Origin of the sequence: Vannielia litorea, from assembly GCF_900142295.1 — a bacterium.
GTDB lineage: Bacteria > Pseudomonadota > Alphaproteobacteria > Rhodobacterales > Rhodobacteraceae > Vannielia > Vannielia litorea.
In genome coordinates, this window is sequence record NZ_FSRL01000001.1 from 3486849 (window position 1) to 3543202 (window position 56354).

53 protein-coding genes and 1 tRNA gene (2 of these 54 cut by a window edge) are annotated in these 56354 nt (G+C 67.8%); 22 read left to right on the forward strand and 32 right to left on the reverse strand.

The annotated features are described in order from the left end of the window. From addA to regB, 7 genes are all read right to left on the reverse strand, one after another. Positions 1–748 carry the 5' portion of a double-strand break repair helicase AddA gene (gene addA / locus BUR94_RS17025; protein ID WP_074257358.1) on the reverse strand. The gene continues 2606 nt to the left of window position 1, outside the view, so 748 of the gene's 3354 nt are visible here — the first part of the coding sequence; it begins with the start codon at positions 746–748; the stop codon falls past the left edge of the window. After that, positions 745–3732: a double-strand break repair protein AddB gene (gene addB, locus BUR94_RS17030; RefSeq protein ID WP_074257359.1), complete on the reverse strand. Its 2988-nt coding sequence runs from the start codon at positions 3730–3732 to the stop codon at positions 745–747. Before addB ends, addA begins: the two co-directional genes overlap by 4 nt. Beyond that, a complete protein-coding gene (locus tag BUR94_RS17035) occupies positions 3725–4408 on the reverse strand; it encodes a nucleotidyltransferase family protein (protein ID WP_074257360.1) in 684 nt (227 codons plus the stop codon). Before BUR94_RS17035 ends, addB begins: the two co-directional genes overlap by 8 nt. Next, entirely contained in the window at positions 4405–5391 is a 987-nt protein-coding gene (locus BUR94_RS17040) for an aminoglycoside phosphotransferase family protein (protein WP_074257361.1), read from the reverse strand. The genes BUR94_RS17035 and BUR94_RS17040 overlap by 4 nt, the downstream gene beginning before the upstream one ends. Continuing rightward, positions 5388–5882: a tRNA (adenosine(37)-N6)-threonylcarbamoyltransferase complex ATPase subunit type 1 TsaE gene (tsaE, locus tag BUR94_RS17045; RefSeq protein WP_074257362.1), complete on the reverse strand. Its 495-nt coding sequence runs from the start codon at positions 5880–5882 to the stop codon at positions 5388–5390. Before tsaE ends, BUR94_RS17040 begins: the two co-directional genes overlap by 4 nt. Positions 5883–5929: 47 nt before the next feature. Continuing rightward, positions 5930–7462: a PAS-domain containing protein gene (locus tag BUR94_RS17050; protein WP_139301302.1), complete on the reverse strand. Its 1533-nt coding sequence runs from the start codon at positions 7460–7462 to the stop codon at positions 5930–5932. 152 nt (positions 7463–7614) lie between these two features. Then, positions 7615–9027 carry a sensor histidine kinase RegB gene (gene regB, locus BUR94_RS17055; protein WP_074257363.1) on the reverse strand — a complete coding sequence of 471 codons (1413 nt, stop codon included), beginning with the start codon at positions 9025–9027 and terminating at the stop codon, positions 7615–7617. A gap of 93 nt (positions 9028–9120) precedes the next feature. Between regB and BUR94_RS17060 the strand changes: the two genes are divergently transcribed. The 3 genes from BUR94_RS17060 (at position 9121) to BUR94_RS17070 (ending at position 10703) form a co-directional block, all read left to right on the forward strand. Further along, the gene (locus BUR94_RS17060; RefSeq protein ID WP_074257364.1) at positions 9121–9738 is read left to right on the forward strand and encodes an SCO family protein; all 618 of its coding nucleotides are present in this window, start codon (positions 9121–9123) and stop codon (positions 9736–9738) included. A gap of 81 nt (positions 9739–9819) precedes the next feature. Continuing rightward, positions 9820–10374, forward strand: a complete 555-nt coding sequence (locus BUR94_RS17065; RefSeq protein ID WP_074257365.1) for an ActR/PrrA/RegA family redox response regulator transcription factor — start codon at positions 9820–9822, stop codon at positions 10372–10374. Further along, positions 10374–10703 (forward strand): hypothetical protein, encoded by a 330-nt coding sequence (locus BUR94_RS17070; RefSeq protein ID WP_074257366.1) that lies wholly within the window; start codon positions 10374–10376, stop codon positions 10701–10703. Before BUR94_RS17065 ends, BUR94_RS17070 begins: the two co-directional genes overlap by 1 nt. 21 nt (positions 10704–10724) lie before the next feature. Here the strand turns inward: BUR94_RS17070 and lpxK are convergent, their stop codons facing one another. The 5 genes from lpxK to BUR94_RS17095 form a co-directional block, all read right to left on the reverse strand. Next, entirely contained in the window at positions 10725–11696 is a 972-nt protein-coding gene (gene lpxK, locus BUR94_RS17075) for a tetraacyldisaccharide 4'-kinase (RefSeq protein WP_074257367.1), read from the reverse strand. Further along, positions 11696–12904, reverse strand: coding sequence for a hypothetical protein (locus BUR94_RS17080; RefSeq protein ID WP_074257368.1), 1209 nt, complete (start codon positions 12902–12904; stop codon positions 11696–11698). The genes lpxK and BUR94_RS17080 overlap by 1 nt, the downstream gene beginning before the upstream one ends. A gap of 24 nt (positions 12905–12928) precedes the next feature. Next, positions 12929–13171, reverse strand: coding sequence for a DUF4170 domain-containing protein (locus tag BUR94_RS17085; protein ID WP_074257369.1), 243 nt, complete (start codon positions 13169–13171; stop codon positions 12929–12931). 84 nt (positions 13172–13255) lie between these two features. Next, the gene (locus BUR94_RS17090) at positions 13256–13462 is read right to left on the reverse strand and encodes a Sua5 family C-terminal domain-containing protein (RefSeq protein ID WP_074257370.1); all 207 of its coding nucleotides are present in this window, start codon (positions 13460–13462) and stop codon (positions 13256–13258) included. An 84-nt stretch (positions 13463–13546) separates the two neighbouring features. After that, on the reverse strand, positions 13547–14494 hold the full coding sequence (locus BUR94_RS17095) for an L-threonylcarbamoyladenylate synthase (RefSeq protein WP_074257371.1): 948 nt from the start codon (positions 14492–14494) through the stop codon (positions 13547–13549). A gap of 109 nt (positions 14495–14603) precedes the next feature. On the opposite strand from BUR94_RS17095, the gene BUR94_RS17100 reads away from it, so the two are divergent. Genes BUR94_RS17100 through BUR94_RS17110 form a run of 3 tightly spaced genes read left to right on the forward strand, consistent with a single transcriptional unit; the run spans position 14604 to position 17839 of the window. After that, positions 14604–16310, forward strand: coding sequence for an acyl-CoA dehydrogenase (locus BUR94_RS17100; protein ID WP_074257372.1), 1707 nt, complete (start codon positions 14604–14606; stop codon positions 16308–16310). A gap of 9 nt (positions 16311–16319) precedes the next feature. Beyond that, on the forward strand, positions 16320–17363 hold the full coding sequence (locus tag BUR94_RS17105; protein ID WP_074257373.1) for an MBL fold metallo-hydrolase: 1044 nt from the start codon (positions 16320–16322) through the stop codon (positions 17361–17363). Further along, entirely contained in the window at positions 17360–17839 is a 480-nt protein-coding gene (locus BUR94_RS17110; protein WP_074257374.1) for a DUF6173 family protein, read from the forward strand. Before BUR94_RS17105 ends, BUR94_RS17110 begins: the two co-directional genes overlap by 4 nt. 5 nt (positions 17840–17844) lie before the next feature. Here BUR94_RS17110 and BUR94_RS17115 read toward each other — a convergent pair whose 3' ends face one another. Together BUR94_RS17115 and BUR94_RS17120 are read right to left on the reverse strand one after the other, a co-directional pair. Continuing rightward, positions 17845–18678 carry a serine hydrolase domain-containing protein gene (locus tag BUR94_RS17115; RefSeq protein WP_074257375.1) on the reverse strand — a complete coding sequence of 278 codons (834 nt, stop codon included), beginning with the start codon at positions 18676–18678 and terminating at the stop codon, positions 17845–17847. Between the two features lie 389 nt (positions 18679–19067). Further along, the gene (locus BUR94_RS17120; RefSeq protein ID WP_074257376.1) at positions 19068–19409 is read right to left on the reverse strand and encodes a DUF2853 family protein; all 342 of its coding nucleotides are present in this window, start codon (positions 19407–19409) and stop codon (positions 19068–19070) included. A 292-nt stretch (positions 19410–19701) separates the two neighbouring features. Between BUR94_RS17120 and BUR94_RS17125 the strand changes: the two genes are divergently transcribed. Continuing rightward, positions 19702–20139 carry a universal stress protein gene (locus BUR94_RS17125; protein WP_074257377.1) on the forward strand — a complete coding sequence of 146 codons (438 nt, stop codon included), beginning with the start codon at positions 19702–19704 and terminating at the stop codon, positions 20137–20139. 16 nt (positions 20140–20155) lie between these two features. After that, the gene (locus tag BUR94_RS17130; RefSeq protein ID WP_074257378.1) at positions 20156–21697 is read left to right on the forward strand and encodes an alanine/glycine:cation symporter family protein; all 1542 of its coding nucleotides are present in this window, start codon (positions 20156–20158) and stop codon (positions 21695–21697) included. A 40-nt stretch (positions 21698–21737) separates the two neighbouring features. Here BUR94_RS17130 and BUR94_RS17135 read toward each other — a convergent pair whose 3' ends face one another. From BUR94_RS17135 to BUR94_RS17150, 4 genes are all read right to left on the reverse strand, one after another. Then, the gene (locus tag BUR94_RS17135) at positions 21738–22700 is read right to left on the reverse strand and encodes a ketopantoate reductase family protein (RefSeq protein ID WP_074257379.1); all 963 of its coding nucleotides are present in this window, start codon (positions 22698–22700) and stop codon (positions 21738–21740) included. Positions 22701–22779: 79 nt separating this feature from the next. Continuing rightward, positions 22780–24168 (reverse strand): adenosylhomocysteinase, encoded by a 1389-nt coding sequence (ahcY, locus tag BUR94_RS17140; RefSeq protein ID WP_074257380.1) that lies wholly within the window; start codon positions 24166–24168, stop codon positions 22780–22782. An 84-nt stretch (positions 24169–24252) separates the two neighbouring features. Continuing rightward, positions 24253–24567 carry a hypothetical protein gene (locus BUR94_RS17145; RefSeq protein ID WP_074257381.1) on the reverse strand — a complete coding sequence of 105 codons (315 nt, stop codon included), beginning with the start codon at positions 24565–24567 and terminating at the stop codon, positions 24253–24255. Positions 24568–24728: 161 nt separating this feature from the next. Then, positions 24729–25034: a hypothetical protein gene (locus BUR94_RS17150; RefSeq protein WP_074257382.1), complete on the reverse strand. Its 306-nt coding sequence runs from the start codon at positions 25032–25034 to the stop codon at positions 24729–24731. 166 nt (positions 25035–25200) lie between these two features. Here BUR94_RS17150 and BUR94_RS17155 point away from each other — a divergent pair, with 166 nt between their 5' ends. From BUR94_RS17155 to BUR94_RS17165, 3 genes are read left to right on the forward strand one after another with little or no spacing between them, the layout of a single operon-like run. Continuing rightward, a complete protein-coding gene (locus BUR94_RS17155; protein ID WP_074257383.1) occupies positions 25201–25797 on the forward strand; it encodes an HD domain-containing protein in 597 nt (198 codons plus the stop codon). Next, a complete protein-coding gene (locus tag BUR94_RS17160) occupies positions 25797–26714 on the forward strand; it encodes a hypothetical protein (RefSeq protein WP_074257384.1) in 918 nt (305 codons plus the stop codon). The genes BUR94_RS17155 and BUR94_RS17160 overlap by 1 nt, the downstream gene beginning before the upstream one ends. Beyond that, positions 26711–27193, forward strand: coding sequence for a GNAT family N-acetyltransferase (locus BUR94_RS17165; RefSeq protein ID WP_074257385.1), 483 nt, complete (start codon positions 26711–26713; stop codon positions 27191–27193). Before BUR94_RS17160 ends, BUR94_RS17165 begins: the two co-directional genes overlap by 4 nt. Before the next feature lie 9 nt (positions 27194–27202). Here the strand turns inward: BUR94_RS17165 and BUR94_RS17170 are convergent, their stop codons facing one another. Genes BUR94_RS17170 through tsaD form a run of 4 tightly spaced genes read right to left on the reverse strand, consistent with a single transcriptional unit; the run spans position 27203 to position 30126 of the window. Then, the gene (locus BUR94_RS17170) at positions 27203–27598 is read right to left on the reverse strand and encodes a DUF1761 domain-containing protein (RefSeq protein ID WP_074257386.1); all 396 of its coding nucleotides are present in this window, start codon (positions 27596–27598) and stop codon (positions 27203–27205) included. Positions 27599–27640: 42 nt separating this feature from the next. Continuing rightward, positions 27641–28066: an EVE domain-containing protein gene (locus BUR94_RS17175; protein ID WP_074257387.1), complete on the reverse strand. Its 426-nt coding sequence runs from the start codon at positions 28064–28066 to the stop codon at positions 27641–27643. A gap of 3 nt (positions 28067–28069) precedes the next feature. Next, complete coding sequence (locus tag BUR94_RS17180) at positions 28070–29038, reverse strand: NAD(P)H-dependent glycerol-3-phosphate dehydrogenase (protein WP_074257388.1); 969 nt, start codon at positions 29036–29038, stop codon at positions 28070–28072. Further along, positions 29035–30126 carry a tRNA (adenosine(37)-N6)-threonylcarbamoyltransferase complex transferase subunit TsaD gene (tsaD, locus tag BUR94_RS17185; RefSeq protein WP_074257389.1) on the reverse strand — a complete coding sequence of 364 codons (1092 nt, stop codon included), beginning with the start codon at positions 30124–30126 and terminating at the stop codon, positions 29035–29037. The genes BUR94_RS17180 and tsaD overlap by 4 nt, the downstream gene beginning before the upstream one ends. A gap of 75 nt (positions 30127–30201) precedes the next feature. Between tsaD and BUR94_RS17190 the strand changes: the two genes are divergently transcribed. From BUR94_RS17190 to BUR94_RS17205, 4 genes are all read left to right on the forward strand, one after another. Continuing rightward, complete coding sequence (locus tag BUR94_RS17190; RefSeq protein WP_084193079.1) at positions 30202–30888, forward strand: uroporphyrinogen-III synthase; 687 nt, start codon at positions 30202–30204, stop codon at positions 30886–30888. 64 nt (positions 30889–30952) lie between these two features. After that, on the forward strand, positions 30953–32341 hold the full coding sequence (locus BUR94_RS17195; protein ID WP_139301303.1) for a COG4223 family protein: 1389 nt from the start codon (positions 30953–30955) through the stop codon (positions 32339–32341). A 13-nt stretch (positions 32342–32354) separates the two neighbouring features. Next, complete coding sequence (locus tag BUR94_RS17200) at positions 32355–33845, forward strand: heme biosynthesis protein HemY (RefSeq protein WP_074257391.1); 1491 nt, start codon at positions 32355–32357, stop codon at positions 33843–33845. Between the two features lie 43 nt (positions 33846–33888). Next, positions 33889–33964: transfer RNA gene (locus BUR94_RS17205), tRNA-Thr, on the forward strand. Between the two features lie 13 nt (positions 33965–33977). Here the strand turns inward: BUR94_RS17205 and BUR94_RS17210 are convergent. The 5 genes from BUR94_RS17210 to BUR94_RS17230 all read right to left on the reverse strand — a co-directional run bounded on the left by BUR94_RS17210 (position 33978) and on the right by BUR94_RS17230 (position 43274). Beyond that, positions 33978–35864, reverse strand: a complete 1887-nt coding sequence (locus tag BUR94_RS17210) for a bifunctional sugar phosphate isomerase/epimerase/4-hydroxyphenylpyruvate dioxygenase family protein (RefSeq protein ID WP_074257392.1) — start codon at positions 35862–35864, stop codon at positions 33978–33980. 60 nt (positions 35865–35924) lie between these two features. Next, complete coding sequence (locus tag BUR94_RS17215) at positions 35925–36806, reverse strand: transglutaminase family protein (RefSeq protein WP_074257393.1); 882 nt, start codon at positions 36804–36806, stop codon at positions 35925–35927. Between the two features lie 4 nt (positions 36807–36810). Continuing rightward, a complete protein-coding gene (locus BUR94_RS17220) occupies positions 36811–39207 on the reverse strand; it encodes a circularly permuted type 2 ATP-grasp protein (RefSeq protein ID WP_245794514.1) in 2397 nt (798 codons plus the stop codon). Further along, on the reverse strand, positions 39204–42560 hold the full coding sequence (locus tag BUR94_RS17225) for a transglutaminase family protein (protein WP_074257394.1): 3357 nt from the start codon (positions 42558–42560) through the stop codon (positions 39204–39206). The genes BUR94_RS17220 and BUR94_RS17225 overlap by 4 nt, the downstream gene beginning before the upstream one ends. Positions 42561–42704: 144 nt before the next feature. Continuing rightward, positions 42705–43274 (reverse strand): hypothetical protein, encoded by a 570-nt coding sequence (locus BUR94_RS17230; protein ID WP_074257395.1) that lies wholly within the window; start codon positions 43272–43274, stop codon positions 42705–42707. 400 nt (positions 43275–43674) lie between these two features. Between BUR94_RS17230 and BUR94_RS17235 the strand changes: the two genes are divergently transcribed. From BUR94_RS17235 to BUR94_RS17245, 3 genes are all read left to right on the forward strand, one after another. Next, the gene (locus tag BUR94_RS17235; RefSeq protein ID WP_139301348.1) at positions 43675–44613 is read left to right on the forward strand and encodes an ABC transporter substrate-binding protein; all 939 of its coding nucleotides are present in this window, start codon (positions 43675–43677) and stop codon (positions 44611–44613) included. 61 nt (positions 44614–44674) lie between these two features. Then, positions 44675–45469 carry an ABC transporter ATP-binding protein gene (locus tag BUR94_RS17240; protein ID WP_074257397.1) on the forward strand — a complete coding sequence of 265 codons (795 nt, stop codon included), beginning with the start codon at positions 44675–44677 and terminating at the stop codon, positions 45467–45469. Further along, entirely contained in the window at positions 45466–46233 is a 768-nt protein-coding gene (locus tag BUR94_RS17245) for an ABC transporter permease (RefSeq protein WP_074257398.1), read from the forward strand. Before BUR94_RS17240 ends, BUR94_RS17245 begins: the two co-directional genes overlap by 4 nt. A 138-nt stretch (positions 46234–46371) precedes the next feature. Here BUR94_RS17245 and BUR94_RS17250 read toward each other — a convergent pair whose 3' ends face one another. From BUR94_RS17250 to BUR94_RS17270, 5 genes are all read right to left on the reverse strand, one after another. Continuing rightward, complete coding sequence (locus tag BUR94_RS17250; RefSeq protein ID WP_281249221.1) at positions 46372–47079, reverse strand: FadR/GntR family transcriptional regulator; 708 nt, start codon at positions 47077–47079, stop codon at positions 46372–46374. Between the two features lie 25 nt (positions 47080–47104). Further along, on the reverse strand, positions 47105–48085 hold the full coding sequence (locus BUR94_RS17255; RefSeq protein ID WP_074257400.1) for an ABC transporter ATP-binding protein: 981 nt from the start codon (positions 48083–48085) through the stop codon (positions 47105–47107). Then, positions 48082–49959, reverse strand: a complete 1878-nt coding sequence (locus tag BUR94_RS17260) for a dipeptide/oligopeptide/nickel ABC transporter permease/ATP-binding protein (RefSeq protein WP_074257401.1) — start codon at positions 49957–49959, stop codon at positions 48082–48084. The genes BUR94_RS17255 and BUR94_RS17260 overlap by 4 nt, the downstream gene beginning before the upstream one ends. 214 nt (positions 49960–50173) lie before the next feature. Next, positions 50174–51121: an ABC transporter permease gene (locus tag BUR94_RS17265; protein WP_074257402.1), complete on the reverse strand. Its 948-nt coding sequence runs from the start codon at positions 51119–51121 to the stop codon at positions 50174–50176. A 134-nt stretch (positions 51122–51255) separates the two neighbouring features. Continuing rightward, positions 51256–52824 (reverse strand): ABC transporter substrate-binding protein, encoded by a 1569-nt coding sequence (locus tag BUR94_RS17270; RefSeq protein WP_074257403.1) that lies wholly within the window; start codon positions 52822–52824, stop codon positions 51256–51258. 135 nt (positions 52825–52959) lie between these two features. Between BUR94_RS17270 and BUR94_RS17275 the strand changes: the two genes are divergently transcribed. From BUR94_RS17275 to BUR94_RS17290, 4 genes are all read left to right on the forward strand, one after another. Next, positions 52960–53625 carry a DUF1028 domain-containing protein gene (locus BUR94_RS17275; RefSeq protein ID WP_074257404.1) on the forward strand — a complete coding sequence of 222 codons (666 nt, stop codon included), beginning with the start codon at positions 52960–52962 and terminating at the stop codon, positions 53623–53625. Further along, a complete protein-coding gene (locus BUR94_RS17280) occupies positions 53622–54842 on the forward strand; it encodes a M20 family metallo-hydrolase (RefSeq protein ID WP_074257405.1) in 1221 nt (406 codons plus the stop codon). Before BUR94_RS17275 ends, BUR94_RS17280 begins: the two co-directional genes overlap by 4 nt. A gap of 81 nt (positions 54843–54923) precedes the next feature. Then, a complete protein-coding gene (locus BUR94_RS17285) occupies positions 54924–56342 on the forward strand; it encodes a circularly permuted type 2 ATP-grasp protein (RefSeq protein ID WP_074257406.1) in 1419 nt (472 codons plus the stop codon). A 3-nt stretch (positions 56343–56345) separates the two neighbouring features. Beyond that, positions 56346–56354: the 5' portion of an alpha-E domain-containing protein gene (locus BUR94_RS17290; RefSeq protein ID WP_074257407.1), read on the forward strand. It continues 933 nt past the right edge of the window; only the first 9 of its 942 coding nucleotides appear in the window; it begins with the start codon at positions 56346–56348; the stop codon falls past the right edge of the window.

The window sequence follows — 56354 nt, forward strand, 5'->3', positions numbered from 1 at the left end:
TGGCATCGTTGGAGCTGCCGGCGAGGAGAAAGGGCACGACGGCAGAGAGCAGCTCGTCTTCGCCACCCAGGAAGACTTCGGCGATCAACTGTGCATCGCCATAGCCCTGCGGGAGGCCAAGTTGGGCTGATATGGTCTCGAAATCCACCGCATCCGCGAAGGCCTCGCGCTGACCTGCAAGCCGGGCACAGAAGCTCTCGACCTCGAGCCCGGAGAAGAGCGCGGCGAAGGCATCAAAGGTTTGGGGGTCAGACTCGGCCACATGGTCGAGCGCCTCGCGCAGCCGGGCCTTGGCGGAGAGGTCGTCGAGTTCGGTGAAGCCCGGCGGCACGCCGGCCTCGAGCGGAAACCGGCGGAGGGTGGCGGAGCAGAAGGAGTGGATCGTCTGGATCTTCAGCCCGCCCGGCGTTTCGATGGCCCGGGCAAAGAGACGGCGGGCCTTGGCGAGCCGATCCGGGGTGGCGCCGGGTTCGCCGACCGAGGCGAGCGCCTCGCCCAGCTTGTCATCATCGAGCATGGACCAGCTGCCCAGGCGGGCGAAGAGCCGGTTCTGCATCTCGGCCGCGGCAGCCTTGGTGAAGGTGAGGCAGAGGATGTTCTGTGGTGCCACGTCGCGCAGCAGCAGACGCGCGACGCGGTCGGTCAGCACGCGGGTCTTGCCGGAGCCGGCATTGGCGGAAAGCCAGGTGGACAGGTCGGGTTCGGCGGCCTGGATCTGGGCGGCGCTGGCGGGGTTGGGGGCGTTCATCGGCCTACCGGAATGGTTTCTGGGCGGGCGGTGTCATCCCACTCGCCGTAGCGCGAGAGGTGATCGTAGTCGCCCGCGTAGGAGAGGTGTTGCGGCGCGCGGCGGGCGGTGTAGCCCTTGCTCTCGTTCTGATAGCTGCGGATCAGGTTGGCCAGGTCGAGAAGCATGGCGTGGGGGCGCCAGAGGCCATCGATCTCGAGCGGCTCGTCGCGGGAGTTGGCGGGATTGCCGAGCGAGATGTAGCCGACTCGCGCCGCACGCTCGGCCCCGAGGCCCGAAAAGCCACCCGCCTCGGCAATGGCGGCCTCGAGCAGGAGCTGCTTGTCGAAGGCCTCGACCTCCTTTTCGCTGGGTGGCTTCGTGTTGGTCTTGTAGTCCAGCACGGCGCAGCCGCCGGTGGCGAGGCGGTCGATCCTGTCGGGTTTTGCGGCGACGATAAAATCAACGTGTTGCAGTGGAACAGAGCCTGTTTTCTCGATGATGACGGGCGTGCCCTCGGCCTGAAGCCGGGCTTCGTGGCGCAGGAGATCGGGGGTTGCCGATGCGAGGCGGCCGAGCCAGAGGCGGCGGGTGGCGGGCCAGGGCACGTGGCTGGCGATGACATCGGCAGCGAGGGACAGGAAGGCCTGCGCCACCTCGTCCGGCGGGCCGGTAAAATCGAAGCGCTCGAGCAGGCATCGCTCCATCACCGCATGCAGCACCGTGCCGCGCATGGCTGCATCGGGCTCGGGCGCGCGCGGGCCGAGGCGGCGCAACTTGAGCACATGGCGGGCGTAGATGGCATAGGGGTCGCGGATCAGGGTGGAGATGGCTGTGACAAAGAGCTTGCGGGGGCGCACGCCTTCGGGCGGCGCGGGGGAGGGGCGCGGCGCGGGGAGAGATGGCAGGGGCCGCGCGGAATGGCGGGCGAGGGCATCGGCCAACCTTTGCAGGCGCGCGCCGCGGGCTTTCATGGCGTCGAGGGCAGAGGCGCCCTGCGGGCCGAGGCCGGTGAGGAGGTTGGTCAGCCGGTTGAGCCAGCGGGAGGGGACGGTTTCGGCATCGGCGCTGCGTACGCTGCGGCTCAGCACCACCTCGGCCGCGCCCAGCGCCTGCTGGAAGTCATGCGCGGCCAGCCCGACCCGCCGCTCGGGGAGCAGCATGCCGGCCTCATGTCGCATGGCGCGGTTCATCCAGGGATCCTGTGCGGGCGTCGCGGGCCAAGTGCCCTCGTTCAGTCCGGCGAGGATGCAAATATCGACGATCCGGGTGCGGGCCTCGATGGTACCCCAGATCGCAACGAGCGGGTGCGATACGGGTGCCGTTCGCACCTCTTTCTCAGCCAGAAAACTCCGGATCAGGGTTAAATAGTGACTATTGTTGACCTCCCCGCCCAAAGGGGCGGCCTCGCGCAGCTCGGCCATGGCCTGGGTGGCGGCCTGTCCAGGCTCTTCGAGCCAGAGGGCGCCGGAGCCGATCTGCCCGGGCCCGGCGGCGAGCGCTTCGGCCAGGGTGACATGGGCGGCGATGCGCGCCGCAAGCGTTTCGGTGACGGCTCCCGCAGCGCGCTCCAGCAGGGTCGCGAGCCACTCGGCCCAGGCCTGCCGCGCCGCGCTCGTCGTTCTGGACGCGAGCCAGGCTTCCAGCGTTGCACGATCGAGCCTTGGGGCGCCCCTGTGGCGGGCCCAGGTTTCGAACTCGCTGGTATTGAGCAAGTGGGGCCCGCGCTGGCCGGGGCCGGATGCTGTGAGCGGGTGCTTCAGAAGCGACAGCGCCGGGGCGAGGTCTAACGGCCGGCCAAGCAGGGCGGCTGTTTCGATCAGAAAACGGCCGGGCGCGCTTTGATGCAGCGGCAGACCGGCGGAATCGTCAGGGACGATCGACCAGCGGGCGAGCGCGGCAGTGACCTGGCGGGCGAGCGTGCGGTCGGGGGTAACCAGCGCGGTCGATTTGCCGGCCTCGACGGCCTCCCGAATGGCGAGCGCGATCGCGCCGGCCTCGTGGCGCGGCGATTGCGCCTCGATCAGGGTCAGACTGCCGGTGGCCGCGGGAAGCGTCTCGGTCAGCGGCGGGCCATCGCGGCGCCATTGGTCGGTGACGGGGGCGGGCCGGAGGGCGAGGGAGACGAGGCGATTGCGGCTGGGGGTGGCAGGCAGAAGCTCGGCCCAGTGGTGAATGTCTCTCGGCTCGAGACCGAGCCGGGAGAGCAGGGCGGCAAAGCGATACTGCGGGTGGTCCTCTTCTGGCGGACGTTTGGGGTTGGTCGCGGAGGCGAGCAGGTTCTGCCACACGGCCTCGGGCATCTCATGGTCGACTCCCGGGAGCACGACGGCCCCCTGCGGAAGGCGCGAAACCGCCTCCATCAAGAGCCGCGTGGTACCGCGGGAGCCGGTGGAGCCTGCAACGATCACCGGGTCGCGGGGCGAGGTCTCATGCCAGAGGGCAAGCAGGGCCGCGAGGGCATCGCGGTTGAGGGCCGCATTACCGCGAAAAGCGTCACTATCCTGCCCCGAGAGGATGGAAATCATCGACAGGCTGCGGGCCCAGTGGGCGGAGTGTTCGGCCACGTCGAGCGTGGCCAGGGAGGCGGGATTCACACCCTCGTCATCCATCTCCTCGAGAAGGGCCGAGAGGCTGGTGGCGAGGTCGAAGGCGGCGGCGGGGGGCGCGAGGTCGGGTTGCAGCTCGATCAGCCGCAACACGGCCTGGCGCAGTTGCAGCCGTTGCCCGAGCGAAGAGGCGGCCGGCTTCAACCCGGCGAGGCGCGGGTCCGAGGCAAGATCGGTCACCAGCAGGATGCGGGGCAGCAAGCGGGCGGGGCCCTGCGCGAGGCGGTCGAGCAGGTGGCGGCGCATGCGGGTGGTGTTGACGTAGATCGTGACCCGGCCCCAGGCCTCTGGCGGCGCTCCGTCGAGCCGCGCCTCGAGGCCGCGCAGGAGCGCCTCGGAGAAGTCGGCTCCGATGGGCGTGGAAAAGAGCCGCGGCCGGTCTGAGGGGTCAAACACCGGGGGCCTCGGCAAGAAGGGACTCGGCCTCGGCGATGCCGTCCGGGTGGCCCACGTCGCACCAGCCGCCGCCATGGATCACCCCGAAGAGCCGCCCCTGGGGCTGCATCCGGTTCCACAGCAGGTTGAGCGAGAAGGCGGCCTCGGGAATCGCAGCGAGACCGTCCGGCTTGATGATCTGGGCGCCGGAATAGACGTAGCCGGGGCCACGGGAGAGGCGGCCTGCGGTATCGCGCGAAAAGTCGCCCGTGCCGGCGTAACCACGCGCATTGGCGACCGGGATGAGAAGGAGGAGCGCGTCCATCGACGCGGGGTCCCAGGCGGCGCGAAGCGTGTCGAGCGGGTTGGAGCCTGTCCAGACGGCATCGGAGTTCAGGGTGATGACGGGGCCGGGGCCGAGCTGGGGCAGGGCGTTGCGAAGGCCGCCGCCGGTGTCGAGGATCCGGGGCTCATGGATCACATGCACTGGGCGGCCTGCGAGATGGGCGGCGATCTGCTCGCCGAGGTAGTGGCTGTTGACCACTACGCGGGAGAGGCCGCCGGTCAGCGCGAGCGCGTGATCGAGCAGCGGCTTGCCCGCCACCTCGACCAGCGGCTTGGGCCGATCGTTGGTGAGCGGGCGCATGCGGGTGCCAAAGCCCGCCGCAAAGACCATCGCCGCATCGGGGCCGCTCATGCCGCCACCCGTCGGATCCGGTCGAGCCGCTCCGGCGTGGGTTCCGGTATCGCGTCGAGCACGACGTCTCGCAGGTTCTCGAGCGTGGGATGCGCGAGATCGGCGAGCAGCAGGGACCAGACGCGCGGCATGAGCTCGAGGTAATGCGGCTTGCCGAGCCGGGTGCAGAGCCGAGCGAAGATGCCGAGGATGCGCAGGTTCCGCTGGGCGCCCTGGGCAGCGAGGGCGGCGCGGAAACCGGCCCCATCATGGCCGGTTGCGGCGAGATAGTGACGGATCGCGGCCTCACGCACCGGACCGGCCACGTCGCGCCGGACATCGCCGAGCAGAGAGGCGAGGTCGTAGGCCGGATGGCCGGCGAGGGCATCCTGAAAGTCGAGCAGGCCGACACGGGCGGCGCCGGCACGGTCAGGCAGCCAGAGCAGGTTTTCGGCGTGGTAGTCGCGGTGGATCATCACCGGGGGCGGCATGTCGGAGGCGAGCAGGGCCTCCTCCAGCGCGGCGGTCAGGTGGTGCCATTGGTCGTGCGTCAGGGGCACACCGGCGGCGGTGGCGTAGAACTCGGCGGCCGGGGCGATCATCACGGCCATCTCGGCGGGGCCGTAGGGCTGCAGGCCAGCGGGCAGGGGGGCGGCGTGGAGGGCGACAAGCACATCGGTCGCGGCGAGATAGAGCGCCTCCTCCCGGCTCGGGTCGGTGGAGGAAATGCGGGCGATCAGATCGTCGCCAAGGTCTTCCATCAGCACCAATCCATGCGCGGGGTCGGCGGCGAGGATGCGGGGAGCTGAGAGACCCTGGGCCGCGAGATGGGCAGCGATGGACAGGAAGGGCGCAACGTTGCCCTCGGGGTCGAGCATGAGAACCGCGCGCTCGTTGCCCCTGGTGAGGCGCTGGTAGCTGCGGGCGGAGGCATCGCCGGCGAGGGCCGTGCGCTGGGCATCGCCCCATCCGGCGGCGGACAGGAAGGTTTCGACACTCGTCATGCAGAGGCCTCCAGGATGCCAGACAGGCGCTCGGCCCAGGCCGCGGAGCCCGAAAGCACCAGCCTGCGCGCATCGGCGGTGTCGTCGGGCTCGAAGGCGATGGTCAGCGCCGTGTCGGGCGGGGCGGGCAGGCGGTCGGGCCATTCGACAACGCAGATCGCGTCTTCGAAGGCGGCCGAGAGGCCGAGTTCTTCCACCTCGTCGGGGTCGCTCAGGCGGTAGAGATCGGCATGCCAGATCTCCCCGTCAGAGAGGGTGTAAGTTTGCACGAGCGTGAAGGTGGGCGAGGGCACATCCTCGACTTCGCCTGTGCGGCGCATCCGCCAGCGGATCAGGGCGCGCGCGAAATGGCTCTTGCCGACGCCAATCGGGCCGGACAACAGGAGAACGTCGCCCGCATCGAGCAGAGGCGCGACGGCCTCTGCAAGGCGGGTGGTATGCTCGGGCGAGGCGAGCGAAATCTGGAGCGGAAACGAAGCGGCACGGGTCATCGCGGCCAGAGTATCCGCCCGGCGGCGCAGGGCAAGGCGGAAGCGGATCAGACGGCCTGGTGCTGGCCCTTCCTTGGGGCCGCCGCAGGGGTTGGTGCCGCGTGCAGGGTGAAACCTGCGAGCGTGTTGCCTCCGGCGACGGGGGAGAACCTGCACTTGACCGTGCCGTAGGCGGCGCTCTCGATATCGACGTGCCATGCCCGCCGGTCGGACTGGCCGGACAGGAACTTTGAGACCCGCGTCCAGAGCGCATTATTTTCGGTGAGGGCGGACCAGTCGCGCACGGCGTCCTGAACGCTCACGTCGGAGAGCGAGCCGACGAGATCGCAACTCCAGAGCTCCTGATAGGCGCGGTTGCAAAGCACCATCGAGCCGGTGTGCGAGAAAACCGCGATGGCTTCGTCGAGACTGTCGACCACGGCCTGCCCCATTTCGAGCTCGGAGCGAAAGCGGCGGGTGAGCGACATCTCGGCCGAGATATCCTCGAACAGGAAGGCCACCGCGCCGTCCGGATGCGGTTGCCCGGTCACCCGGTAGGTCTGGCCGTTTGGCAGCGACCAGATTTCCTGGTGGATTCCCTCGGAGGCGGCCGATTCGAGCTGGGCGATGCTCGCCCGCCATGTCTTGTAGTCCTTGGGTTCCGGCATGCGCTGGGCCTCGCGCAGGCGGTCGAGAAAGGCCACCAGCGTGGGACGGGACGACAGGAATTGCGGCTCGAGCGCGGACAGGTCGGTGAGGGCCGGGTTGAACAGGGCCAGCTGGCGGCCCCGGTCAAAGACGGCGAGACCCGTGGGCAGGTCGGCAAAAGTCTTAGTGAGGGTTTGAAGGAACTCCAGGCGGGACCGCTCGGCCTGCACGAGCCGGTCGGCGGAGGTGGCGAAGACCAGCGCCTCGGCCCCCATCGGCCGGGTGATGCAATCGTACCAGACCACCTGTTCGATGAAGGGGATCGAAACGGAAACCCGGTGCACGACGTCGACCTCGCCATCGTGGAAGGTGTGCGCGAAGGCGCGCGGCAGGGGCCATGCCAGAGTGGTCCTGTCCGGGTGCATCCGGTAGAGCAGGTCGATGTAGGCGCCGTTCGCCCATGTGACGTTGCCCTCCTCGTCCTCGCGCCAGGCGAGCACGGGCGCATCGTCGACCACGGCGCGCAGCACGTCGAGCTCCTCAGCCATCGCGGCCACGGAGAAGCTGTCGTATTCGGCGGGCTCGATATCGTCGCCCTTGTGCAGCGAGAACCGGGCCAAACCCTCCTTCCACTCGCCTTCGAGCCGCGCAGACCCGTCGCGGGCATGCAGCTCCATTGCGCCCACCTCGGCCAGCCGGGCGACGCGGCTGCCGATATCGGGGAAGGAGCTGGCCAGAAGGGCGAGAAAGCGGGGCCAGTGCGGGAGGGTCTCGGGCCCGGTGGAGAGAAAGCTGCGGGCCTCGTCGGTGGCATCGACCAGCTCTTCGTCTTCGAAGAGAAAGGTCATCTCTTCGGACTCACGGGCCAGCCTGTCCCAGGTTACGCGCCGCCGGGGCTGAAAATGGCCAATGGCCATCAGTGCAAGCAGCGCCGTTCCGAATGACGTGGCCACGAGAACCAGCGCAAAAGTCCATGACAGATCGCTCAATCCACCAGCCTCCCCCGAAGGCTCCGCAATGCTTGCGACCAGAAGAGGGGAATTTGGTTAACCAGCCGTTAATGCCGCGTGCATGGCGGCAACAAACTTGCTGGCAGGCGCGCGTGTCAGGCCTCGATCGGGCGGTTGCTGCCCAGCGCCGCGCGGGACTCGCCCTCGTGCGGCACCAGCCGGTCGCGGGGCCAGGTGACCTCGACGATCGCCCCGCCCTTCTCGGGGCGTTCCTCGGGGGCAAGAAACGGATCGGACCCGTTGGCGAAGGTCAGCTCCGCGCCGATCCGTTCGAGCAGGGTCTTGGCGATGAAGAGGCCCAGGCCCATGCCCTCGTATTCCGGGCGTCTGCGCGGCTCGTCGGGCGACCGCCGCCGCCGGACGAAGGGGTCTCCGATGCGGCCGATCAGATGGGTCGGGTAGCCTTCGCCATCGTCGATGACCCGAATGGTGATGCTCTGGTTCGTCCATCGTGCCTCGACCCAGACATTGGCGGCGGCAAAATCCACCGCATTCTGGATCAGGTTTCGCATGCCGTGGATCACCTCGGAGCTGCGGCGGATCTCGGGCTGGCGCTCATCGCCCGACGGGCCGGGGTGGAGATCGAAGTGCACGCGTTTGCCGCGACCGAGGTGAGGTTCGGCGGCTTCCTCCAGCACGGTTTGCAGCGGCGCGGTGCGCATGTGCAGGTCGTCCTTTCCGGCCCGGCCCATCGAGCGAAGGATCTCGCGGCAGCGGTCGGCCTGCTGGCCGATGAGGCGCGAATCCTCCAGGAGGCTCTCCAGATCGGCATCGCCCTGGATCTCGTCGACCATTTCGGAACTGACGAGCTTGATGGTGGCGAGCGGCGTTCCCAGCTCGTGCGCCGCCGCGGCGATCACACCGCCCAGGTCGGTGAGCTTTTGCTCGCGGGCGAGAGCGAGCTGGGTGGCCAGCAGCGCATCGCCCATCGCCGCGATCTCGGTGGTGACCTTGCGGGCATAGAGCGCGAGGAAGGACACACCGATGACGATGGCGATCCATGACCCGAAGAGAAAGATCGACGGCACCCGCAACACGAAGCCCTGCACCGTGCGCAGCGGGAGATAGTGGAACGCGACGAATGTGACGATCCCGATGGCCACGGCGCCGACGATGAGCACCGCGTTCAGCCCCAGCGCCGTGGCGGCGATGGTCACCGGGGTCAGAAGCAGGAGGGCGAAGGGATTGTGCAACCCGCCGGTCAGGTAGATCAGCAGGCCGAGCTGGGCGAGGTCGAAGACCAGCATCAGCATCGCCTCGCCCTCGTTGAGCCGCCGGTTGGCCGGGTAGATGAACATTGCAACGAGGTTGGCGATGACCGACAGGCCGATGGCCAGCACGCACAGGCCGATCTCGAGCTGGAGCCCGTACCAGAAGTGCGCGGCGGCGATGGCGATGCTCTGCCCGGCCACGGCCACCCAGCGCAACACGATCAGGGTGCGCAGCCGGATCCAGTTGGCGCGGCGCGGGTGCTGGAAAACGATGTCGGACGGACCAGTTTCGGACATGTGACTTGCGGTTCGGGCCTCCGGTGTGACAGTCGGCCCCATTGTTAGCCCGGCGTCGCGCGGTCAGCAAAGGGCAACGAGAAGGAGCGGCAGATGCGGACGAAAGCATGGGCGGGCGTGGCGGCGGTGGCGATTGCTGCGCTGATTGGCGGAACGGCCTGGTTTGTTTATCCCGGAGCGCCGGAGGACCCCTTTGCCGCCTGCGACGGCGGCGCCAGCGCGGCGGCCATCGGCGGACCGTTCGAACTGGTGAATGCCGCGGGTGAAACGGTGACCGATGCCGAGGTCATCACCGAGCCGTCGCTGATTTACTTCGGATATACCTTCTGCCCCGATGTCTGCCCGCTCGATACCGTGCGCAACGTGGAAGCGACTGACATCCTCATGGAGCGGGGCTACTCGGTCACGCCGGTGTTCATCAGCATCGACCCGGCCCGGGACACCCCCGAGGCGGTGGGCGATTATGCCGCCAACATCAGTGACAGGATGGTGGGGCTGACAGGCTCGCCCCAGCAGGTGGACGCGGCCTCGAAGGCCTATCGGACCTACTACAAGGCGCATACCGACGACGACCCCGATTACTACCTGGTCGATCATTCGACCTTCACCTATCTCACCTTCCCCGAAACCGGCTTTGCCGGGTTCTTCCGGCGCGAACTGAGCGGCGAGCAGCTTGCGGATGCGGTGCAGTGCTTCCTCGACGCGAGGTAAGCGCCTGTGCGGAAAGGCTTGTCGCGGATTCCCCCCGCGTATAGCTTTGTCTGACAGGGGAGCGACCAGCGGAGGACGCGCGTGGCCGAGCGGGATCTCAACGAGATCGGGAAGGACAAATCCCTTCTTATCGTGGATGACGACGAGCCGTTCCTGCGGCGGTTGGCACGAGCGATGGAGAAACGCGGATTCGAGCCGGAGATGGCCGAATCCGTCGCCGCCGGGAGGGCGATTGCGACCGCCAGGCCCCCTGCCTATGCCGTGATCGACCTGCGCCTCGAAGATGGCAACGGCCTCGATGTGGTGGAAACGATCCGGGAAAAGCGGCCCGACGCCAAGATCGTGGTGCTCACCGGCTATGGCGCGATTGCCACGGCGGTTGCGGCGGTGAAGATCGGGGCGACCGACTATCTCAGCAAACCGGCCGATGCCAACGAGGTGACCGCCGCCTTGCTGGCCACGGGCGACGAGCTGCCGCCGCCGCCGGAGAACCCGATGAGCGCCGACCGGGTGCGTTGGGAGCATATCCAGCGCGTCTACGAACTCTGCGACCGGAATGTGAGCGAGACCGCGCGACGGCTGAACATGCACCGTCGGACCTTGCAGCGCATTCTCGCCAAGCGCTCGCCCAAATAGTGCGCGGACTGCTGCTTCCCCTGCTTCTTGCCGGCTGCGTCGCCGCGGGAGACGGTGCCGCACCGCCTGCGGGCAAACCCCTGGGTTACGAATTGCGCTCCACCGGAGTGGGCGTGCCCGGCTCGCCGCAGGAGGTGAGCTTCGACCGGGTCAATCCCGGCGCGACGATCGCGCTGCAAAAGCTCGCCGGGCCTGTTGTGACCGAGGAGCCTTGCGGCAACGGCATGGCGCTTGTGGGCTTTCGTGATGGCCTGACGGCTGTGTTCAGGGCACGCGAGTTCGTTGGCTGGACCGCGCAGGACCGGTCGGCGGGCATGACCTGCACCTGATCGGCCTGCGATGCGCTGACATCAGAGCTTTGACAGGGCCGCGTCGAGCGGGGCCCAGTCTGCGAGGTCGAGGCGGACGGGCACTGTGAGCACCTTCTGGCGGAACTCGGCGGGCAGGCGCACGGCGTCCTTTTCCGTCGTGACCAGTTGCGCACCGAGCGTGGCCGCCTCCAGCTCCAACCGGGCCATGAGCGCGGGCGTCAGCGGCTGGTGATCGTCGAGCGCCTCGCCACGGATGAGGTTGGCGCCCAAGGCGCGCAGGGTGCTGAAGAACTTCTCGGGGTGGCCGATGCCGGCGAAGGCGAGGGTGGGCAGGCCCTGCCAGTCCATCCCGGTCTGCAGCGGCGCGAGGTGACCGGTGAGGTGAGGCATGGGGATCGCCGCGCCCCAGTCGGCGGCAAACCTCTGTTGAGCAGCCTCGGGACCGATGGAGAGCAGCAGGTCGGCGCGGGCCAAGCCGGCCGCGACGGGCTCGCGGAGCGGACCGGCGGGCAGGCAGCGGCCATTGCCGAAACCGCGATGGGCATCGACCACGACGATGGACAGGTCCTTGGTGACGGAGGGGTTCTGGAAGCCGTCGTCGAGAATTACCACCCGTGCCCCGGCGGCCTCGGCGGCGCGCACGCCGGCGGCACGGTCCTTGGCGACCCAGGTGGGGGCGAAGGCGGCGGTGAGCAGGGGTTCGTCGCCCACCTGCGCCGCATCGTGACCGCGCTCATCGACCTGCACCGGCCCCTCGAGGCTGCCGCCGTGACCACGGGAAACGACGTGGACGCCGGGGATGCGCTGGGCAAGTGCGATGACCGTGGGCGTTTTGCCGGTGCCACCCGCGTTGATGTTGCCGATGCAGATCACCGGAATGGAGGCGCGGTAGCCCGCGCGGGTGAGGCGGCGCGCCGTGGCGCGGGCATAGAGCGCGCCGAGAGGTGCGAGCGCACGGGCCTGCCATGCGGGTGCGTCGGGCGGCGTGTACCAGAAGAGCGGAGCGCGCATCAGATCGCATCCCGGGTGTCGAGCAGGGTCGCGAGATGGGCGGCAAGCCGTGCGATCACGGCGGCGCCCTCGGAGATTTCGGTCCAGGCGGCGGCGGCCAGTTCGGCGGCACGGTCGGGAGCCAGAAGCTCGGCCACCGCAGAGGGCAGCGCCTCGCCATTTGCCAGGGCGCGGGCCGCCCCGGCCCCGGCGAGGCGTGCCATGATCGCGGCCTCCTCGCCACCGCCGTGCGGCCCGAAGGTGATGGCGGAGCCCAGCGCGGCGGCGGGGGCGGAGGCCTGGACCGGCCCGCCGGGCGTGAGGGTGCCCCCCAGAAAGCAGAGCGGCGCCAGTCGAAACCAGAGCCCGTCTTCCTCGGGGGAGAGCCTGTCGGTGACATAGACCTCCGTTGTGTCGAGCGGCTCCTCGCCCCGGGCCCGGAAGGCGGAGGTCAGGCCCTGCTCGGCGAGCTCCACGGCGAGGGCATCGTCATCGGGGCAGTCCGCGCCGGGCACGAGCAGGAGAATGGCACGATGGGCGATTGCCAGCGCGGCGCGATGGGCCGCCAGCACATGGCCCAGCTCTTGCGCCAGCGGTCGTGCGGCGAGCCAGACGGGCCGCGCCGAGAGCCGCTCGGCTAGGTCGGCCCGGTCGCTCTCGATGCAGGGTGGCGGCGCGGGTGGGGCGACGAGCGGGCCGGTCAGGCGGATGCGGGTGGGCCCGACACCGGCAGCGCGGGCCGCCCCGGCGGCGGCGGCACTGCCGACCCAGAGCTCGGAAACCAGCCGCAGGGCGGCGCGGGTGGCACGATTGGCGCCCGCCAGCCCCTCCTCTCCGGGAGCGACAAGGGTTGTCGGGCAGGCGGTGCCCATGGCGGTCAGCAGGGCGATATCGCGGGGCGTGCCGACCCAGAGCGCGATATCGGGGCGCCATTCGAACAGGAAATCACGCAGCCCGGCCCGGCCGGGCTCGGGCGCACGGCGATAGAGCAGCTTGGCATCGCCGGAGAAGTCGGGCTGTTCGGGGAGACCGGTGACAAGCAGGGAGACCGGATGAACCTCGGCAAGGGTGCGCCCGAGATCCTCCAGCGTGGCGGGGCTGCAGCCCTCGGCCACGTGGACCCAGACCAGCCGACCGGGAGGGCGCGTCTTGCCCGCTGCCGCGCCGGCCGCAGGCTGGCTGCGACCGGTCAGACCCGCGAAGGCCCGGGAGAGCGGAAAGCGGCTCATGCGGGGCCGGGGGCGGGTCGGGGATCAGCCCAGCTCTTCGGTCGGAGAGGCCTCGGCCTCCTCGTCGCGGAGCCGGTGGATATGGGCGATGTAGTAGCGCATGTGGGCGTTGTCGACGGTGCGCTGGGCCGCGGCCTTCCATGCGTCGAAGGCGGAGGCGTAGTCGGGAAACATGCCGACGATGTCGATGGCGTCGACATCCTTGAAGGCGCTCCTCGACGGGTCGATCAGCTCGCCGCCGAAAACGAGGTGCAGGCGTTGGGTCATGGGCTTCTCCGAGGTTCCGGGCCGGTTGCGGCCGAGGGTAGAGGATTATGCCGGAGGGTTGAAGAAGGGTTGCGCCCTGCGCCCTCAGCGTGGCGCAGCGGCACGGGTGAGCCGGTCGTTGATGGCGAGGCCAAGGCCGTGCTGCGGAATGGGTGCCACGGCGATGGCGGTGCCCGGTTGCGCGTCGAGCGCGTGGAGCATCGAGAAGAGATTGGCGGCGGCTTCGCGCAGATCGCCCGTCGACGGGTCGATCAGCTCGCCGCCGAAAACGAGGTGCAGGCGTTGGGTCATGGGCTTCTCCGAGGTTCCGGGCCGGTTGCGGCCGAGGGTAGAGGATTATGCCGGAGGGTTGAAGAAGGGTTGCGCCCTGCGCCCTCAGCGTGGCGCAGCGGCACGGGTGAGCCGGTCGTTGATGGCGAGGCCAAGGCCGTGCTGCGGAATGGGTGCCACGGCGATGGCGGTGCCCGGTTGCGCGTCGAGCGCGTGGAGCATCGAGAAGAGATTGGCGGCGGCTTCGCGCAGATCGCCCGCAGCGGAGAGGTTGGCGGCGGCCTCCGGGTGACCGGGGCCGAAGGCCAGAAAGAGCGCACCTTCGGGCGGCGTGGTCACGTTGAGCAGGACCGGCTTGGCCGGCGCGTAGTGCGAGGAGAGCTGGCCGGGCGCGCTTGGAGCGGTGTCGTTGGTCGGCGCGTCATGGTTCAGTGGTGCGCCGAGGGCGTCCTCCAGCGCCTCGACGGGCAGGCCACCCGGGCGGAGCAGGCGCGGCGTGGGGCCGGAGCAATCGACGATGGTGCTTTCGACCCCGACCTCGGCCGGGCCGCCATCGAGCACGGCGGCGATGCGGCCCGAGAGAGCCTCGGCCACATGGGCGGCCGTGCTGGGAGAAATCCTGCCGGAGGGGTTGGCCGAGGGCGCGGCAAGCGGGCCGTCGAAGGCGGCGAGCAGCGCCTGGGCGAGCGGCAGCGCGGGAACGCGCAGCGCCACGGTCTGCAGCCCGGCGGTGACCAGCGGCGAAAGGCCGGCCTCCGGGCGGAGCGGGACCACCAGCGTGAGCGGGCCAGGCCAGAACGCCCGGGCGAGGCGGAGGGCTTCTCCTTCGATCGCCCCGATTGCGGCAGCGGCTTGAAGCGAGGGCAAGTGGCAGATCAGCGGGTTGAAGCGGGGGCGGCCCTTGGCCTCGAAGATCCCGGCCACGGCGGTGCCGTTGCGGGCATCGGCGGCAAGGCCATAGACCGTCTCCGTGGGTATCGCCACCAGAGCGCCTGCCCGCAGCAGCTCCACCGCGCGGGTCACGCCTGCCTCGCCCTCCAGCCGTTCGGTCATGCCGTTTCCCCGTGACGCCGCGTTTTGCGCCCTCCCTCTTGGGCGCGGGTGCCAACTCTCTTATGCTGCACGGCGCGGTGCCTCAAGGCCGCCCGAGGAGGAATTGCCCATGCCCTACAAGGCCCCAGTCGAAGAGTTTCGCTTTCTGCTCAACCACGTGGTCGGCTACGGCCAGGTCACCGAAACCGAGCGTTTTGCCGAAGCGGGTGGCGAAATGATGGATGCGATCCTGACCGAGGCGGGGCGCCTCGCGAGCGAGGTTCTGGGCCCGTTGCAGCGCAATGGCGACCTGCATCCGGCGGTGCTGGAAAACGGCGTTGTGCGCACCTCCCCCGGCTTTGCCGAGGGATACAAGGCAATTGCCGAGGGTGGCTGGATCGGCATCAGCGCCGACCCGGAGCACGGTGGCATGGGCCTGCCGATCACCTTGATGGAATCGGTGAACGAGATGATCAACGGCGCCTGCCTGTCGCTGGCGCTGAACCCGCTGCTGACCCAGGGCCAGATCGAGGCGCTGGAGCATCATGCCTCCGATGAGCTGAAGGCGCTCTACCTGCCCAAGCTCATCAGCGGCGAGTGGCAGGGCACCATGAACCTGACCGAGCCGCAGGCGGGCACCGATGTGGGCGCGCTGCGCACCAAGGCGGAGCCCGACGGCGACGGCACCTACCGGATCAGCGGTCAGAAGATCTACATCAGTTGGGGCGATGCGGATTTTGCCGAGAATGTCTGCCACCTGGTCCTCGCCCGCCTGCCCGATGGCGTGCCGGGCACCAAGGGCATCAGCCTGTTCATGGTGCCTCGGAACATTCCGGACGAGAACGGCAAACCGGGCGAGCGCAACAGCCTGCGCGTGGTGAGCCTCGAGCACAAGATGGGCCTGCACGGCTCGCCCACGGCGGTGATGGAATACACCGAGGCCAAGGGCTGGCTGGTGGGCCGCGAGCATGGCGGCATGGCGGCGATGTTCACCATGATGAACAATGCCCGCCTGGGCGTGGGCATCCAGGGCATCGGCGTGGCCGAGGCCGCCACTCAGGCCGCGGTGGCCTATGCGGCCGAGCGCAAGCAGGGCAAGGTGGGCGGCGCGGGCACGATCATCGAGTTCCCCGACGTGCGGCGGATGCTGATGACCATGCGGGCCGAGACCCAGGCGGCTCGCGCGATCGCGCTGGCCAACGCCGTGGCGCTCGACATGGCCAATGCCACCGGCGACGCCGGATGGGCCGCCCGCGCGGCGCTTCTTACCCCGATCTCCAAGGCCTATGGCACCGACGTGGGCTGCGAGGTGGCGGCGACGGGCATCCAGGTGCACGGCGGCATGGGATTCATCGAGGAAACCGGCGCGGCGCAGTTCTACCGGGATGTGCGCGTGACCACGATCTACGAAGGCACCAACGGCATCCAGGCGCTCGACCTCGTGGGCCGCAAGCTGATGGATGGCGGCGAGGCGGCCTTTACCCTGATCTCCGAGGTCGAAGAGGCCGCGGAGGCCGCACGGGCGCAGTTTCCCCGGCTGGCGGATGCCGTCTGGAACGCCGCGGAGGTGCAGCGCGACCTGACCGAGGCAGTGCTGGAGATGGACATGGACGCCCGCGGCGCGGTGGCGGTAGCCTACCTGCGCGCCTTCGCGCGCGTGCTCGGCGCGCATTATCACCTTGCCAGCGCCGTGGCGGAAGGCGGCAACGGCCCACGAACCGGCCTTGCGCGGTTCTACGTCATGCGTCTGCTCCCCCAGCACACGGGACTGGCGGCGGAAGTGAGGATGGGATCGGAAGGCATGGACGCCCTTTCCAACGAGGAGCTGGCGGGCTAGGTCCGCGGCATGGACGCACAGCCCATCTCCTTTCCTTGGGATAGCCCGCCTGCCCCAGGCGCGGCGATCGAAGTGGCCTTGGGCATCCTCTGGCTGCGGCTGCCGCTGCCGATGGCGCTGGATCACGTGAATATTTTCGCGCTCGACGAGGGCGAGAGCTGGGCGGTGATCGACACCGGCATCGGCTCGAAGAAGAGCCGGGAGATCTGGCAGGCGCTGCTCGACGGGCCACTTGGCGGCAAGCCGGTGGGGCGGGTTTTTCTGACGCACCACCACCCGGATCACGTCGGCAACGCCGGATGGTTGATGCAGGAGCATGGGGCCGAGCTGTGGTCGACCCGGTTGTGCTGGACGCTGACCCGCATGCTCCAGCTCGACGAGCAGGCGCGGCCCAACGAGGAGACCAAACTGTTCTGGCGCCGCGCGGGGATGGACCCGGCTGTCTATGCGAGGCGGTGCGAGGAGCGGCCCTTCAACTTTGCCGATATCACCTGGCCGCTGCCTGTGGGGTTTCAGGCGTTGCACGAGGGCCAGCGGCTCACCATCGGTGGGCGGCGCTGGACCGTGCATATCGGCAATGGCCACGCGCCGCAGCACGCAACGTTCTGGTGCGATGACGAACCGCTGGTGCTGGGCGGCGACCAGCTCTTGCCGTCGATCTCGCCCAACCTCGGGGTCTATGCCTCCGAGCCCGATGCCGACCCGGTGGGCGAGTGGCTGGAGAGCTGCGCGCGCCTCGGGGCCTATGCCCGAGACGACCAGCTCGTGCTGCCGGGCCACAAGCTGCCCTTCACCGGCCTGCCCGCGCGGCTGGTGCAGATGGCCGACAACCACCATACGGCGCTGGCCCGGCTGCTGGAGCACCTCTCCGATAGGCCCGGCACCGTGCACGACTGTTTCGAGCCGATCTTCGGGCGGCGGATCGAGGGCGATACCTACGGGCTGGCGCTGGCAGAGGCGGTGGGGCACCTCAACCATCTCTATGCCACCGGAAGAGTGAGCCGTGAGCCCGGGGCGGATGATGCGTGGATCTACAGGGTGGTCGAGCCATGAGTGACGAAGAGATCCGCACGCTCGCGGAGGCGCATGAAGAGAGCGCCCTTTTGCGGTCGCGCGCGGTTCATGCTGATCCGGATGCCCCGGCAACGGCGGAGCAGAAGCCTTTGCCGGAGGCGCTTTGTGCGCGTCCGACAGAAGAGAAGTCGCCCGCAGAATGGGCCTATGAGCGGCTCATTCTCTACATCCAGAATTTCGAGGAGCAGCTCGACAAGGATGAGGAGATCGCCATGGGGATGACCGATGGTGGCGCCGGGCTGCTGCGGATCGAGGGGATCGGGTTTTTTGCGCCCGATATCGTCAGCTTCTACGGGCGCGACATGGAGGGGGGCCGGATGCAGCTTGTTCAGCATGTGACCCAGCTGAACGTGACGCTCCGGGCGCTGCCCAAGCCCAAGGGCGAGGTCGAGGCGCAGCGCATCGGCTTTCGGCTGGCCAAGGGGTTGGGCCGGGGGGAAACGACGGGCGAATAGCGGGCTCATCGCCGGGCGATGCGCGTGGCCTCCCACTCCGGACCGGCCTCGTCGGAACCCTCCGCGAAAACGGCAAGGCTGACCGGCCTGCGCAGATCGTGAAACCGATAGACCGCGCAGCAGCTGAACGGACCGGAGCCGGAATGGCCCTCGACCCGGCCTGCCGCCTCCACCTCTCCCGACATCACGCCAAGACCGTAGCCCGTTGTTGTCCAGGGCCGGCCCGCGATGGGGCCGCCGAGGCGGTGGATTGCATCTTGCGGGGTGTGGCAGAGCGCGTGCACGAGCAGGGCGGCATCTGACGCGGAGCCGATGAAGCAGCCGTGGTAGACCCAGCCGGGGTGGTAGCCGTCAGCGCCGGGCATCTCCGCGAAATCCTCTGGAAGCTCGGCCAGCCGCATGGTGGTGAGACCGAGGGGTTGGGCGAAATACCGCGCGGCGAGGGTGCTGAGCGGTTCGCCGGCTGCCGTTTCCACCGCTTCACGGGCGAGCATGTAGCCGACGTTCGAATAGGCCCAGCCTTTGCTCGGGGCGAACCCCGGCTGATCGCGCAGCTCCCGCATGAGCCGCTCCCGGTGCCAGGGAGGTTCGCGCCGCGCGACGGCCGCGTGATAGGCCTTCAGGCGGCTGTAGCAGGGCACGCCGGCCCGGTGCTGGAGAAGCTGGCGGAGGGTCCAGGGGGCGTCGCCCTGGGCGTCGAGATCGAGCCTTCCGTCCGCGCTGAGACGCAGGGCGATGGCAGCGATGATCGTCTTGGAAAAGCTCCACCACGGGTGAATGCGCGACGGGTCGCCCTGCGCACCGATCGTGCCGTCATCGAAGATCCAGGCTGCGTCCATCACGGGCCCCGAAACAGAATGGAGGGCCTCGACCCCCGAGACCCTCCATCTTCCCACGAGCTCCCAATCGCACCGCTCGTATCTGGTATGTCCCGGGTCGTCCTGACCGTTCGCTTGAGGGGGGTCTAACCCGGATGTCGCGCCCGATCAATCTTCTTGTCCAGAAAAGTCGATGTTTTACAGTTGGTTATGGTGTGTGGCGCGTTAACCATGCGACGGGCCGTTCGGCTGCCGACATGTGCGTGCCGGCGATCGGGCGAGATCGGGCCAACTGCCCGGAACCAAAGAGGGAACTGCCGATCAGGCACCTCCCCCCTGAATGACCGTCCACCGCAGTGGCCGCCACGGATCTTTCGATAGGGTTACCGATCAGGCGGGTTCTGGCCGCCTTACTTGTAAACCGAGTCTTTCTTGAAGTGCTTCACCAGCAGGTAATAGAAGACCGCGCGATACTTGTTGCGCTCGGATTTGCCGTAGGTCTCGATCGCCTTCTCGATGCCGGCCATCAGGTCGGGGCCGGCCTTGAGGCCGAGTTTCTTGACCAGGAAGTTCTTCTCGATCGTTTCGAGCTCGCTCTTCTGGCTGGCGGCGACGGTGGAAGCATCGTCGTTGTAGATCGAGGGACCGCAACCGATGGTCACCTTCGTCAGCAGGTCCATGTCGGGCGTCATCCCGCATTTGTTTTTCAGATCGTCGGCGTACTTCGCGATCAACTCGTCTCTCTTGCCCATGATGCTTCACTCCCTCGCATGGTGGCACTCCGGCGAGTTCTCCCGCCGTTGCCCGGGACCATACGCAACACCCCCCCACCGGCAAAGAAAAAATCCTGAAAACGCCCGGTCAACCCCAAGTCTGGCGACATCCTGCCCCCGTTCCGGTGGCTCGCCGGACATCCGGGCCCCGGCAAGAAAATCCGTGACAGGGATGCAGTTTATCGAACAGGTTGAGGGGGCGAACCGCCGGTTGGCTTCAATTTCCTGGCGAGTCCGGCGGGACTTGGACAAAGGAAACGGGGGACAGTACATGAGTTCTGAGACATTCATCGTCGCGTATGAGGGCGAGAAGGGCGATACGCCCACGCTCGACTACGCGATCGAACGTGCGAAGAAGGACGGCGCGAACCTGCTCGTCGTCCATATCCTCGAATGGTCGCCATACAGCTTTCTCACGCCCGAGGAGATCGAAGAGCGTCACGGACGCCGCAAGCAGGAGATGGCCCGCGCCAAGGAGGTCGTGCTCGATCCGGCGCTGGCCAAGGTCGAGGCCGCGGGGCTTCAGGGCGCCGCCGAGCTGCGTTACGGCAATGTCGTCGACAAGATCGTGGAGATCGCCAACGAGAAGAAGGCGTCAATGATCTTCGTCGGGCGGGCCGGGTCACAATCCATAGCGGCCCGGGTCTTCGGTTCGGTGCCGATCGGGCTGGCCCAGGTTGCCCCCGTACCCACCGTGATCGTGCCCTGAGCGCCGGAGAAAACCCATGAACATCAAGACAGCCTTCGCCGCCCTGATCGTCACGCTTCTTGCGCCTTTCCCGGCGCTGGCACAGGGCATCGACGAAACCATCAACAGGATCTTCGCGGACTATACCGGTTGGTATGTGTCCTTCATCTTCGCGCCTCTGCCTGGCACCACATTCTCGTGGATCGCGCTCTGGCTCGTCGTCGGCGCGCTGGTCTTCACGGTCTATTTCGGCTTCATCCAGATCAAGGGCTTCGTGCACTCGATCCAGTTGGTGAAGGGAGATTACTCCGACCCCAACGATGCGGGCGAGGTCAGCCACTTCCAGGCTCTGGCCACCGCGCTGTCGGGCACCGTGGGCCTCGGCAATATCGCCGGTGTCGCGGTGGCGGTGGGCATCGGCGGGCCGGGGGCAACCTTCTGGATGATCGTCGCGGGCCTCTTTGGCATGGCAACGAAGTTCACCGAGTGCACGCTCGGCGTGAAATACCGCAACGAGTACCCGGACGGGCGAGTTTCGGGCGGGCCGATGTATTACATCACCAAGGGCTTCTCCGAGCGCGGCTTGCCCGGCGGCAGGATCCTCGCGGTGCTGTTCTGCATCTTCACCATTCTCGGCGCATTGGGTGGCGGCAACATGTTTCAGGCCAACCAGGCCCACGCCCAGCTTTCCGGCGTGATCGGTGACTATCCGGGCTGGATCACCGGCGTCATCCTTGCGGCGGTGACCTTTGCGGTGATCGTGGGAGGCATCAAGTCCATCGCGCGCGTCACGGAGAAGGTGGTGCCGTTCATGGGCATCTTCTATGTCGGTGTGTCGCTGATCATCCTGTTCATGAACTACGACATGATCGGCTGGGCCCTTGGCCAGATCTTCGTTGGCGCCTTCACCGGCCTTGGCGTGGTGGGCGGGTTCACCGGTGCCCTGATCCAGGGGTTCCGCCGCGCCGCCTTCTCCAACGAGGCGGGCATCGGCTCGGCCGCCATCGCCCACTCGGCGGTGCGCACCAAGGAGCCGGTGACCGAAGGCTATGTGGCCCTGCTCGAGCCCTTCATCGACACCGTGGTGATCTGCACCATGACCGCGCTGGTCATCGTCATCACCGGGGTTCTCAATGTCGATCCGGAAACCGGGCTCTACATCTGGAACGCCGAAGCGGGCCGGATCGCCACCGAGGGAGAGGTCTCGGGCGTTGCGCTTACCTCGGCGGCCTATGCCAGGGCATTCTCCTGGTTCCCGGTGTTGCTGGCCGTGGCCGTGGTGCTCTTTGCCTTCTCCACCATGATCTCGTGGAGCTACTACGGCCTGAAGGCATGGACCTACCTCTTTGGTGAGGGAAGCTCGAAAGAGGTGATCTTCAAGGTGATCTTCTGCTTCTTCATCATCATCGGTTCGGCGGCCAACCTCGGCCCGGTGATCGACTTCTCAGATGCCATGCTCTTCTCGATGGCGATCGTGAACATCATCGCGCTCTACCTGCTGATGCCGATCGTGAAGCGCGAGGTGAACAGCTATATCTCTCGTCTCAAGTCCGGCGAGATACAGCGCTACAAGAACTGATCCACAGGGCGCTCCGCGAGGTCTTGCGGGGCGCCCATGCTCAGCCGAAGAGCGCCGTTTCGAGCTCCTTGTCGCTCAGGCTCCCGGCCTCACCGCCCTCTGACATCAGGCGAAGCGAGAGCGCCTGCGCCCGCGCGTTCAACGGGGCGTCCACGCCGTGAAGCCGGGCCAGCCGGACGATCTCGCCGTTCAGCCAGTCTGTCTCCACGCTGCCGGTCCCGCGCGCGAGGCTCTGGGTGGTGGAGTTGCCGACCCGGCCTTCACCACTGTCCCGGGTGCGCATGAGGACCTCGCGGCGCGGATCCGTGCCCAGGTCGGCCCAGTCGATCCCGGCGGCCTCGAGGACGGCCTTGCCCTCCTCGCGCAACGGCCCGTCGAAGGGGGCGCAATCGGCACCGGCGGGCAGCAGGGCGCCGGTGATGTTGCCGAGATTGAGGATCAGCTTGCCCCACTTGGGGGCCATCGCATCGTCGCGCACGAAACAGGCGATGTTGGCGGCGTTCAGCGCCTCGGACAGGGCCTCATCGGCCTCATCCCGGCCGAACGGATAGCGGCCCATCTCGAAGATGCCGAAGCGCGGCTCGCAGCCGATGGTCACCTCGCCGGGCGTGGCGTAGCCCGCGGGCATCATCACCGTGACGGCATGGACGTTGGGAAAGTAGCGCAGCGCCATGTCCTCGTTCGCCACGCCGTTCTGAAGGCAGAACAGCGGCTGGTCGGTCATGCCTGCTGCCCGCAGGTCGGCCAGTGCGGCCTCGGTGTGCTGGGTCTTCACGCAGAGCAGCACCACGTCATCGGGGCGGAAGGTGATTTCGCGCGGGTGGGCGACGCAGGCAAACCGGGCACGCTCCCGGCCGCGGGCGGAGTCGAGCGTGAGCCCGCCTGCCGTGATGGCTTGCAGCATGGGGTCACGGGCGATGCCCAGCACCTCCTGCCCCGACAGGGCCAGCGCGGCTGCGACCACACCGCCGATCGCTCCAACTCCGTGCACGATAACCCGCATGGGCGCTCCTCCAATTGAAAAGGCCCCGAGGTCTCCCCGGGGCCCGTTTGCCGCAGGGTGGGTCAAACCCACCGCAGGTTCAATAGCGGTAGTGCTCGGGCTTGAACGGCCCCTCGGGCGTGACGCCGATGTACGCGGCCTGATCCTTGGAGAGCTTGGAGAGCTTCACCCCGATGCGCTCGAGGTGGAGCATGGCCACCTTCTCGTCGAGGTGCTTGGGCAGGATGTAGACGCCGGGCTGATACTCTTCACCCTTGGTCCAGAGCTCGATCTGCGCCAGCACCTGGTTGGTGAAGCTCGCGCTCATCACGAACGACGGATGCCCGGTGGCGTTGCCGAGGTTCAGCAGGCGGCCTTCCGAAAGCAGGATGATTCGGTTGCCGCCCGGCATTTCGATCATGTCCACCTGGTCCTTGATGTTGGTCCATTTGTGGTTGCGCAGGTTGGCGACCTGGATCTCGTTGTCGAAGTGGCCAATGTTGCCGACGATGGCCATGTCCTTCATCTCGCGCATGTGCTCGATGCGGATCACGTCCTTGTTGCCTGTGGTGGTGATGAAGATGTCGGCCGAAGAGGCCACGTCTTCGAGCGTCACCACCTCGTAGCCGTCCATCGCCGCCTGAAGCGCGCAGATCGGGTCGACCTCGGTGACCTTCACGCGGGCGCCGGCGCCACGCAGCGAGGCGGCAGAGCCCTTGCCGACGTCGCCGTAGCCGCAGACCACGGCCACCTTGCCGGCCATCATGGTATCGGTCGCGCGGCGGATGCCGTCGACCAGCGATTCCTTGCAGCCATACTTGTTGTCGAACTTCGACTTGGTCACCGAGTCGTTGACGTTGATCGCCGGGAAGGGCAGGAGGCCCTTCTTGTGCAGGTCGTAGAGGCGGTGCACGCCGGTCGTGGTCTCTTCCGACACGCCCTTGATGGCGTCGCGGGTCCTGGTGAACCAGCCGGGGCTCTCGGACATGCGCTTGGCGATCTGCTTCTTGATGACCTCTTCTTCCTCCGATTGCGGCACGGGGATGATTTCTTCGCCCGCCTCGGCCCGCGCGCCGAGCAGCACGTAGAGGGTGGCGTCGCCGCCGTCATCGAGGATCATGTTGGCGCCCTCGGGGAACTGGAAGGACTTGTCGAGATAGTCCCAGTGCTCCTCGAGGCTCTGGCCCTTTACGGCGAACACCGGGATGCCGGCCTTGGCGATGGCGGCCGCGGCGTGATCCTGGGTGGAAAAGATGTTGCAGGAGGCCCAGCGCACATCGGCCCCCAGCGCCACGAGGGTCTCGATCAGCACGGCGGTCTGGATGGTCATGTGGAGCGAGCCCACGATGCGCGCGCCCTTCAGCGGCTTGCTCTCGCCAAACTCGGCGCGACAGGCCATCAGGCCGGGCATCTCGGTTTCGGCGATGTCCAGCTCCTTGCGGCCGAACTCGGCGAGGGAGATGTCTTTTACTGTGTAATCGGCAGCCATCGGGCGCTCCCACTGCAGGTTCCGTTTGCAGCGCACATAGCACCCGACCCATGGGGCGGCAACACGACCTGCCAGGCAGGGTTATCAGGAGTCCTCTCCGGTGGTCGTGACAGGCAGGGCGCTGTGCCAGTCGGTGCCGGTGGCGAGAACGCAACTGATGCCGTCTGGCCGCGTGCCGAGAAGGGTGAAGCTGCCGGTTTCCTTGGAGGCCCAGAGCTCGAGAAGCCGAGAGGGGCCCTGAAGCCCGCCGCCGTGCAGGGTTTCGCCGAACCGCAGCTGGAGTTGGGCGACCATCTGGTCACGGTCGAGGCAGAAGGCCTGCGTTTGCGCCGAGGCGTGAGGGGGTGCGAGGGCTGCCGCGCCGAACACCAGCGCCGCCGATACGATCCGTTTGTACATCACGAGGTCCTTTCCCGCATGGAGAGCGGACCAGCAGCCAGATCGTTGTCGGGCAGCAAGCCCGCTTGGTTACAGATACATCATATATAGGGGTTTTGGCGCTGGATTTCCCGGTTGCGGGGTCATCTCGCGAGAAGGTGTCTGGCCGCGATCCCGGAGGTTCAGCTTGCGGTGCCGCGCACACCGACGAAGGCGGGCGCCTCGTGAAAATCCTCGCCGGTGAGGGCCACGCAGGTGACGCCGTCAGCCCCGGTGACGAGAATGGTGAAGCTGCCGGTTTCCTTGGAGGCCCAGATCTCCACCAGGCTGTTCTCGCTTTGCAGGCCGCCGGCGACGGGCTGCTCCTGGTAGGTGTCCACCAGCTGGTCGACGAAGTATTCGCGCTTACCGCAGGGGCCATCGGCGCTTTGCGCGACCAGGGGCGCGGCGGCGAACATCAGGGTGGCGGTGGCGATTGCGGTTTTCATGGCACTGTTCCTCCGGGCGTCGCCCGCTCTGCGCGGGGCGGCATGCCTGCGGTGTGAATCTCCTTGCTTGTCAGGTGGATAACCTCGTGATCCCCATGCCGGTTCCACGCCGCGTTTACACCCTGACGTGATCGCGCTACCCAAACCGGGCGAGAGGGAGACGAACATGGCCAAGGCACCGCCCCGCGCATGGCAGCGCATGCTCTCGGGTCGCAGGCTCGACCTGCTGGACCCGACGCCGGTGGATATCGAGATCGAGGACATCGCCCACGGGCTCGCCTTCGTTGCGCGCTGGAATGGCCAGACCAAGGGAGATTTTGCCTATTCGGTCGCCGAACATTCGCTGCTCGTCGAGGCGCTGTTCAGCCGGATGAATCCCGGTGCCCCGGCCAAGTGGCAGCTCGCCGCCCTCCTGCATGACGCGCCCGAATACGTGATCGGCGACATGATCTCACCGGTGAAGGCCGCGGTCGGGCCTGATTATGGCGCGCTGGACGACAGGCTGGCGGCGGCGGTGCACATCCGGTTCGGCCTGCCTGCGGCAATTCCGGCGGCGGTGAAGAAGCAGATCAAGAAGGCCGACAAGGTTTCGGCCTGGCTCGAGGCCACGCGCATTGCGGGGTTCACGGTGGTAGAGGCCAACAGGTTCTTCGGAGTTCCCGCGCCCGAGTTGATCGACGGCATGCAGATCACGCTGCGGCCGCCGGTGGAGGTGCGCAACGACTTCACCGCGCGCCACGCCGAGCTGTTGGCCGCCCTCTGATGGCGCCGCTGGCCCTGCGCGCCCTGATCTTCGGGCTCTACGCGGCGCTGGCCTACGCGATGTTCTTCCTGGTGCCGAGCGATACCAATGTGCTCTGGCTGGCGCTCTGGTTTGCGCTGGGCCTCGGATTTGCCGGGCAGCTGGTGTTCGACTGGCGCCGCAGCCTCGGTTTCTGGGTTGTCGTCGGCCGCACCAGCCTGGCGCTTCTGGTGATTGCCGCGGCCCTCGTGCTGCTCTGGGTGGAAACGGTGATCTGCGTCGCGATGATCCTGCCCATCGCGATCCTCGTCGCCGTGGCGGGAATCGCGCTCACCCGGCTGCTCCTCGAACGGTTCGAGAGCCGCAACCGGCTATGCGCGGCCCTGCTGGCGCTGCCGCTGGTCCTCCCCGTGATCGACATGCCCGCGCCGGGCATCGAAGAGGTGATCTCGGTCACGACGGTCGTGACCATTGCCGCCCCTGTGGCGGAGGTGCGGGCCCTGGCCGAAAACGTCTCTGACATTGCCGCAGACGAGCGCCCCTGGACTCTCACCCACAATGTGCTCCGCGCGCCGCGCCCGCTCTCGGCCACCACCCGGAACGGTATTCGCCATGCCCGTTGGACGAAGGGCGTGCGGTTCGAGGAGCACCTGCTGCCGGGGCCGGACCTCGCCTGGCGCTTCGCCTTTCCCGAGCCCGGATTGATGCGCGCGCTCGACCCGCGCATTTCTCCGACCGGGCCCGAGGTGGTGATGCTGGAGGGTCGCTACGTGTTCGAGCCGTCAGGTCCGGCAGGCACCCGCGTGAGCCTCACCACCACGTATCGGCTCGACACCCCGATCAACCCCTATCTCAAGCCTTGGGGCCACCTGCTGCTGAACGACATGCACAACGCTGTTCTTCACGTGATCGCCAAGAGAGCCGAGGCCGCCTCATGATCCATATTCGCCCCGCCGCCACCGCAGATGCCCGCGCGATTGCAGAGATGCTGCAGGAGATCGTCGATGCCGGAGGCACAACGGCGCTGACGGGTCGGGTGACCCGCAACGATATCGTTGAATGGATGGCCGTATCCCCCCGCGCCGCCTGGCACGTGGCAGAGGACGATGCGGGCGAGTTGCTGGGCTTCCAGTGGATCGACCCGATGGGGGAGGAACCCGAGACCTGCGCCGAGATCGCCACTTTCGCCCGGCGTGGGCGGACCGGGCTGGGCATCGGGTCGGCCCTGTTCGAGGCCACCCGGAAGGCGGCAAGACGCCTTGGTTACCGGTGGATCAGGGCCAATATCCGCGCCGACAACACCGGCGGACTGGCCTATTACCAATCGCGCGGGTTCGAGGATTACGGGCGGATCGAGGGATACGTGATGGGCGATGGCACCGTGGTGGACAAGGTGCTCAAGCGATACGACCTGTGAGCGGGTGGCTCAGAAGAACCCAAGCACCAGCCCGATCACCGTAGGGCCGAGCACCGAATAGCCGCCGTCGAGGATGGTCAGTTCCTTCTTGCGGTCGGCGTAGGCGTAGTTCATCGCCACCCAGGGCGTGATCATGAACAGCCCGATGCCGAGACCCACGAGCGCCGATTTGCCCGCGCCCTCGATGCCCGCCATGACGAGGATATGGCGCATCATGCCGGCGACCATCAGCATGGCGATGCCGGAGATGATGAAGGGGGTGACCGAGCCGCCGTTGGCGGGCCTGCCCTTGGCGTCGGTGGCGATGCCGACGGCGGCGATCCACTGTTTCGAGAGCGTCATGTACCAGGCCGCGCCCATGGCAAAGCCCGCGAACGCGGCGACGACGACTGCGATGATGCCCATGGGTGTCCCTCCCTGCATGATGTGCAGGCAGTATGGCGCATATCAACCTTTCGGGGAATAGCCACCGAGCTTGCAGATCAGGGCCCATTCCTCGGGTGTGACCGGCTGAACCGAGAGCCGGGTGTTGTTGACCAGCACCATGTTGGCCAGCGCGGGTTCGGCCTTGCAATCGGCCAGCGTCACCGGCCTTGGCATGGGCGCAACGGCCTTGATGTCGACGCACTCCCAGCGGTCATCGTCGGTGGTGCTGTCGGGATGGATCTCGGCGCAGACTTCGACCACGCCCACAACCGCCTTCTCGGACTGGGAATGGTAGAAGAAGCCGAGGTCACCCAGCCTCATCTCGCGCATCATGTTGCGGGCCTGGTAGTTGCGCACCCCGTCCCACTCTTCGCCGGCCTCGCCCCGGGCCACCTGGTCCTCCCAGCTCCATGTCGAGGGTTCGGATTTGAAGAGCCAGTAGGCCATCGGTCATTCCTTCTTCAGCGGACGGGCGAGCAGAACGGCCATCGCCTCGGCGGCCGACAGCGTTCCGGAGGTCAGGGCGGCCACCACCTCGGTGATCGGCATTTCGAGCTTGTACCTTTGGGCCAATCGCAACGTGGCCCCGGCGGTGGCGATGCCCTCTGTGGTCACGCCCTCCGGGGGCTGCTCACCCCGCCCCAGGGCAAGGCCGTGGCGGAAGTTGCGGCTCTTGTCGGAGGTGCAGGTGAGCGCGAGGTCGCCGAAGCCGGAGAGCCCGGCCAGGGTTTCGCGCTTGCCGCCGAGTGCGGCTGCGAGCCGGGCCATCTCGGCATAGCCACGAGTCATCAGGGCCGCACGGGCGCTCTCGCCGAAACCCGCGCCGATGCAGGCCCCGCAGGCGATGGCGATCACGTTCTTCAGCGCGCCCCCCAGCTCTGCCCCGATCGGATCGGTTGAAAGGTAGAGCCGTAGCGTGGTGGTCGAGAGGGCCGATTGCAACATTTCGCCGGTGCGCTTGTCGGCACAGGCGAGGGTCAGGGCCGTGGGCAGGCCCTGCGCGATGTCCACGGCAAAGGAGGGGCCGGTGAGAATGGCCGGAATCGCCTTTTTCGCGGCACTCTCGATGATCCCGGTCGGCCCCTTGCCGCGCTCGAGGTCGACGCCCTTGCAGGCGGCCACCACGCAGGCCTCGCCGATATGCTCGCGGTGCTCTTCGAGCAGCCCGGCGAGGGTCTGCATCGGCGTGGCCATGATGAGGATCGGGGCCGCGAAGGCCGCGTTGCCATGCTCGACCGATAGTGCGCGCGGCAGGCTGACGCCCGGCAGGTGACGCGCGTTCTCCCGCGCCGTGCCGATGGCGGCGGCCTGCTCTGGGTCGCGGGTCCACAGGGTGACGGTGGGCCCGTCCTCGCCGGCGAGCTGGCTTGCCAGCGCTGTGCCGAATGCCCCGGCCCCGATCACGGAAATATCGCTCATGCCTTTGCGCCTTTCTTGCCGGAGCCGAGCATCGGCGCGGCGGAACTGTCAAGCGGCCAGCGCGGGCGGGCCGTGAGGGTGAGGTCATCTGCCGGCGCGCCGGAGCGGAGACGCTCGATGCCGGCCCAGGCGATCATCGCCGCATTGTCGGTGCAGAGCGCGAGCGGGGGTGCAGTGAAACGCGCGCCGGCTCTTTCGGCTTCGGCCGCCAGCGCTGTCCGGAGCGAGAGGTTGGCGGCCACCCCCCCGGCCACGGCCAGGGCAGGCTCGGCGGGCGAGAGCGCCATGTAGGCCTCGAGCGCCCGTGCGGTCTTGGCCGCCAGCACATCGCGCACGGCGGCCTGGAAGCCGGCGGCGAGGTCGTTCACATCCTGACGACGCAGCCGATTGCCCTCCATCATCACCGCATCGCGGGCGCGCAGCAGTGCGGTTTTCAGGCCGGAAAAAGACATGTCGCAATGCGGCTCGCGCAGGAGCGGGCGGGGCAGGTCGAAGCGGGTTTCGTCGCCCTGCTCGGCCGCTTGCTCGATGGACGGGCCGCCAGGCTGGGGCAGGCCGAGCAGACGTGCCGACTTGTCGAAAGCCTCGCCCGGCGCATCGTCGATGGTGCCGCCGAGGCGCTCGAAGCTGTCGGGGCCGTGGGCGACGAGAAACTGGCAATGGCCGCCCGAGACGAGCAACATCAGGTAGGGAAAGGCCAGGCCGTCGGTGAGCCGAGGTGTCAGCGCATGGCCGGCGAGGTGGTTGACCCCGAGGATCGGCAGGCCGGTGGCCGCGGCGAGCCCCTTGGCACACATCACGCCAGAGACCACGCCGCCGATCAGGCCCGGCCCGGAGGTGACGGCGATGGCATCGAGCGCGTCGAGCCCGATGCACGCCGTCTCCAAAGCCAGTTCGACCATCAGATCAAGTTTCTCGGCATGGGCGCGGGCGGCGATCTCGGGAACGACACCCCCAAAGGCTGCGTGCAGATCGGTCTGGCCGGAGACCTGGGACGACAGCACCCGAGCGGCACCATCCCAGCGCAGAACGGCGGCGGCGGTATCGTCGCAGCTCGATTCGATGCCGAGGACGGTGAGGGTGCTCATGACTTGCCTTTTCAGGGGGCGCGCGGCATCACCCGCGCTGATGGCTGAACGTTGTTATCCCGAGGGGCTCGACTTGTGAACCGCCTGCCCGTTCTGCTCACCCGCCCGCAGCGAGGGAACGCCGAGTTTGGCAAGGCCCTGCGCGAGACGCTGGGCGAGGTGGAGATCATCGAGAATCCGCTGATGGAGATCGTGCCGCTCAGGCCGGAGGCGCTGCCCGGGCCGGAAGATGCGGTGATCTTCACTTCGGTCAACGGGGTCGAGGTGTGTTCGGCTTGGCAGGCCGGGGCGGGTCGCCGGGCCTGGTGCGTGGGCGCCCGAACGGCAGAGGCGGCGCAGGCAGCGGGTTTCGATGCCGTGGCAGGGGGCGGCACGGTGCAGGAGCTGCCCGGCCTCATCCACCGCGCCCCGCCCACCGGGCTCCTGTGGCACCTGCACGGCGTTCACCGGCGCGGCAACCTCGCAGCGGCGCTCGCCGAACTGGGTCATGGCTGCCGCAGCGAGGCGATCTATGACCAGCGTGCGCTGCCGCTCAGCACTGCCGTTGCCGCGCGGATCGGCAGCGGTGCACCCATCGTCGTGCCGCTGTTTTCACCCCGCACGGCAGGGCTATTGGCCGCAGAAGTCAAAAACCTGGGTGCGAATCTGCGGGTTGTGGCGTTGAGTGGTGCGGTGGCCGCCGAATGGCCCGGCGCCGCAGTGGTTGCCGACAGCCCGGATGCCGCGGCAATGCTCGAGGCGGTTTGCCGGGAGGTTGGTTGAGCGGCTGCGGCCGGCAGGCTAGGGTGGCATGCGGCGGCGCGGCGTAGTGACGAGAGGAATGCAAGTGGCGGGTTCTGACGACAAGCCGGAAGAGAACGTGGAAAAGGCGGGCAAGGAAGCGCCCAAGACCGCCGGCAAGGCGAGCGGACGCAAGACGCCGCCGAAGCAGGCCACGACTCCGGAGGAGGACGCTCCCGATTCCACCAGCGAAGAGCGCGCGCCCGAAGCCGTCGAGGCCAAGGACGCGCCAAGCGGTGATCCGGCTGCGCCGGGCGCTCCTCTCGAGCTTTCAGACCCCATGAAGCTGGGACCGAGCGGCAAGGGCGAGGACGCAGGAGAGCCTGCGCCGGAAATCGGGAGCGACGAGAGCACCGCCCAGAAACCTGCCGATGTGCCCGATCTCACAACCAGCCCCGAGCCCGAAGCGACGCCCGACGCACCGGCGGCGGCCGCACCTGCGCCTCAGAAGAGCGGCGTCGTGCCGATGGTGTTTGGCGGGGTCCTCGCCGGTCTGATCGGCTTTGCTGCCGCCTGGTACATCTGGGGTCAGGGCGACAGCTCCGCCGCGCTGGAGGGCCGCCTGACCGAGCAGGAAGAGGCCACCGCCGCGCTTCGGGGCGAACTCGGCGGCAAGGCCTCTGCCGAGACCCTGGCCGCGCTGGAGGCCCGTGTGGCTTCCATCGAGGCGGCGCCGGCCGCCGACACGAGCGAGTCCGAGGCCAGGGTTGCCGCCCAGGCCGAGGCGCTGGCGGCGCTTTCCGCCCGTATCGAGGCGCTGGAGAAGGCGCCTGTCGAGGGCTCTCAGGATCCAGCCGCGCAGGCCGCGCTCGCAGCCTATGGCCGCGAGGTCGAAGCGCTCCGCAAGGAGATGTCCGAGCAGATGACCCGGATGAACGCCGTGCTCGAGGCCGCCAAGGAGACCGAGGCGCAAGCCGCGGCACGGCAGGAGGAGGCCGCCGCCGCCGCAGCCCGTGCCGCCGAGCAACAGGCCATGCTCGAAGTGAGCCAGGCGCTCGACAACGGCACGGCCTATGATGCGCCGCTTGGGCGGATCTCTTCGGCGGAAGTTCCCGAGGGTCTCGCCGCACATGCCGCCGAAGGCGTGCTCACCCTCGACGCCCTGAAGGCGAGCTTTCCGGCGGCCGCGCGCAACGCACTCAAGATCGCCCGCGAGGAAACCGCTGGCGAGGATGGCGGCGGCTTTGGCTCCTGGATCACCCGTCAGGTCGGTGCCCGCTCGCTGGAGCCCAAGGAGGGGGACGACCCCGATGCCGTTCTCTCTCGTGCCGAGGCCGCCTTGAACGCGGGCGACCTTGGCGCCACGCTCCAAGAGCTTGCTGCCCTGCCACCTGGCGGACAGCAGGCGATGGACCAGTGGATCGCCCAGGCAACTCGCCGCAATGATGCCGTGACCGGGGCTTCCGCCCTGTCTGACACCCTCGCAAGCAACTAGGAGAAGCAGACGAATGCTCTGGTCGGTCCTCAAGATCCTGTTCTTCGTCGTGATCGTCGCGGCGTTGGCGCTGGGCGCGGGCTTCGTGATGGAGAACGGCCCCGCCGTGCTCCTCCGTGTCGGCTCCATCGAGTTTGCGCCCTCGCCCCTGGTCGCGATCATCTGCGCGTTGCTCCTGCTGCTCGCGGTCTGGCTGATCCTCAAGCTGGCCGGCCTGCTGGTTGCCGTGGTCCGCTTTCTGAACGGCGACGAAACCGCGATGAGCCGCTACTTCGACCGCCACCGCGAGAAGCGCGGATACGAGGCGCTGTCGGAGGGGATGATGGCGCTGGCCTCGGGCGAGGGGCAGCTTGCCCTGACCAAGGCCAACCGCGCCGAGCGCTACCTCGGCAAGCCCGAGCTGACCCGCCTGCTCACCGCCCAGGCCGCCGAACAGGTCGGCGACCGCAAGACCGCCGAAGAGGCCTACAAGGCCATGCTCACCGACGACCGCACCCGCTTTGTCGGCGTGCGCGGGCTGATGAAGCAGAAACTGGCTGCCGGCGACACCGACACGGCGCTCAAGCTTGCCGAGAAGGCCTTTTCCATGAAGCCCGGCCATGAGGAGGTGCAGGACACGCTGCTCCAGCTCCAGGCCGGCCATGCCGACTGGACCGGCGCACGCAAGACCCTGAGCGCCAAGCTGAAACACGGCACCCTCCCGCGCGATGTTCATCGGCGCCGCGATGCGGTTCTGGCGTTGTCCGAGGCCAAGGGCGTGATCGACGAAGGCCACAGCATCGAGGCCCGCGAGGCCGCGATCGAGGCCAACCGCCTCTCGCCCGACCTGATCCCGGCCGCGGTGATGGCGGCGCAGGGCTACATCGACCAGGGGAAGCCCAAGTATGCCACACGCGTGCTGAAGAAGGCCTGGGATGCACAGCCGCACCCCGACCTCGCCGCGGCCTTCGCCGCGATCCAGCCCGACGAGAGCCCCGAGGCGCGGCTGAAGCGCTTTCAGCCCCTGTTGCGCTCGCACCCCGAGCATGAGGAGACCAAGCTGCTCACCGCCGAGCTGAACCTCGCGGCAGAGGATTTTCCGGCGGCGCGCAAGGCGGTGACGCCACTGGCGAGCGCCGAGGGCGCCAATGCCCGTGCGCTCACCATCATGGCCGCCGTCGAGCGCGGTGAGGGCGGCGACGACCACGTGGTGCGCGCCTGGCTCGCCCGCGCCGTGACCGCCCCGCGCGGCCCGGCGTGGGTTTGCGACAACTGTCAGAACATCCACGGACAATGGGCGCCCACCTGCGACAACTGCGGCGCCTTCGACACGCTCACCTGGCGCGAGCCGCCGCGTGCAGAAGTCACGATGCCGGGGGGTGTCGAGATGCTCCCGCTGCTGGTCGGCCCCGCACCCAAGCCGGATGTCGAAGATGCGCCGGTGGTGCTGCACGAGGGCGAGGTGCAAGATGCCGAAACGGTGGAGCCGGAGAGTGAAGACCCGGCGGAAGAGAAGCCAAAATAGGGCTGGCCCACCGGGTGCGTCCGCGCTATAGACCGCGCCGGTTGCCGCTGTAGCTCAGCTGGTAGAGCACGTCATTCGTAATGATGGGGTCGGGGGTTCGAGTCCCTTCAGCGGCACCAGTTTTCTCTCAGATCAGGCGCTTGGCATGCCCTTGGCCCGGGTGAGGCGCTTTTGTGCGGCGATGCGGAAGGGTGCGTTGGGGGCGCCGTAGCCCTTGTAGCCGTTCTTGCGCTGGAGGATCTCGAAGAACAGCCCGCCGGCGAAGGCGCGGCTGTAGATCTGGAAGAGCTCGCCATCAGCGTCGGCGTCGTAGAGGATGTTCGAGGCCTTGAGCCGCTCGAGCACGGCCGGATCGAGCGAGAAGCGGGCGGCGAGATCGGCATAGTAGTTTGCGGACATCGGAAGGGACTCGAAGCCGCGTTCGGCAAGCGCATCGGCCGTGGCGAAGATGTCGGCGGTTTCGAGCGCCATGTGCTGAAGCGGTGCGCCGAAGGTCTCGGAGAGGAACCGCCCGGCGAGGGTGCGATGGCTGTCGGCCCCGTTGAGGGTGATCCGCAAGGCGCCATCGGGCGTCGCCACGGCCTGGCTTCGCACCAGGCCGTCGGGGTCGATCACGTCGACCATCGGAGATTTGGCGATGTCGAAGAGCGTGCCGTAGAACAGGGTCCAGCTGAGCATGTTGTCGTAGCTCATGGTCTGGGCGAGATGGTCGATCCGGGTAAGGCCGGTGCCCGTGCCGGCCGGTTCGACGGCCTCGAACTCCACCTCCCAGACCCGCTCCAGGCCACTGCCCTCGTCGAGGAAATGCAGCAGGCTGCCGGAGAGGCCCCGAATGGCTGGGATCTGGAGCTCACCGGGGCCGATGGGTTGCGAGAAAAGCTCTGCCCCGAGCGCCGAGGCCCGGGTGATGGTGTCGGCGGCGGAAGCAACCTGGAGCCCGATGTCGCAAACGGTGGTGCCGCGCGCAGCCCAGGCGGAGGCGGCATACCCCTCTGTCTCCTCGTTCAGCACGATGCGGATATCACCCTGCTGCCACAACGAGACGGCCTTGTTGCGGTGCCGGGCGGCATGGGTAAAGCCCAGGGTGGTGAGCAGCGCGCTCAGCTCGGTGGCCTCGTCGCCCCGCGTGGCGAACTCGATGAAGGCCACGCCTTCGGCCCGGATCGGTGGCGGAAAGGCGGGCAGGTCGATGCCGAGCGAGGGTTCGGCGCGGCGCGTCGCATCCATCACAGCCATGAGCGAGCGGTACCCGTCGCGGGCGATCGCCTTTGTGTTGCCGCCGCGGAACTGGTCGTTGAAGATTTCGAGGCTGATCGGGCCGGCGTAGCCAGTGGCCATGATCGCCCGCACGAAGTCGGTCACCGCAAGGTCGCCTTCTCCGGGCATGTTGCGAAAGTGCCGGGACCAATAGAGCAGGTCCATCTCGATGGCGGGTGCATCGGCGAGCTGGACGAAGAAGATCCGGTCGCCGGGAATGGCGCGGATGCTCTCGGGAGAGAGCTTGCGGCCAAGGGTATGGAAGCTGTCGAGAATCAGGCCGATGTTGGGATGGTCTGCGCGGCGCACGATCTCCCAGGCATCGCGGTGATCGTTGACATGTCGGCCCCAGGCGAGAGCCTCGTAGCCCACCCGGAGCCCGCGCGCCGCGGCCCGCTCGCCCAGGGTGTGAAAGTCGGCGGCAGCGCGGTCGACCCCGCCCAGCGCCTCGGGGTGACAGGAGGAGCAGAACAGCGCGAGGTCGGTGCCCAGCTCCTGCATCACGTCGAACTTGCGCTCGGCGCGGTCGAAGGCCTTGGCGCGCAGCGGCTCCGGAAGCCCCTCGAAATCGCGGAACGGCTGGAACAGGACGATCTCGAGCCCGTGGTCGCGCACCATCCGACCCACGTCGCGCGGGCTGCCCTCATCGGCGATGAAATCCTGCTCGAAGATCTCGATTCCGTCGAAGCCCGCCGCGGCGATGGCCTCCAGTTTCTCGCGGAGGTTGCCGGAGATCGAGACGGTGGCGATCGAAGTCTTCACGGGAGGTGCCTTTCGGGTGGGCTTGCAGTCAGGATGAGCGCCGCGCGGAGCGCGTGTCAATCAGGCCGGGAGCGGGATGACATCGACGCAGTGGCTTGTTTCTTGCTCGCCGGCGGTGCGGATCACGCCCTTCACGGGAGCGACATCGCCATAGTCGCGGCCGACGGCAACGGTGATGTGGTCCATGCCGGCGGAGATGTTGTTGGTCGGGTCGAACTCGAGCCAGCCGGCCTCTGCGCCGCACCACGCACGCACCCAGGCGTGCATCGCATCCGCTCCTTCCAGCCGTTCCTCGCCCTCCGGCGGGATGGTGCGCAGAAAACCCGAGACATACCCTGCCGGAATACCGAGGCTGCGCAGGCAGGCGATCATGATGTGGGAGAAATCCTGGCAAACTCCGTGACGGGCGGCGAAAGCCTCTGTTGCCGGAGTATCCACCTCGGTTGCCTCGGGATCGAAGGTCATCTCGCGGTGCAAGGCCTCCCCGATGCCCCGAACCGCCTCCAGCACCGGCATGTCGGGCGTCACAAGACCCCGCGCGAAGGCGGTCATGTCGGCGTTGGGCGACACCCGAGGGCTCGGCCCGAGAAAATGATGCGGCGCGGTGCCGTCGATCCGGCGGACCTCGGCGATCTCGCGCGGCAGGGCGGAAAGTGCGGGAGAGAACTCCAGCCCCGGCGGCTGCAACAGCCGCTCCGCCCGCGCCACGAGCGACAGGGAGATACGGTCGACCGGTTCGTGGAAGGCTATGAAGGTGACGAGGTTGCCGTAGAAGTCGAAAAGGTCGCGCCGCTCCTGCGGCACGGGGTCGACCGTGAGAAGGCTCGCCGAGATCCGCTGCCGGTCGGGGATTTCGGCGGGCAGGAGGTGGAGCAGGTTGCGGGCGTGGTCTGAGGTGCCCTGGTATTCGTACTCGATCTGGAGCTTCACGTCGTAGCGCAACGGGTCACCTCAGGTAGAGCGTGGAGAGAAGATTGGACACGTTCGCGAGATCGTCGCGCAACTTCAACAGGGCCTTGGAGCTCAGCGCGCCCGGTTCGGCGGTTTGCAACTGGGTTTCGATCGGCATCACCGCGCGGGTCAGGGCGGTGGGCCGGCCGGGCGCGGAACTGCCGGGCAGCATCCGCGACAGCTCGATCATCTCCGAAAGCTGGAAGACGATGGCACGCGGGTTGTTGGGGTCGAGCGCGAGCAGGTCCACGACCGAGCCGCGACTTGCCTCGATCGGGTAGCGCTGGCGGTGGGTCATGACCGCATCGCCCAGCTCCAGCGCGATATCGAGGCTGCCCTGCGGATGATCGGCATCACAGAAGGCGGCAAGGATCGACGAAAGGGCATCTGCCCGCTCCAGCGCCCGCCCGAAAGCCAGAAAGCTCCAGCCGATGGAGCGATACATGTTCTCCTGAACGAGGCCCGAAAAGCCGGTGACCTTGCGCAGCAGAACGCCCATTTCATGCACGGCACTGTCGCCGGGGCGGGTGGTGCCGCTCATGTTGGCGAGCGTCTGCGCGAGATCGGAGAGGGCATTCCAGCCGTCGATCGAAAAGCGGTCGCGGACCTTTCCGGCGCAACTGCGGCCCGACGCAAGCAGGCCAGAAAGCGCGGACGGGATTGGCTCGGCCACGTCGAGCGCGAAGATCTCCATGTACTTGGCGAGCTTCACCAGTCGCGGATCCTTGCGGTCGCCGGTTTCGGCAAGCCGCAGGTGATAGGCGCGCAGCAGGCGAATTGCGCCTTCGAACCGCTCCACGTAGCGCCCGAGCCAGAAGAGGTTTTCGGCTGCACGGGCCGGGAGTGCCCCGGCGCGGGGTGTGAGGGACGAGCTGGCGCCGAGCATCGACTCGGCGGAAACCGGGACATCGCCCATGATCCAGACGTCGGCCACCGTGCCGCCGCGCTGCATGGCCAGCGCCGACAGATCGTCGGACGAGCCGATGCGGGCGTATCCGCCGGGCATGAAGGTCCAGCCATTCGGGGTGCGCGCCGCCGTTACCCGCACCGTCATCGGGCGCGGCACGAGGCGGCCGTTCTCCCAGGCGGGGGTGGTCGAGAGCGTGACGAGCTCCTGAGCCACGAGGTTGCCGCCTTCGGCCTCGATCCAGGCGTCGATCGACTCCTGCGCCCGCGCGCGGAAGCCGTCGCCCTGAGCCGTGGTCGCGCCAAGCTCGAAGGGCAGGTCGGCGGCCAGCGCGTGCCCGATCATCAATTCCGAGGTATGGGCGCGGACATGGGCGCGCTCGCTCTCGGTGCCGCACCACCAGGTGGCGATGTTGGGCAGCTTCAGGGGCTGGCCGGTGAGAACCTCGGAGATTCGCGGCAGAAAGGCCTCGAGCGCGCGCATCTCGAGCACGCCGGCGCCGAGGGAATTGACCATCGACAGCGTGCCGAGCCGCAATGCCTGCACAAGCCCCGGGGTGCCGAGATAGGAGGATTCGTCGAGTTCCAGAGGGTCGGCGAACTCGCTGTCGAGCCTCCGCCACAGCGCGCCCAGTGGCTCCAGCCCTTCGACGGTGCGCACCTTGAGCTGCCCGTCGTGCACGATCATGTCCTCGCCCTCGAGCAGCATCATCCCGAGGTAGCGGGCGATGTAGGTGTGCTCGAAGTAGGTGTCGTTGCCTGGCCCCGGAGTCAGGATCGCCGCCCGGCGACCGGCCTCCCCGGACAGCCCGTCAAGCGCTGCCCGGAAGGCGCGGAAGAAGCCGGCGAGACGGTGAATGTTGGCGCGGGGGAAAGGATCCTGGAAGATCCGCGCCGTCGCCATCCGGTTCTCGAGCGCGAAGCCGGCGCCGGAGGGGGCCTGCGTGCGGTCGCCCAGCACGAACCATGTGCCATCGGGGTTGCGCGAGATCTCGAAGGCGATGATGTGCAGGAAATGCCCCGAGGCAGGCGCGATGCCCACCATCGGGCGCAGCCAGCGCGGATTGCGGGCCACCAGTTCGGCCGGCAGGTGTCCGCCCCGGACCAGCTCGGCCGGGCCGTAGAGATCGGCCACGACCCGCTCGAGAAGGTCCGCGCGCTGGGCAAGGCCATCGCAGATCGAGAACCATTCCTGCTCGTGCAGGATCACCGGAACATGGCTGAACGGCCAGTCGCGCTCTGGCGCGGGGTCGTTGGAATACTGCCGGAAGTACACACCGGCGTCGCGCAGGTAATTGGTGCCGCGGGCAAAGAGATCTTCGATCTCGCGCGGCTTCAGGTCTCCCAGGGCAGAGATGAAGCCTTGCCAGACCGGGCGCATCCGGCCCTGCCCGTCGATCAGCTCGTCCGCGGTTCCGGGCCGGGGCGCGTAGCCCTCCAGCAGCGGAAAGCGGCCGGTGGCCCGGAGAGCGCCGGATCCGGTCAAGCGTTGAGCCTCGGGTCGCGGCGCAGGTCGAGCGTGCAGGGAAACTCCGGGTGCGGCTGCTCGGGCGCCGGCCGGTAGGCGCCGGGCGCGTAGCCATGGGGCTCGAACCGGGCCAGGCGCCGGGCCTCGGCCTCGTTGCCGTTGACCGGGAAGGTCTCGTAGTTGCGCCCGCCGGGATGGGCCACGTGATAGGTGCAACCGCCGATCGGACGGCCTGTCCAGTCATCGTAGATGTCGAAGTGCAGCGGCGTGTTGACCGGCAGTACCGGGTGCAGGGCCTCGGGCGGTTGCCAGGCCTTGTAGCGCACCGCGCCGACCTGCGTGCCCGACTGGTTGCCGGGTGTGAGAGGCACCGGGCGCTGGTTGACCATGATCCGGTAGCGGCCGTGATGCTGAGTGGTCAGCTTGACCTGCAGCCGCTCCACCGAGCTATCGGTGTAGCGCACGGTGCCGCCGATCGCGCCGGTCTCGCCCAGTACGTGCCAAGGCTCCAGGGCCTGCCGCACCTCGAGATGCGCCCCCTCCACCTCGACCTGCCCGCAGAAGGGAAAGCGGAACTCGGCCTGCGCCTCGTACCAGGCCGGGTCGAAGGCGTAGCCGTGCTGGGCGAGGTCTTCGAGCAGCTTGAGGAAATCGGCCCAGAGGAACTCGGGCATCATGTAGCGATCGTGCAGCACGGTGCCCCAGCGCACCGGCTTGCCGCTCACCGGCGCCTTCCAGCAGCGCGCGATGATCGCGCGGATCAGCAGCTGTTGCGCCAGGTTCATGCGCGGGTGCGGTGGCATCTCGAAGCCGCGGAACTCGATCAGCCCGAGCCGCCCGGTGGGGCCATCGGGGGAGTAGAGCTTGTCGATGCAGATCTCGGCGCGGTGGGTATTGCCGGTGACATCGGTCAGCATGTTGCGGAACAGCCGGTCCACCAGCCAGGGCGGCGGCATGTCGCCTTCGCCGGGGGCGGGCACTTGGGCCAGCGCCATCTCCAGCTCGTAGAGCGTGTCGTGGCGGGCCTCGTCGATCCGGGGGGCCTGCGAGGTGGGGCCGATGAAGAGGCCGGAGAAGAGGTAGCTCAGCGACGGGTGCCGCTGCCAGATCAGGATGAGCGACTTCAGCAGGTCGGGACGGCGCAGGAAGGGCGAGTCGTTCGGCGTTTCACCACCCACGACCACGTGATTGCCGCCGCCGGTGCCGGTGTGGCGCCCGTCGATCATGAACTTGTCGGCCCCAAGCCGGCAGTTGCGGGCCTCCTCGTAGATCGCCTCGGTCGTGGCCACGCAATCCTGCCAGTCGTAGGCGGGGTGAATGTTGACCTCGATCACGCCGGGGTCGGGTGCGACGCGGATCACGTTGAGCCGGTGGTCATGGGGCGGAGCATAGCCCTCGATGTGAATGGGCAGGCCCATTTTCTTGGCGGTCGCCTCGGCTGCGGCGAGCAGATCGAGGTACTCCTCCATGCTTTCGACCGGTGGCATGAACACGCAGAGCCGGCCGTCGCGTGGCTCGACCGAGATCGCGGTGCGTACGGCGCCGCCGATGGTCAGCTCCTGCTCGACGATGTCCTGCGTGGGGCCCGTGGCCTTGGGCGCGGAAACCGGCTGTTTGCGCTCTTCGGTGGTCTCCGGCAGCGCGTCTCCGGCCTCTTCGTGGTAGTCGGGCAGGGGACCGCGCTCGATGCTGGGATCGGTGATATAGGTGTAGGGAAACTGGCTCGGCGGGACGTAGGGCAGCGTGCCGAGCGGCAGACGGTAGCCCACGGCGCTGTCACCGGGCACGAGAAAGACCTTGCCGCGCCGGAGCTTCCATTTTTCCGACCGCCACTTGTGGCCGGAAGCGCGGGATTGCCAGGCTTGGATCGGCAGCACGTGACCGGCGGGCTCGGTCAGGCCGCGCTCGAAAACCTTGGCGATGCGGGCGCGCTCTTCCGGGTCCTTCAGCTTTGAGTTCTCCGGGGTCACGTTCTCGGGGAGATTGGCCTCTTTCAGGATCCATTCTCCGGGGTCTTCATAGGCGGGGGCCACGAAATCGGCGCCCACGCCGAGCGCTTCGGCCATGCCTTCAAGAAACTGCTGCGAATGTTCGGCCGTCGCGCCGGTATCCTGGCCCTCCTTGGCGACAAGCGACTCGTCGGCCCAGACAGGCTTGCCGTCGCGCCGCCAGTAAAGCGAGAAGGTCCAGCGCGGGAGGGTCTCGCCCGGATACCACTTGCCCTGCCCGTAGTGCAGGAAGCCGCCGGGGGCGAAGCGGTCGCGGAGGCGGCGGATGAGCTTGTCGGCGAGGTCGCGCTTCATCGGGCCGACGGCGGCGGTGTTCCACTCCGCGCCCTCGAAATCGTCGATTGAGACGAAGGTGGGCTCGCCGCCCATGGTCAGGCGGGCATCGGCGGCCTTGAGGTCCTCATCGACCTTGTTGCCAAGGTCGTTGAGCCGGGTCCAGGCCTCGTCGGAGAAGGGCTTGGTGATGCGCGGGTGTTCGGCGACACGATCCACCTTCATGTCGAAGGCGAATTCTACCTCCGGCGTGCCGGCAGCAGTAAAGCCGCCCGTGATGGGGGCGGCGTTGCGGTAGTGCGGCGTGGCGGCCAGAGGGATGTGGCTCTCGCCGGTGAGCAGGCCGGAGGTCGGGTCGAGCCCGATCCAGCCGGCGCCGGGAATGTAGACCTCGACCCAGGCGTGCAGGTCGGTGAAATCGACCTCGGTGCCGGAGGGGCCGTCGAGCGCCTTCACGTCGGGCTTGAGCTGGATCAGGTAGCCGGAAACGAAGCGGGCGGCAAAGCCGAGGTTGCGCAGGCACTGGACCAGCAACCAGGAGCTGTCGCGGCAGGAGCCGGACTTGACGGTGAGCGTTTCTTCCGGCGTCTGCACGCCGGGCTCCATGCGGATGGTATAATCGACCACGCTGGAGATGTGACTGTTGAGCGCGACCAGAAAGTCGACCGTGCCGTCGATGCCGAAGTTCAGCCCGCCGATGAACTGGGCGAGCTTGGGCCCTTCGGGCTCGGGGCGGCGGTAGATCGAGAGGTCTTCGCGCAGGTCTTCGGGGTAGTCGAACGGCCACTTCTCGGCGCTCTCCTCCACGAAGAAGTCGAAGGGATTGTAGACAGTCATGTCGGCGGTCAGGTCGACCTCGATCTTGAGCTCGCGGACGGGCTCGGGAAAGACAAAGCGTGACAGCCAGTTGCCATACGGGTCCTGCTGGTGGTTCACGAAGTGTCCGCCGGGTGAAACCTTCAGACTGTGGGAGAGCACGCGGGTGCGGGAGTGGGGCGCCGGTCGCAGCCGGATGATCTGCGGGGCCAGGGTAACGGGCCGGTCGTACTTGTAATGCGTGAGGTGATAGATGCTTGCGAGAATGGCCATGCCGATTGGTGCGCCCTGTCTGTGCTGAACACAGGATTTATGCCGCATCTGCGAAGGGTTGCATAGCAGGCATTCTGGAGGGCGTCCTGGGCGCGGCGGCGCGGCCAGGACGGCGGGTGGGCCGCCCCGGCCTTGTCGGGCGGGTCAGAGCGACTCCACGTCGAGGCCTACCGTGATGGCGCCGATCGCCTCGCCGGTAGCCGGATCGGAGATGGTCATGGAGACCTGGCCCTGGTAGCTCTGGGCGCTTTCATCGAACTCGATCGCGTCCACGAAGGTCGCGCCGGGGCCTGCGGCGTAGGTCCTGGCGTGCTTGTCTTCATCGCCCTGCCACATGTCGGAGGTGACGCCGGAGGCGGCGACGTTGAGGCCGTGGCTGTCCATGATGAAGACCTCGGAGATGAGCCCGCCGGAGGCGGCGACCTGATGGCGCAGAAAATCGGCGGCGGCGCTTTGCATGACCGGGTCGATGGTGGGCCCGGATCCCGCATCGGCCTCGCTGCGCCAGGCCTGATCCATCGCGTCGATACCGGCCTGGGTGAGCGCGGCGCGCTCGGCATTGGCGGCCTTGATGGCGGCCACGAGCACCTCGTCGGAGGCCCAGGTGGCGATGCTGGCCGAGAGATAATCGGTCATCGCGGCGTGATAGTCCTGTGCCGAAACGGGGAGGGAAAGAGCCGCGAAACCGGCGGCGAGGAGGGTGTGCTTGAACATGGTGACTCCGTTTGGGGCGCGCTGCGCGGGATGGAACCGGAGGCAGCCGAAGCGCCGCCGTGGCTGCGCAGGCTAAGGAGATTCCGTTAAGGCGGCGTTGAGGGCTCAGGGCCCGGGAGGCCCGAATTGCTAAAACCTTAACGAACCGCGCTACGCCCGGAAGCTGCATCAAAAATGGGCACCCGCTTATCCAGGCGCTGAATCGTTGAGCGAAATCTGGCAGCATGGTATTCCTGCACCGGTGGCAATTCCCCCCTGCCTCGCGGCGTGTCTTTGTCGGGCCGCTCAACACCTGAAACGGAGGTTTTCACCCGTGTTCATTCGCACCATTCTCGGCGTCGGCGCACTGGCCCTTGCCACGGTCACCGCGGCGCAGGACGCCCGCGCGGAATCTCACGCCATGGCACTGCCCTTCGCCCTCGACTGGAAGTTCGAAGGCCCCTCGGCACCCTATTTCGCCGCCATCGACAACGGCCACTTCGAAGGCGCGGGCCTCAATGTGGAGATCACCGCAGGGTCCGGCTCGCTTGACGCGATCCCGAAGGTGGCCACCGGTGCCTTTCCCGTGGGCTTTGCCGACATCAACTCGCTCATCAAGTTCCTCGACCAGAACCCCGGCGCCCCCGTGACCGCCGTGATGATGATCTACGACAAGCCGCCCTTCGCCGTGATCGGCCGCAAGTCGCTCGGCGTCAGCGAGCCGAAGGACCTTGAGGGCAAGGTGCTCGGTGCGCCGCCGCCCGATGGCGCCTGGGCGCAGTTCCCGATCTTTGCCGCCGAGAACGGGCTCGACATGAGCACGATCACGGTGGAGCCCGTGGGCTTTCCGACCCGGGAGCCGATGCTGGCCGAGGGCAACGTGGCCTCGATCACCGGCTTCAACTTCAGCTCCTATCTCAACCTCGTTCGCCTTGGTGTTCCGGAAGACGATATCTCGACAATCCTAATGGCTGATTACGGTGTGGACCTTTACGGGAATGCGATCATCGTCAACACCGAGTGGGCCGCCGAAAACAGGGATACGCTGAAGGCCTTCCTTGCCGCCATCGCCGCGGGCTGGAAGGATGCGATCGCCGACCCGGCGGCCGCCACCGCGAGCCTGATGGAGCGCAACCCGGCCGCCGATGCGGAACTGGAGCAGCGCCGCCTCCAGATGTCGATCGACGCCAACGTGATGACCGACTACGCGATGGAAAGCGGCTTTGGCACCATCGACGAGGAGCGGCTGGCCAGCTCTGTGGAGCAGATCAAGAGCACCTACGAGTTCGTCAACGCGCCCGATCCTTCGCTCTACTTCACCGAGGAATACCTGCCCGAAGGCGGCTTTGCGCTGAAGTGATTGGTGGGTTTCACCCACCCTACGGGGGCGGCGCCTGTCGCCCCCAGCGGGGATAGCCGGCATGACGAACCTCATTGAAATCAAGGGCGTGCGCCACGCCTACCAAACCCCCTCGGGCCGGTTGCCGGTGCTGGACGGGCTCGACGTGGCGGTGCCGGAAGGCGGGTTCGTGGCCGTGGTCGGGCCGTCGGGCTGCGGCAAGTCCACGCTCACGCGGCTCGTGGCCGGCCTGATGAAGCCCGACGAGGGCGAGGTGTGGCTGCATGGTGAACGGGTGAAGGGACCGCGCTCGACGGTGGGCATGGCGTTTCAGAACCCGGTGCTGCTCGAGTGGCGGACGATCCTGAAGAACGTGATGCTGCCGCTCGAGATCGTGCCAACGAAGATGGGCCGGAAGGAGCAGGAAGAGCGGGCGCGCTACCTGCTGCACCTTGTCGGGCTGGAGGGCTTCGAGGACAAGCGGCCGAGCGAGCTTTCGGGCGGGATGCGGCAGCGGGCGAGCCTGTGCCGGTCGCTTGTTCACAAGCCCGAGGTGCTGATCCTGGACGAGCCCTTCGGGGCGCTGGATGCCTTTACCCGCGAGGACTTGTGGCAGACCATGCAGAAGGTGAAGGAGGCCGAGCCCTTCACCGGCGTTCTCATCACCCACGACCTGCGGGAGAGCATCTACCTGGCCAACCAGGTTGTGGTGCTGTCGGGGCGGCCTGCCCGCACGCAATACGTGCTCGACGTGCCCGACAGGGGGCATGACATCGAGCAGCTCTACACGCCGGAAGCCTCGGAGATGCTGGCCATCCTGCGGCACCAGATCGAAGTGGCGCAGGGGCGTGCGTCGGCCGGGGAGACTGCTGCATGAGCCCGAACCTGCGCAAGATCGCGGTGCCGATTGCAGCCGTTCTCGTCTTTCTCCTGCTCTGGGAATTTCTTGTCTGGGCAATGGGTTGGCCGAACTACAAGATGGCCTCCCCGTCTGACCTGGTGCCCGCCTACGCCCGGTATTGGGAGCTGTTCATCGTGATGGGGTGGCAGACGCTCTGGCGCACCCTTGTCGGGTTGATCCTGGCGATCGTCGTGGGCGTTGCCATCGGCATGGTGATGGGCTTTTCGCGCACCATGCGGGAGGCGCTCTACCCGCTGCTGGTGGGGTTCAACGCGATTCCCAAGGCGACGGTCGTGCCCATCGTGGCGCTGATGTTCGTTGGGGCGCATGACTTCAACACGGTGCTCATGGCCTTCATGATCTCGTTCTTTCCGATCGCCGTCAGCATCAGCATCGGCCTGAGCACCCTGGAGCCGGAATATCGTGACATTCTAAGGGCTTTGGGGGCCTCGCAGAGCACGATCTTCTGGAAGATCGCGCTGCCGAAAACCCTGCCGGAGTTCTTTGGCGCGCTGAAGGTGGCGGTGACCCTGGCCTTCATCGGGACCAACCTGATGGAGATCGTCAGCCCCCATGGGCGGGGTCTTGGAGCCCTGTTTGACAGTGGCAAGACCAACTCGGACTATCCGTTGATGTTTGCCGTGCTCATCGCGCTCGCGGCGCTGGGGATCCTGCTCTACTACATCGTGGTCTGGCTGGAGAGTGTCTTTGCCGGTTGGGCGGAGCGCACGCCGGGGTAACGAAGCGCGGTTAACCTCGAATTCGGGTGATACACAACCCATACACAACCCATGCACAACCCGTATGCATGTCGAATGACATAGACGGCGTTAATCAATGGACCGTGCGATGGGCGCGGCGCAGGGCCGCGCGCCGGGTCAACCGGCCATGAACCTTTGCAGCATCACGGCCTCCTGGCCCTCCATGAGCGCGCGGGCGGTGGCCATGTGCTCGGCCATGATCTCGCGGGCCTCCTCGGCGCGGCCCTGCCGGAGCGCCCCGAGCAGCCGGAGCTGGAAATCGCGACCCTTCTTCCAGAGCTCGATGTTGGGGGGGGCGTAGAGCTCGCGGTAGACCGTGAGATCGGAGAGCAGGGCAACCATGAAGTCGATACAGAAGCTCAGCAGAGGGTTGGGCGACTGCTCGGCCAGCATGGCGTGAAACTGCAGCGAGGCGAGGTGCTGCTCGCGCTCCTCCTCGATGCTCTTCGACGGCTCGGAGTAGCTGTCGATCACCGCCTGCAACCCGGAGAGAACGGCGGGCGAGAGCTTGCCCGCCAGCGTGGCGACCAGCTCGGGCTCCAGCACCTGGCGGAGCTGGTAGATGTCTCCGATGGTCAGATCCTTGAAGTAGAAGTAGTTGCCCAGGAGCGCGCGCGCCCGCTCACGGCTGACCTCGTGGACGAACACGCCGCCGCCCGGCCCGGTGCGGGTCTTGACCAGACCTTGCGCCTCGAGGATGCGCATCGCCTCGCGGATCGTGCCCTTGGCCATGCCGAAACGTGCGATCAGCTCGGCTTCGGCGGGCAGACGGTCGCCCGCCTTCATCCCGTGTTCCACGACCCAGGACTTTATGGCCTCGGCCACCTGGACCGGGCGGCTCAGGCGGGCATCAGAGGGGGTGGAAACAGGCGGCAAGATGTTGGTCTCCCATGGCCTCTAGAGGGGGTTCCTCGGTGCGGCATCGGTCTGTCACCCTAGGACAGCGACCGGCGAAGGGGCAACCCGGCGGCGGGTCGAGCGGATCGGGCAGCTCGGCGGCGGCACTCTCGGGCGCGGTGAGCGGGCGGCCGACCACCGGGGCGGAGCTGGCCAGCAGCCGGGTGTAGGGGTGGCGGGGGGCGCGGAACACGTCTTCGGCGCGGCCGATCTCCACCACCGAACCGAAGTAGAGCACCATGATCCGATCCGACACCGCCTCGACCACGGCGAGATCGTGGCTGATGAAGAGGTAGGTGAGGCCGAACTCCGCCTTGAGCCGCGCCATCAGGTTGAGCACCTGGGCCTGCACGGAGACGTCGAGCGCCGAGACCGGCTCGTCGAGAATGATGATCTCGGGCGCGGCGGCCAGGGCGCGGGCGATGCCGATGCGCTGGGCCTGGCCGCCGGAGAACTCGTGCGGGTAGCGGTCGAGAAACTCTTGGCGCAGGTTCACGCTGGCGAAGATCTCGGCGATCCGGGCCGCGCGCGCGGGCTTGTCCATGCCGTGCAGCAGCTTGAGCGGCGCTTCCATGATCTGGCGGATCGTCTTGCGCGGGTTCAGAGAAGAAATCGGGTCCTGGAACATGTACTGGATCAGCCGCCCGAAGGCCGCCGGGTCGGCGTTGTCGAGCGCCTTGCCGGCGATCTCGATATGGCCGGTCGTGGGCTCCAGCAGGCCCACCAGCATGCGGGCGAAGGTGGACTTGCCGCAGCCGCTCTCGCCGACGATGCCCAGCGTCTCGCCCTCGGGCACCTCGAAGCTCACGGGCCGCACGGCCCGCACGCCGGGGCGGGCGCGAGAGAACAGGCCGCCGCCGACCGGGAAGGTCTTGGAGAGGTTCTCGACCCTGAGGGCGAGTTTGGGGGCGGGGGCGCTATCGAGAGGGCTCATGCCAGCTTCTCCTCGGGGTGGATGCAGCGGACGGCGCGGGGGGCGGGGCCCTCCAGCGGGATGTAGCCGACCTTGCACTCCGGCGCGGCCTTGTGGCAGCGGGGCGCGAAGTGGCAGCCCGGTGGCAGGTCATCGACCATCGGCGGAAGGCCCGGAATGGCGGCCAACTCACGCCGCCCGCCGCCCAGCTCGGGCACGCAGGCGATGAGGCGCCGGGTGTAGGGGTGGGCGGGGGCGTCGAGCACGGCACGGGTCGGCCCTTCCTCGACGATCCGGCCCGCATACATAACCGCCACCCGGTCGCAGAGCTGGGCCACCACGCCGAAGTCGTGGGTGATGAAGACGATCGCCAGCCCGCGCTCGCGGCGCAGGTCGCTCAGCAGCGACAGGATCTGGGCCTGCACGGTGACGTCGAGCGCCGTCGTCGGCTCGTCGGCGATGATGATGTCGGGCGCGTTGGCCAGTGCCATCGCGATGCCGACGCGCTGGCGCATGCCGCCCGACATCTCGTGCGGGTAATTGGAGAGCCGGGACTCGGGGTTGGGGATGCGGACCTGCGTCATCAGCTCCAGCGCGCGGGCGCGGGCCTGGGTGCGGCTGACCCGGCTGTCATGCACACGGATCGCCTCGGCCAGCTGGTCGCCTACGGTGTAGAGCGGGTGCAGGGTGCTGAGCGGATCCTGAAAGATGTAGGCGATGCGGTTGCCACGGGTGCGGCGGAGGGTTTCGTAGCCGGCGGAGAGCAGATCCTTGCCCTCCAGCCGCACGGCGCCGCCAGTGATGACGCCCGGAGGCGAGGCGACGAGGCCGGTGACGGAGAGCGCCGTGACCGACTTGCCCGAGCCGCTCTCGCCGATGATACCGAGACATTCGCCGGGTTTGACCGAAAGTGAGACCTTGCCGACCGCCTGATAGACCCGGTTGCCGACGTGGAACTGGGTTTCAAGCTCCTGGATATCGAGCAGGGGGGCCTCGGGCCGGGCGGCGGGGATGGCGCGGTTCTTGAACACGGTGGTGACAGGCAGCGGGCGGGAGAGCGCACCTGAGCGCAGGCGCGGATCGAGCGCGTCTCGCACGCCGTCGCCCAGCAGGTTCACCGACATGACGATGAGAAAGATCATCACGCCGGGGATGATCGAGGTGTGCGGATTGGTGGTGAAGGCTGCGCGGGCCTGGCCGAGCATGGAGCCGAGGTCACTGTCGGGCGGCTGGGAGCCGAGGCCGAGGAAGGAGAGGCCTGCGGTTTCGAGGATCATCCAGCCGACGGTTGTGGACATGGCGATGACGATGACCGGCAGCACGTTGGGCAGGATCTCGGACAGGATGATCCGGACATGACCCTTGCCGGAGAGCCGGGCGGCATCGACGAACTCGCGGTGGGCGAGGCCCACGGTGATGCCGCGGATGTTGCGGGCGAAGAAGGGGATGTTGACGGCGGCCACGGCGATCAGCGCGTTGATCAGCCCGGTGCCAAGTGCTGCGACGATGGCCAGCGCCAGCAGGATGTAGGGAAAGGCCATCAGCATGTCTATCCCGCGCATCAGGATGTTGTCGGTCCGGCCACCGAAGTAGCCCGAGACGATGCCGATGGCGGAGCCGAAGAAGGCGGCGAGGAAGGCGGCGACGGCGCCGACGGCGAGCGAGGTGCGGGTGCCCCACATGAGGCGGGAGAGCTGGTCGCGGCCGAGGTGATCGGCGCCGAGCAGGTAGCCTTCGGTGAGGGGCCTGGCGAAGCGGTCGGCGGTGTTGGTGATGTTGGGGTCGGTCAGCGGGAGGATCGGGGTGAGGAGGGCGAGGACGACGATGAAAGCGAGCACGACGGCGCCCATGGCGGCGAGGCGGTTGCGGAAGAGGAGCTTGAGGAAGGCGGTCATGCGGGGGCTCCTGTGGGGACGGTCGAGTTGGTCGCTTGGCCCGGAATCAAGCCGAAGGCGCCGGGCCAGCGCCGTCCCGCCCCCCGGGGCGGCGCTTCGGTGAGGTTGGGGCTGACCTCGCAGGTCGAGCTACCACGGCACCATAAAGTGCCACGCACAGCCGTTGCGGGCGCCACCCCGCGGGACGGCGCTGGCCCGGCTTCCGTTGCGCGGCTCATGTCTTGATCCTCGGGTCGAGCAGGGCCTGGGCCACGTCGACCACGATGTTGAAGAGCACGTAGCAGGCGGCGACCACCACGACGCCGCCCTGCACCAGCAACACGTCGCGCTGGGAGATGGCGTTGACCAGCATCTGCCCGATGCCGGGCCAGTCGAAGACCATCTCGATATAGACCGCGCCCGACACCACGAAGCCGGCCTGGATGCCGAGCACCGGGATGATCGAGACCATTGCGGCCTTCAGGGCGTGGCCCATGATGACCCGCCGCTCGCCGACCCCCTTGGCACGGGCGGTGCGGATGTAATCCTGCCGGAGCACCTCGAGCATGGCGGAGCGGGAGAGGCGGGCGATGACGCCGGTGGCGACCACGGCCAGGGCGGAGGCGGGCAGGACGAGGTGGTTGAGCAGGTCCACCGGGCCGCCGCCGCCGTAGATGAGATACATCCCCGAGACCGGGAACATCCGCAGCTTCAGGGCGAAGAGGATGATGAGGATCATGCCCAGGAAGAAGGAGGGGATGGAGATGCCGATCAGGACGGTGAAGGTGATGACCTTGTCGGCGAGGCCATACTGCCGGGCGGCGGAGACCACCCCCGCGAGGATGCCCAGCACGGAGCAGAGCACGAAGGCGACGCCGGCGAGGATGAGGGTATTGCCGAAGCGGCCCATCACCTCGTCGATCACCGGCTTGTTCTGCGAGTAGCTGCGGCCGAAATCCCCGGTCAGCATGTTGCCGAGCCAGATGAAATAGCGCTGCACCAAGGGTTTATCGAGGCCGAGGTCGGCGTTGAGCTTGGCGACGTTCTCAGGCGTGGCGTAGGCGCCGAGGATGGCGAGGGCCGGATCGCCGGGGATCATCGCCATGATGAAGAAGACGAGGACGGAGACGCCGATCAGCACCGGGATGGCGGCGACGAGGCGCTTGAGGATGTAACTGCCCATCGGGTGTCTCCTGTGGGGGGCTGCGGCGGGCGCGGGGAGGGTGCGCCCGCCGCGGGGGGCGGCTCATCCGTCTTTCGAGACGTCTTCGCCGGGGCGAAGAGGCGGCCGGAGGTCGGCGAGCCGCCGCCTTGCGCTCAGTTCTTCACCACCTTTTCGAGCTGGAGCAGGAAGGAGGGTTCGAGGGCGAAGTTCTCAACGCGGTCGCTGGTCACCGCGTTCTGCTTCCAGTTGGCGATGAAGGCCCAGGGTGCGTCGTCCTGCACGATCTCCTGCATCTGCTTGTACAGCTCGGCGCGCTTGCCCTGGTCGACGGTGGTGCGGGCCTCTTCGAGCAGCGCATCCACCTCGGGGTTGGAGTAGTAGCCCGAGTTGAAGCCGCCCTTGTCGGGCCAGGCATCGGTGCGCAGGGCGAGGTAGGGCAGGGTGTCGGGGTCGTTGGTCATCCAGGCCATCTCGGCCATGTCGGCCTTGCCCTCGAGCCCCGGGTTCACGTTGCCGAGGAAGGTGTTCCACTCGTAGGTCTCGATCTTCACGTCGAGGCCCACGGCGGCGAGGTCGGCCTGGATGGCGGTGCCCATGGCCACCGGGTCGAGCATGCCCGAGCCGCCCTCGGTGACGTAGAAGGTGAGCGAGGCGCCCTCGGCCCCGGCCTCGGCCAGCAGCGCCTTGGCCTTTTCAGGGTCGTAGGGGTAGGGCGAGAGCGCATCGTTGTAGGCCCAGGCGAAGGCCGGCGGCGTGGGCCCGGCGGCGACATCTGCGGTGCCTTCGAGCACGTCGTTGACGATGGCTTCCTTGTTGATCGCGTAGTTCACGGCCTGGCGGACCTTCTTGTCGGCCATCGGGCCTTCCTTGGCGTTCAGGATCAGGAACCACAGGTGCGGACCGGCCTGCTCGACCACGTTGAAGCCCTCGCCCTGGAACTGCGAGAGCGCGGTGGGGGGCACCTCGACCATCATGTCGATGCCGCCCGCGATCATCTCGGCGACGCGGGTGTTGGCATCTTCGATCGGTCGGAAGACCACGGCCTGCGCGCCTGCGGGCTCGCCCCAGTAGCCCTCGTAGCGGTCGATCACCACGGCCTCGTTGGCGCGCCACTCGACGAACTTGAAGGGGCCGGTGCCGACGGGCGCGCGGCCGAAGTCGGCGCCGCCAGCCTCGACGGCGGCGGGCGAGACCATGAGGCCGGTGGGATAGGCGAGGTTCGACAGGAAGGGCGCGTAGGGCGCGGAGAGCTTGAACGTGACCGTGAGATCATCGACGGCGGTGGTTTCCTCGACGGAGGAGAAGAAGAAGGCCAGCGGGAAGGGGCCGGTGTTGTGGAAGGGGTGATCTTCCTTCAGCATCCGGTCGAAGTTGAACTTGACCGCCTCGGCGTTGAACGGCGTGCCATCGTGGAAGGTGACGCCGGAGCGCAGCTTGAAGGTATATTCGGTGCCGTCCTCGGAAACCTCCCAGCTTTCGGCCAGGCCGGGCGCCACTTCGAGCGTGCCGGGCTTGTAGCGGGTGAGGCCCTCGTAGAGGTTCACCAGGATGCGGAAGTCGTTCACTGCGGTCACGGCGGCGGGGTCGAGCGACTTGGGTTCGGCCACCTGGCCGACGATCAGCACGCCTTCGGGGGTTTGCGCCTGCGCCGCCATCGGCGCCAGCGCGAGTGCGGCGCCGGCAGCGATCACGGCGCGGCGTGTCCAGTTGAAGAGGGTCATTGGAGCATCTCCCTGTGGTTTTTATCGCGGCGATTCCCTTGCGGGGGCCGGGTGTTCATGGAAGAAATTAATCATGATAAATTTGACCGGTCAATTTTTCATGATAAATTTCTGTCCAAGGAGCTTTTGAGCCGAATGACCTTCTCGATTCTTGTGCAGGATGCCCAGACAAACGCCATTGCCGGTGCGGCGGCGACCGGAAGCCTGTGCGTCGGCGGCTGGGTCCTGCGCGGGCGGTGGGGGGCCGGGATGAGTGCCAGCCAGGGCGCGGCGCCCTCGACCATGTGGGGCGAAGCAGTGCTTGACGAGATGGGTGGCGGGGCCGGGGCCAGGGCGGCGGTTGATGCCGTTACGGCCGCCGATCCGGGGCGCGCGTGGCGGCAACTCGCGGCGCTCGACATGGGCGGCGGCGGGGCCTTCTTTACCGGCGACAGGAACACGCCGCTGACGGCGGGGCACGTGTTTGCGGGCGGCGTGGCCACCGGCAACATGCTGGGCAGCACCTCGGTGCCGGAGGCGCTGGCGCAGGGCTTCGCGCAAGCGCGGGGCAGCCTGCCGGAGCGGCTGGTTGCGGCGCTCAGGGCGGCCGAGGCGGAGGGGAGCGACACGCGGGGGCTGATGTCGGCCGCGCTGCTGGTGCTGCGGCCCGACGCGGCGCCGCTGACCCTGCGGGTAGACTACGCAGAGGCACCGCTGGACGCGCTGGCCGCGCTGGTGAAACGCGCGACCGGCGGAGACTATGCCGACTGGGCCGCCAGGGTGCCGAGCCTCGCCGAACCCTATCGCGGGCTGGAAGAGTGACGGATTGGGGCGCGGAAGCGGCGCGGCACCTGGCGGCGCTGGCCGGGTTCTCCGCGCCGGGGCCGGGCGTTACCCGGCTGCCCTACGGGCCGGAGCACCGCGCGGCGGTGCGTTATCTCACGCAGATGATGGAGGAGGCCGGGCTTGCCGTTGGCCTGGACGCGGCGGCCACGCTGGTGGGCCGGACCGAGGGCGGGGGCGCCGGCACCTTCTACATGGGGAGCCATCAGGACTCGGTGCCCCAAGGCGGGGCCTTCGACGGGATCGCGGGCGTGGTGCTGCCGGTGCTGGCACTGCGCAAGCTGGCCGAGGAGGGCGTGGTGCTGCCCTACGCGGTGGAGGTGCTGGGCTTTGCCGACGAGGAGGGGGTGCGGTTTCCGACCGCCCTGCTGGGCAGCCGGGCGGTGGCGGGCACGGTCGACATGGCGGTGCTCGAGATGGCGGACCGCGAGGGCGTGAGCCTGCGTGCCGCGCTGGAGGGCTTTGGCTGCGATCCCGAGGCGATCCCGGCGCTCGCGCGGGACCGGACGCAGGCGCTGGGCTACCTCGAGGCGCATATCGAGCAGGGGCCGGTTCTGGAAGCCGGGGGCGAGGCGCTGGGCGTGGTGACGGGCATCTGCGGAATCGAGCGCCACGCGCTGCGGTTCACCGGGGAGACAGGCCATGCCGGCACGGTGCCGATGGAGGCGCGGAAGGATGCGCTGGTGGCGGCGGCGCGGGTGATTGCCGAGGTCGACCGGCTGGCGCGGGCCACGCCGGGGCTGCGCGCCACGGTGGGGCAGGTCGACGTGCGGCCCGGCGCGGTGAACGCGGTGCCGGGCGAGGTGCGGATGCCGGTGGAACTGCGCAGCGAGGACGACTCGGCACGCGAGGCGGCGGGGCTGGCGATTCAGGCCATTGCCGGACGGGTCGCGGCCGAGCGGGGGCTTGGGGTGGAGGCGCGGCGGACCTATGCCCAGCCGGCCGCTCCCTGCGACCCGAAGCTGCGCAGGGTGCTGGCGAAGGCGGTGCAGGATGGCGGCGGAACGGGCCGGGAGCTGACCTCGGGCGCGACCCATGATGCCAGTGCAATTGCAGACCTTTGCCCGATTTCCATGCTCTTCATCCGGTGCCGGGGCGGGGTCAGCCACCGGCCCGACGAACATGCCGAGCCCGACGACCTCGGTGCCGCCGTCAGGGCGATTTCAGGCGCGTTGAGAGGCTTGGGTGACGCCTAAAAAACGGGCAATCGCGGGGAGATAAAGCGTTTTGTGTCATTTCGCTTTGTATTGGCATCGGGGTCGTGGATAATTGCTGTAATGACAAAAATGTTCGACGAGATGTGGGGGACGGAAGAGCGGCTGCGGTCGCCTTACGCCCAATTCGGGCAGTGGTTCGAGGGTGAAGACCCGGCACGGCTCAGAGCAAAGCAGCGCGAGGCGGAAGAGGTCTTTCGGCTCACCGGCATCACCTTCAACGTCTATGGGCAGGCGGCGGCCGAGGAGCGGCTGATCCCCTTCGATATCGTGCCGCGGATCATCAGCGGCTCGGAATGGAAGAAGCTCACCCGCGGGATCGAGCAGCGGGTTCGCGCCATCAACGCCTTTCTGCATGACATCTACCACCGCCAGGAGATCGTCCGCGCCGGGCGGCTGCCGGTGGAGATGATCAAGAACAACGTGGCCTACCTGCCGGAGATGATCGGCGTCACGCCGCCGGGCGGGGTGTATACCCATATCGTCGGCATCGACCTGGTGCGCACCGGGGACGACGAATTCTATGTGCTGGAAGACAACGCCCGCACGCCCTCGGGGGTGAGCTACATGCTCGAGAACCGCGAGACGATGCTGAAGATGTTCCCCGAGCTCTTTGCCAAGACCCGTGTGCGGCCGGTGAGCCAGTATCCGCGCTCGCTGCTGCGTTCGCTCTCGGCCTGCGCGCCGGACAGTGCCGAGGGCACGCCCACGGTCGCCGTGCTGACGCCGGGCAGCTACAACTCGGCCTATTTCGAGCATGCTTTCCTGGCCGATCAGATGGGCGTGGAACTGGTGGAGGGCTCCGACCTGCGCGTGGTCGACGGCCGCGTGGCGATGCGCACCACCCAGGGCTACAAGCCGATCGACGTGATCTACCGGCGGATCGACGACGATTTCATCGACCCGCTCACCTTCAACCCCGAGAGCGCGCTGGGCGTGCCCGGGATCATGGACGTGTACCGCGCAGGCCGGATCGCCATTGCCAACGCGCCGGGTACGGGCATTGCCGACGACAAGGCGATCTACAGCTACATGCCGGAGATCGTGGAGTTCTACACCGGCGAGAAGGCCATATTGCAGAACGTGCCGACCTGGCGCTGCAACGACCCCGACAGCCTGAAATACGTGCTCGACAACCTTGCCGAGCTCGTCGTGAAGGAGGTTCACGGTTCGGGCGGCTACGGGATGCTGATCGGCCCGACGGCCTCGAAGAAGGAAATCGCCGAGTTCCGCAAGAAGCTGGAGGCCAAGCCGGGCAACTACATCGCCCAGCCGACGCTGAGCCTGTCGACCGTGCCGATCATGACCAAGGCGGGCCTCGCCCCGCGCCACGTGGACCTGCGGCCTTTCGTGCTGGTGAGTCCGAACGGGGTGGACATCACCCCCGGCGGCCTGACCCGGGTGGCCCTGAAGAAGGGCAGCCTGGTGGTGAACTCCAGCCAGGGCGGAGGCACCAAGGACACCTGGGTGCTGGAGGACTAGGGCATGCTCGGA

Bases quoted from the DNA above. Each gene is read 5' to 3' on its own strand.
- regB (WP_074257363.1), bottom strand. From the start codon at position 9,027: ATGTCCGAAACTGGTCCGTCCGACATCGTTTTCCAGCACCCGCGCCGC.
- BUR94_RS17095 (WP_074257371.1), bottom strand. From the start codon at position 14,494: ATGACCGAACGGCTGGAGGGCGAGGCAGGCGTGACCCGCGCGGTGGAG.
- BUR94_RS17260 (WP_074257401.1), bottom strand. From the start codon at position 49,959: ATGACCGCCTTCCTCAAGCTCCTCTTCCGCAACCGCCTCGCCGCCATG.
- BUR94_RS17175 (WP_074257387.1), bottom strand. From the start codon at position 28,066: ATGGCCTACTGGCTCTTCAAATCCGAACCCTCGACATGGAGCTGGGAG.
- BUR94_RS17255 (WP_074257400.1), bottom strand. From the start codon at position 48,085: ATGAGCCCTCTCGATAGCGCCCCCGCCCCCAAACTCGCCCTCAGGGTC.
- BUR94_RS17120 (WP_074257376.1), bottom strand. From the start codon at position 19,409: ATGGGCAAGAGAGACGAGTTGATCGCGAAGTACGCCGACGATCTGAAA.
- ahcY (WP_074257380.1), bottom strand. From the start codon at position 24,168: ATGGCTGCCGATTACACAGTAAAAGACATCTCCCTCGCCGAGTTCGGC.
- BUR94_RS17200 (WP_074257391.1), top strand. From the start codon at position 32,355: ATGCTCTGGTCGGTCCTCAAGATCCTGTTCTTCGTCGTGATCGTCGCG.
- BUR94_RS17035 (WP_074257360.1), bottom strand. From the start codon at position 4,408: ATGAGCGGCCCCGATGCGGCGATGGTCTTTGCGGCGGGCTTTGGCACC.
- BUR94_RS17145 (WP_074257381.1), bottom strand. From the start codon at position 24,567: ATGTACAAACGGATCGTATCGGCGGCGCTGGTGTTCGGCGCGGCAGCC.
- BUR94_RS17285 (WP_074257406.1), top strand. From the start codon at position 54,924: ATGACAAAAATGTTCGACGAGATGTGGGGGACGGAAGAGCGGCTGCGG.
- tsaD (WP_074257389.1), bottom strand. From the start codon at position 30,126: ATGAGCACCCTCACCGTCCTCGGCATCGAATCGAGCTGCGACGATACC.
- BUR94_RS17165 (WP_074257385.1), top strand. From the start codon at position 26,711: ATGATCCATATTCGCCCCGCCGCCACCGCAGATGCCCGCGCGATTGCA.
- BUR94_RS17245 (WP_074257398.1), top strand. From the start codon at position 45,466: ATGAGCCCGAACCTGCGCAAGATCGCGGTGCCGATTGCAGCCGTTCTC.
- lpxK (WP_074257367.1), bottom strand. From the start codon at position 11,696: ATGCGCGCTCCGCTCTTCTGGTACACGCCGCCCGACGCACCCGCATGG.
- BUR94_RS17100 (WP_074257372.1), top strand. From the start codon at position 14,604: ATGCCCTACAAGGCCCCAGTCGAAGAGTTTCGCTTTCTGCTCAACCAC.
- BUR94_RS17230 (WP_074257395.1), bottom strand. From the start codon at position 43,274: ATGTTCAAGCACACCCTCCTCGCCGCCGGTTTCGCGGCTCTTTCCCTC.
- BUR94_RS17270 (WP_074257403.1), bottom strand. From the start codon at position 52,824: ATGACCCTCTTCAACTGGACACGCCGCGCCGTGATCGCTGCCGGCGCC.
- BUR94_RS17275 (WP_074257404.1), top strand. From the start codon at position 52,960: ATGACCTTCTCGATTCTTGTGCAGGATGCCCAGACAAACGCCATTGCC.
- BUR94_RS17105 (WP_074257373.1), top strand. From the start codon at position 16,320: ATGGACGCACAGCCCATCTCCTTTCCTTGGGATAGCCCGCCTGCCCCA.
- BUR94_RS17225 (WP_074257394.1), bottom strand. From the start codon at position 42,560: ATGGCCATTCTCGCAAGCATCTATCACCTCACGCATTACAAGTACGAC.
- BUR94_RS17060 (WP_074257364.1), top strand. From the start codon at position 9,121: ATGCGGACGAAAGCATGGGCGGGCGTGGCGGCGGTGGCGATTGCTGCG.
- BUR94_RS17130 (WP_074257378.1), top strand. From the start codon at position 20,156: ATGAACATCAAGACAGCCTTCGCCGCCCTGATCGTCACGCTTCTTGCG.
- BUR94_RS17115 (WP_074257375.1), bottom strand. From the start codon at position 18,678: ATGGACGCAGCCTGGATCTTCGATGACGGCACGATCGGTGCGCAGGGC.
- BUR94_RS17110 (WP_074257374.1), top strand. From the start codon at position 17,360: ATGAGTGACGAAGAGATCCGCACGCTCGCGGAGGCGCATGAAGAGAGC.
- tsaE (WP_074257362.1), bottom strand. From the start codon at position 5,882: ATGACCCGTGCCGCTTCGTTTCCGCTCCAGATTTCGCTCGCCTCGCCC.
- BUR94_RS17240 (WP_074257397.1), top strand. From the start codon at position 44,675: ATGACGAACCTCATTGAAATCAAGGGCGTGCGCCACGCCTACCAAACC.
- BUR94_RS17080 (WP_074257368.1), bottom strand. From the start codon at position 12,904: ATGAGCCGCTTTCCGCTCTCCCGGGCCTTCGCGGGTCTGACCGGTCGC.
- BUR94_RS17180 (WP_074257388.1), bottom strand. From the start codon at position 29,038: ATGAGCGATATTTCCGTGATCGGGGCCGGGGCATTCGGCACAGCGCTG.
- BUR94_RS17235 (WP_139301348.1), top strand. From the start codon at position 43,675: ATGGCACTGCCCTTCGCCCTCGACTGGAAGTTCGAAGGCCCCTCGGCA.
- BUR94_RS17150 (WP_074257382.1), bottom strand. From the start codon at position 25,034: ATGAAAACCGCAATCGCCACCGCCACCCTGATGTTCGCCGCCGCGCCC.
- BUR94_RS17085 (WP_074257369.1), bottom strand. From the start codon at position 13,171: ATGACCCAACGCCTGCACCTCGTTTTCGGCGGCGAGCTGATCGACCCG.
- BUR94_RS17155 (WP_074257383.1), top strand. From the start codon at position 25,201: ATGGCCAAGGCACCGCCCCGCGCATGGCAGCGCATGCTCTCGGGTCGC.
- BUR94_RS17090 (WP_074257370.1), bottom strand. From the start codon at position 13,462: ATGACCCAACGCCTGCACCTCGTTTTCGGCGGCGAGCTGATCGACCCG.
- BUR94_RS17170 (WP_074257386.1), bottom strand. From the start codon at position 27,598: ATGGGCATCATCGCAGTCGTCGTCGCCGCGTTCGCGGGCTTTGCCATG.
- BUR94_RS17040 (WP_074257361.1), bottom strand. From the start codon at position 5,391: ATGACGAGTGTCGAAACCTTCCTGTCCGCCGCCGGATGGGGCGATGCC.
- BUR94_RS17135 (WP_074257379.1), bottom strand. From the start codon at position 22,700: ATGCGGGTTATCGTGCACGGAGTTGGAGCGATCGGCGGTGTGGTCGCA.
- BUR94_RS17125 (WP_074257377.1), top strand. From the start codon at position 19,702: ATGAGTTCTGAGACATTCATCGTCGCGTATGAGGGCGAGAAGGGCGAT.
- BUR94_RS17160 (WP_074257384.1), top strand. From the start codon at position 25,797: ATGGCGCCGCTGGCCCTGCGCGCCCTGATCTTCGGGCTCTACGCGGCG.
- BUR94_RS17265 (WP_074257402.1), bottom strand. From the start codon at position 51,121: ATGGGCAGTTACATCCTCAAGCGCCTCGTCGCCGCCATCCCGGTGCTG.